Source organism: Arthrobacter alkaliphilus, from assembly GCF_021483235.1.
GTDB classification, from domain to species: domain Bacteria; phylum Actinomycetota; class Actinomycetes; order Actinomycetales; family Micrococcaceae; genus Arthrobacter; species Arthrobacter alkaliphilus.
On the sequence record NZ_JAKEEC010000003.1, the window covers coordinates 174,183 to 214,611 of the forward strand.

A 40,429-nucleotide genomic window follows, 5' to 3' on the forward strand; every position below is an offset into this window, starting at 1 on the left:
CCCACGGCCGGGTAGGCACGAGCAGTGAAGGGTTCATCCCCAGTGCGGAGGCCTCTGCTCCTTCAGCCAGGCATCATGGTCATACCCAGGCTCATCGCCCCAACGCCGTGGATCATCCTCGGAGGCTTTCTTCGGCAGAATGCCTTCTCCTCCCGGCTTCCGCTTCGGCGCGGGCTTCACTGTTGTTTTCCCTTGCTTGTCCGACTCCGCGTCATCGCCCACTGCGTCGGCACCCTTGTCCGTGGCGCCCTTGGATTGGGTGCCCTTGTTCTCCGCCATTGTGCTTCCTTAGGCGTTCGCCGGCCCCGGTCCGGCGCCTTCCACACCGCCAGGTGCGGCCGCGACGGGGTCCGTCTGAATATTCAGATCCAATTGTTCAACATCAACATCCAGGAATCCATCCTGGACGGAACCGTACGAGGGTGCCGCCGGCTTCTCCAGCCCCAGATAGGACCCGATGCGGTCGGCGCAGGACGAAGGATCCGTGAAGACCTCGATAGTCCACAAGGACATGTAACGCCAACCCAGGCGTTCCAGAAGCTGGGGCCTGAGCCTGCTGCGCTCCCTGACGCTCATGCGGCGGTACCGTTCCGTGCCATCGGATTCAATGGCCACGGGGGTGGGCATTTCGCTGTCATCCCGGCCGATCGTATGCACGGGGTCGGCTGCTACAGCCATGTCCAAGGCTCCGTCGTAGTGGTGCCACACCCGGGCTCCGCGGGCACGGAGCCGCTCGCCCAGATCCGCCACCAACGGATCCTCACCGAGTGCTTGCTCGCTGGCAGCAGCCCTGGTGGCGGGTGTCCCCAGATCCGAATTCCCGGACAGCTCACGGTCGAGGAGTTCATAGAACTCGACCGCGCCGTGAGCCAGCCTGTCAAGATCGAGGTCCTCCGGCCGGAAGCAGCTCAGTACGTGCAGCGATCTCCGGGAGCGGGTCATTGCCAAGGCGAACTTGTTTCGCCCGCCTTCGACGGAGAGTGGCCCGAAACTGTGCAGCGCCCGGCCATGGGGCGTGCGCCCAAAGCCCAGGGAGAAGATGATGTGGTCACGGACCAGTCCTTGTGCGCGCTCCAAATCCACCACCCGGAAGGATTCCGGACCGGCGTTGAAGAAGCCCGACAGAAGGGGGTAGTTGGGAAGCTGGAGCCGGATGGCTTCGCCGATCCTCGCGGCGTGGCGCAGGCTTGCTGTGACCACGGCAAGAGAGGTCCGTGGCCGAAGGCTGGCATGTTGGAACACCAGGTCGACCACGCGGTTGACTTCAGCCGCGACCGACTCAACACCTTCGTGGTCTGCACCGGGAAGGCCGGTACCGTCCGGGATGTATTCGACTACTACAGAGCGGTCCAGCCCCGTCACGGACTGTCCGTCCGGCAGCCGGCGCAGGCCGCCGTCGTAGTAGTTCTTGCTCAGCTGCAGCACCAGGTCTTCGTCAATCGCGCGGTACACCCAGTTCAACTGCCATGTCGGCAGGACCCGGCCCAGGGCGCTGAATGCACTCTCCACCGTTTCGTGGCTGGCAGCTCCGGCCAGCGGTGGCTCCACGGCCACGCTGAAGGTGCGGGCGTTGGCGATCTTCGCGTCGCCGAAGGCAACTACTTGCTGGGCCCGCGCGATGGCCGGAAGCACGGCCTGCAACGACGTGCTCTCGGCATCGAGAATCACCACCGCATCGAATTTCTGTTCTGCGGGCAGGAGGCTCGTCAGCAGGTACGGACTCATGGACCACACTGGAACCAAGCGGGAGACGAGGGTTGGCGCCTGCGCACTGAGCGCGGAGAGGGTAATGCGGCCATCCTTGATCAGGTTCCGCAGGAGCTCCGATTGGCGGGGGTGTTCAGCGAGTCCGGTCCGCCACATTTCGGCAAGCTTCCACCGCAGGCGCGCGGCTCCGCTGGCGATATGCGCTTGGTCGGCCAAACGGTACTCCGCTTCGAGCCGGCGAAGGGAATCGCCATCGGACATCGCAAGGTAGTCGTCACCGCTGATCATTGCTTCCAAGGCGGACTGCCACCAGGCAAGGTCCAGTTCCGCAGCAACGGATTCTGCCGGCACTTCGCGTTCAGCCAGGTCATCAAGAAGCTCGGCGAGTCCGTGCTCGCGCATGTCCTCAATGAGAAGCGTGCGCTCCGGAAGCGTTTCCAGGGTGCCGGTGTCGGCTACAAGGCGCTCAAGTCGTTCCACGAGATCTTCATAGCCAGTCTCGTGGAGGTCGCCGCCGGCGGCGGTGTGCTTGAGGCACTCGCCCAAACGGCGCAGATCCCGGTCCAGTTCGCGGTAGCTTGCGCCCAGCTCGGCAAGTCCGGAAGGAACTGCCGGATGGCGCTGGGTGGTCGCATACTGGGCCCACAGCGCCCGCTGTTCCTGGACGAGCGCCAAGGAGCTGTGCAGATCCGCGATGTGGACACCAGGGCGGACATATTCCTTTGCCACGCGGCGCAAGCGGGAGCGCTGCATCGACGGCATCTCCACTCCCCGCTCACGGCGCCACGCGGAGGTAGCGGTAGCCGAGATCAGGTCGTGGACCGGCCGGTCAAAGATATCCGGCGTGAACTTGTCCAGGCTCTCCCGGACCGCCATCAAGAGTTCGAGCTGCGCGCCCCATTCGGCAAAGTTCGTCCCCAGCCGGATTTCGGAGTGCTCGGCAACTTGGCTCATCCGTTCCCGCAACCGGGGAAGTTGTTCGGCGGCGTTGGTGGCCAGTTGCTGGGCTTCCTCGGTTTCCTTGCGCGTGACGAGCCGGGCCCCGTACCAGGGGCTCGACGTCGATTCGCGGCTGAAGCTGCCAAGCTCTGCCGCGCGGCGGAGTCTTTCAGCCAGCTCGGCCCGGTCTTTGATACTGTCCAGGACGCTGCGCTTCAAGCGCACTGTCGTGGCGGGGGCCGGGTGGATCGAGGTGAGCTCCGCGAGCGACTGCATGGCCTGATAGGGCGAGCATCCCCAGCGCTGGCGTACGTTGTGCAACGACGCGACGTGGTCCATGAGGGCGTGCCGATGTTCGGTCAGGGTCTTGTGGAGATTCGCGAGTTGCGGCTCCAACGACTTCTCATTGCGGATGATCGCGCTGACCAGCTGGCCCTTGAGCTGCTGCGGCGTGGCACCGTTGCCTGGCCTGAACAGCATCGATTCAAGCCCAAGGGCTTCGAAGTGCCCCGCCAAGCCGTTGAGGCTCGCCCGCCGGTCGCCCACCACAAGCACCGATTTCCCCTCGCTGACGAGGGCGCCGATCGCATTGATCGCGGTTTGGGTCTGGCCGCTGCCTGGTGGCGTGCTCACCACCAGGGAATCCCCTGCCCGGACAGCGTCCACGACATACTGCTGATCCGGGTCCGCATCCAGGAGCAGCGATTCTTCGCCCGGCTCGCGCTCGTCGAGGTTCGGGAACCGTCCGGACTTGATGGGTTCAGGCTCCACGTCGCCACCGGTGGCGGCTTCAACGAGGGAGGCGACCACTCGGCTGTTCTCGTTGATCCACGGGTCGTCCAGGTTCCCGGACAGATCGGCCAACGTCGTGACGAGGAGGTTGGGGGTTACTTCGGCGCCGTGGATCGGTTGTACCAGGGTGGCAAGACGATCCAGGACCGGCAACGGGTCAAGGCGCGCGGTGTTGTAGGCCATGCGGCTCACGGCGTTGACGTCAAAGACAATTCCATGGACGGTCTTCAGGTGCCGGACCAACGCGGGGTTGATGCTCGCTTGCTCGGTCAGTTGCAGCTCGTAGTCGTCTTCACCCGGCCGCGCGGTGAGCGAGATGGCGGCCAACATGACGGGGGCGGAGACTCGTTGGGGCTTACCTCCCACCGCCGACGTCCAGACGACCGTGCCGCAGGAGAGATAACCGGCGTCGATTCCCCGGTCGTTTCCGAGTTCGAAGATCTTTGAACGGAGGTTCCGGGCTGCACGTGCAGCAACAAGATACTGCTGGCGATCCCGGATCAAGGTGGAAAGCCGGGTCCGGCGTCCGGCGAGGAGCTGTGCCAGGCCTGAAGGGTGGCCGTTGCTAAGGTCGATCGACCCCTCCGGCGTCTTGACGAAGCGGAGCATGGTGTCCGCGCCGGTCACCGGCTTAAGCCCAGACAGCCATTTCCGAAGCTCCAAGGAGCTCTCTTCGTGGCTTTGACCTACTGACACCGCTGCCTTCTTTTCTGATATAGCTCGAGACGACTTGGACCAAATCGGCATACTTTCGAGGGTAGCGGGAATCCACCGGCACTCCGCACCGCAACACTGGTGGAAAGGCAAATTAGCCCTGATTTCAGGGAAAAACAAAGTGACCGGCCTCGGAACAGAGGCCGGTCACTTAGAACGCTATTCCCACTCGATGGTTCCCGGCGGCTTGCTGGTCACATCGAGTACCACCCGGTTGACGCCGTCAACCTCGTTGGTAATCCTGTTGGAGATCCTGGCGAGCAGGTCGTACGGCAGCCTTGACCAATCGGCTGTCATCGCGTCCTCGGAGGAAACCGGACGCAGCACGATCGGGTGTCCGTAAGTGCGGCCGTCGCCCTGCACGCCAACGCTGCGGACGTCCGCCAGCAGGACCACCGGCATTTGCCAGACATCATTGTCGAGTCCGGCTGCCGTGAGTTCAGCCCGCGCGATGGCGTCCGCCTTGCGCAGCAGGTCGAGCCGTTCCTTCGTCACTTCGCCGACGATGCGGATACCCAGGCCTGGCCCGGGGAACGGCTGGCGGCCGACGATTTCCTGCGGCAGGCCGAGTTGCGCGCCGACGGCGCGAACCTCGTCCTTGAAAAGCGCGCGGAGCGGTTCAACGAGTTCGAACTGCAGGTCCTCGGGCAGGCCTCCCACGTTGTGGTGGCTCTTGATGTTCGCCGCGCCCTCGCCGCCGCCGGATTCGACGACGTCCGGGTACAGGGTGCCTTGGACGAGGAATTTGATGCTCTCGCCTTCGGAAGCAGCCTGGGCGATGATGGCCCGCTCTGCTTCCTCGAACGCGCGGATGAATTCCCGGCCGATGATTTTCCGCTTGGTCTCCGGGTCGCTGACTCCGGCGAGGGCGTTCAGGAAGCGGTCTTGCTCGTTCGCGACGTAGAGGTTGACGCCGGTTGCCGCGACGAAGTCGCGCTCCACCTGCTCGGCCTCGCCTTCACGCAACAATCCGTGGTCCACGAAAACGCATGTCAGCTGGTCGCCCACGGCGCGCTGCACGAGGGCTGCCGCAACGGCTGAGTCAACGCCGCCGGAGAGGCCGCAGATGACCTTGGAATCACCGATCTGCCGGCGGATCCGGTCCACTTGCTCTTCGAGGATGCTGCCGGTGGTCCAGTTCGGCTCCAGGCCTGCTCCCTTGAACAGGAAGTTCTCCAGGATCTGCTGGCCGTGGACGGAGTGCTTTACTTCCGGGTGCCACTGCACGCCGTAGAGATGCTTTTCTTCGTTCGCGAAAGCAGCCACAGGGGCGCCCGCGGTGGTCGCCAGGACCTCGAAGCCTTCGGGAGCCTCGTGAACGGAGTCTCCGTGGCTCATCCACGTGTTCTGGGACCCGGGAACACCTGCGAGGATGGACCGCGCCTCGCCAACAGTGGTTGCCTCGGTGGCGCCGTACTCCCGCAGCCCGGTGCGCGCGACCTTGCCGCCGAGCGCGTTCGCCATGGCCTGGAAGCCGTAGCAGATACCGAAGACCGGGACCCCGGCCTCGAAAAGGTCCGCGCCAACCCTGGGGGCACCCTCGGCATAAACGCTTGAAGGTCCGCCGGAGAGGATGATGGCTGCCGGGTTCTTAGCCAGAAGCTGCTCGGTGGTGAAGGTGTGCGGAACAATCTCCGAGTACACATTCGCTTCACGGACGCGGCGGGCAATCAGCTGCGCGTACTGGGCACCGTAGTCAACAACCAGCACCGGCTTCTGCGAAGTCTGAGCTTCAGAACTGAAGGATGCGGTGGGAGTAGTCACCGTAACAGCCTACTTTGCCGGGCTGCCCCGGTGCACCTTGAAGCGGGCCATGAAGCCCGGAAATCAGCCTCGGAACGGTCCGACGTTAGCGATCTCACAGTGCGCGGGACCATACCCGTCAGTAGCGCTTGGACGCCTGCGGATTCGCGGCCAGTTCCATCTCCACCTCAGAGTGGAACTTCTTCTCCACAATGAAGGACATGAGGGGGACAACGCCGCCCAAGGCGAGCAGGATGAGTTTCGTGAAAGGCCAACGCATGAGCGACCACAGCCGGAAGTCCGAGATGAGGTACAGCACATACATCCAACCGTGGACAATCAGGACGCCTACGGAAACGTTGACCCCGCCCAAAACCGCCTTGGATTCAGCGTCGGCGAATCCGAAACCGAAGGGCTGGCCGGTGAGCGCATTGGTACCGCCGGCGAACAGATACACGCCGAACACATAGCGTGCCACGAGCTCGGCGCACAGCAGCAGCAGCATGGTGCCCGTGAGGTAAGCCATGACCTTGTAAAACTTGAGGGCCGAACGGATCTGCGCCGTCGTTCCGCCGAAGCGGCGCTTCTTGGCCTTGGCGGTCGCCGGCTTGGCGGCGGATCCGGACTGCTCGGGTTGGATGGCCGGTTTGGGGTCAATCATGGCTTTACCTGTTCTGGCTCAGTGGTTGTTGGTACATCGTCTGAGGGGGCGTCGTCGTCGGGCTCGTCGTCTTCGAGGCTGCGCCGGTAGTCATCGGCCACCATGCGCCACCAGATGTAGAGGGCGAATCCCGCGAAGACCACCCATTCCACGGAATAAAAGAGGTTGAGCCAGTTGATCTGCTGCATGGGAGGCTGGGCCGCTATGTTGAGGGGCTTGAGCTGGTCCGGACGCGCCACGGCCTTGCCTGCGGCCACTTCCGAGGTCGCGGCGACGAAGCCCGGATAGCTTGAGACTTCCCATGTGTTGATGAGTTCGGCGACCGACACCGCGGAGGCGCGTCCCGCTCCGGCGTCGACGTTTGGCACGGGCGCCTCGGACGGCAGGAGCCGTCCGGTCAGTTCAAGAGTGCCCGACGGCGGCGGGCCGGCTTGGGCGGGATCGGCAACCCAGCCGCGGGCAACAGGGATCCAGGTCTTCTGGGAAGCGCCGACGCCGTGCAGGGCGGGGGCGCCGTCGACGGCGAACGCGGTCACCACCCAGTACCCTTTTTGCCCGGCGAGAAGCCGGCCCTCCACAAGGACCTGCTTGGAGGCGTCGTAGGTGCCCTTCGCGGTGACCATTTGGTCCGAGACCGCGCCCGGGAAGAATGTCCCCGGCTGCAGGACCGCGGTGAGCGGCTTGACTTGCTCCACCGATGGGTCAACAGGGGTGTCGCTCTGCGTCGAACGCCCGAACTGCCACTGGCTGAGCAGCACGAACACCCCGGAGAGCAGGAGCGCGAAGACAAGTCCTGCGATCCAGCGGGGCTTCAGAGCGGTTTTTAACACCCTTTAACCGTACTTCGTCAAGCTGTAGAACAGCTAAACGAAGCTGCTGCCTCCGGCCTGACCAATCTTTAATGGTCGAAGAACACCAGGCTGGAGTTGATCAGTTCGGCGATGACTTCGGGATCGTGCGCGCGCCGGAGGGACTCCCTGAACGATTCCTTGGACAGCGAGCGGGCCAAGGTCGCGAGGACTTCCAAGTGGTCCGAGAAGGAACTGGCGGGCGTCGCGATGAGCAGGACCAGCGTGGCGGGTCCGTCACTGGCGCCGAAGTCCAACGAATGACCGTACTTCGTGACACCAACCGCGATGGAGACCCTGGAGACAAACTCGCTGCGGGCATGCGGAAGGCCGATGCCGCCCGGGAGCCCGGTAGCAAGCTGGTGTTCGCGTGAGTTGACGACTTCGAGGAAGCCCTCAAGGTCCGTGATGCGTCCGGCTGCGTACAGCCGTTCCGCGAGCTGGGCCGCGGCGTCTGTTTTGTCGACCGCTTCCATCTCCAGGATGACGGTCTCCGGCGTGGTTAGTTCGGCATCATACGGGTCCAGTGGTTCCGCCAAGTCGTCTTCCCTCCAGTGTGCCCAGCCGACCCAGGCCGCTCAGCGCAGGGGAACGATGTCATCGACGCCCATGCGCGCAGCATCGGCAGATTCATCGTCGGGCTGCTGTTGGCTGAGCCGCTCAGCTTCCACCCGGGCCAGGTAGTGCTTGATTTCGCTTTCCCGCTGCGCATCGCTCCAGCCAAGAATTTCTCCCATCAGCTTAGCGACAACCGGGACCGCGGAAACACCTCTGTCCCACGACTCGATCGAGATGCGGGTGCGCCGGGTCAGCACGTCATGGACGTGCCTGGCTCCCTCATGGGTGGCGGCATAGACCACCTCTGCCGCCAAATAGTCGTCCGCCCCGGGCAGCGGCTCCGCCATGGCGGGATTGTCCTTGATAATGGCGAGGACTTCGGTGGCCATGGAGCCGTAGCGGTTGAGCAGGTGTTCCACCCTGGCGACGTGGACCCCGGCTTCATCTGCGGTTCGCCCCCGCCTGTTCCACGCGGCTTTGAATCCTTCTGCTCCCAGGAGCGGGATGGTATCGGTGCAGCTCGCGGGCACGCGCTCGTCCATGGCCCGGGTGGCCTCGTCCACCGCGTCCTTCGCCATGACCCGGTATGTCGTGAACTTGCCGCCCGCAACCACCACCAGCCCTGGAACAGGGTGCGCCACCACGTGTTCGCGCGAAAGTTTGGCCGTGGAGTCGCTCTCCCCCGCCAGCAGCGGACGCAGTCCCGCGTATACGCCCTCGACGTCCTCGCGGGTCAGCGGCCGCTTCAGGACACGATTGACGTGTTCGAGAATATAGTCGATGTCCTTGCTGGACGCGGCCGGGTGCGCCTTATCAAGCTTCCAGTCGGTATCCGTTGTGCCGATGATCCAGTGCCGCCCCCAGGGGATGACGAACAACACGGATTTTTCGGTCCTGAGGATCAATCCCACGGTGGACTGGAAGCGGTCGCGCGGCACCACAAGGTGTATGCCTTTGGAAGCGCGGACCTTGAGCTGGCCCCGGTCCGTCACCATGGCCTGGGTCTCGTCCGTCCAGACTCCCGTGGCGTTGACCACTTGCTTGGCGCGGACTTCGATGATGCTGCCGTCTTCCTGGTTCTCCACCTTGGCGCCCACCACTCGTTCGCCCTCGCGGACGAAAGACACCACGCGCATCCTGTTCACGGCGTGGGCTCCATAGTGCGCCGCTGTGCGGACGACGTTGACTACCAGCCTGGCATCGTCCACCTGGGCATCGTAGTAGCGGATGGAGCCGACGAAGGCGTCGCTCTTGAGGCTCGGCGCAGCCCTCAGCGTTCCACGCCGGAAGAGATGTTTGTGCATGGGGACACCGCGGCTGTGGCCCGAGGTGATGCCGAGTGTGTCATAGAGGAAAATGCCGGCACCTACGTATGGCCGCTCCCAGAAACGCCGGGTCAGCGGATACAGGAACGGAACCGGACGGACGAGGTGTGGAGCGATTTGCTGGATCAGCAATCCGCGTTCCTGGAGTGCTTCCTGGACCAGTGCGAAGTCCAGCATTTCCAAGTAACGCAGGCCGCCGTGAATCAGCTTCGACGACCTTGAGGACGTGCCCGAGGCCCAGTCCCGGGCCTCGACAATGCCCACGGACAAGCCGCGGGTCACCGCGTCCAGCGCGGCACCGGCCCCCACAACGCCTCCCCCGACAATCAGGATGTCGAGTTCCTTGCCAGGCTCCGTAGTGCTTTTGAGGGCTTCGATGGATCTTTCCCGCGCCTCCGGGCTCAATGCACCGGTCGATGCACCAACCCTTTGCCAACCATCTGCAGCACTGCCCATTGGACGCCTCCCATCGCACAAAAGCCCGTAGTCCCCCACACTACTTCTTGTCCGCAGGCTTGGGCAGGGTTTTCGCGCGACTCCCGGGGCCACCCGGGCGGGAGTCTACTGGCCCGAGTACGGCGAGACGACGACGTCGACCCGCTGGAACTCCTTCAGGTCCGAATAGCCCGTGGTCGCCATGGAGCGGCGGAGCGCGCCGATCAGGTTTGATGTTCCGTTGGTGTGGTGGCCAGGCCCGAAGAGTACTTCTTCGAGGGGACCGACGGTACCCACGTTGACCCTGTCACCGCGCGGCAGTTCCAAGTGGTGGGCTTCCTGGCCCCAGTGCCAGCCCTTGCCCGGGGCTTCTTCGGCGCGGGCCAAGGCGCTGCCGAGCATAACAGCGTCGGCGCCCATGGCGATGGCTTTGACGATGTCACCCGACGTACCCATGCCGCCGTCGGCGATGACGTGCACGTAGCGACCACCGGATTCGTCCATGTAGTCGCGGCGGGCGGCGGCGACGTCGGAAATCGATGAAGCCATGGGCGAGTGGATGCCAAGGGCACGCCGCGTGGTAGTGGTTGCGCCGCCGCCGAAGCCGACCAGGACACCGGCTGCTCCGGTGCGCATGAGGTGCAAGGCCGGGGTGTAGCCAGCGGCCCCGCCGACGATCACAGGGACGTCGAGCTCATAGATGAACTGCTTGAGGTTCAGCGGCTCGTGGTTCTTGGAAACGTGTTCGGCCGAGACCGTCGTGCCCCGGATGACAAAAATGTCGACGCCGGCAGCCACCACTGTCTTGTAATGTTCCTGGGTGCGCTGCGGCGTAAGCGAGCCGGCGACAGTCACGCCCGACGAGCGGATTTCCGCGAGCCTGCTGGTGATCAGCTCAGGCTGGATCGGAGCTTGGTAGAGCTCCTGCATGCGCCGTGTGACGGTCGGGCTGGCTGTCTCATCCGCAAGGGCGGAGATCTCGTCCAGCACGGACTGGGGATCCTCGTAACGCGTCCACAAGCCCTCGAGGTCCAAGACGCCCAGGCCGCCCAACCGGCCAAGGGCGATAGCCGTTTCAGGCGACATCGCGGAGTCCATGGGCGCGCCGATCACCGGCATCTCGAACTTGTAGGCATCGATCTGCCACGAGACGGAAACGTCCTTGGGGTCGCGTGTCCGGCGGTTGGGGACGATCGCGATGTCATCCAGGGAGTAGGCACGACGCCCACGCTTGCCACGGCCAATCTCAATCTCGTAAGTCACTGCTCTAGGTTATCCCAGTGCGGCGCGATGTTCCGGCAGGGTGACCCACAGCATGACCGCTAGCTAGGCCCGGACAACAAGCGAGCCCGCCGCCTCCGGATTGGAGGCGGCGGGCTCGATTCGAACTGCTTGGACCAGGAATGACGCCTAGCGGGAACCGTAGTTTGGTGCCTCGACGGTCATCTGAATGTCGTGCGGGTGGGACTCCTTGAGTCCGGCCGCGGTGATGCGCACAAACTTGCCGCGCACCTTGAGTTCGCCGATGGTCGGAGCTCCCGTGTAGAACATGGTCTGCCGCAGGCCGCCGACCAGCTGGTATGCCACCGAGGCGAGCGGGCCGCGATAGGCGACGCGGCCTTCGATGCCTTCCGGGATGAGCTTGTCATCACCGGAAACGTCCGCCTGGAAATAGCGGTCCTTCGAGTAGGACGTGTTCTTGCCGCGGGACTGCATGGCACCCAGGGAACCCATACCGCGGTAGCTCTTGAACTGCTTGCCGTTGACGAAGATCAGTTCACCCGGCGACTCGTCACAGCCGGCCAGCAATGAGCCGAGCATGACGGTGTCTGCACCGGCCACGAGGGCCTTGCCGATATCGCCCGAGTACTGCAGGCCGCCGTCGGCGATCAGCGGAACACCGGCGGGGATGGCAGCCTTCGAGGACTCGTAGATGGCTGTGATCTGGGGGACGCCAACACCTGCAACAACCCGGGTGGTGCAAATGGAGCCCGGGCCTACGCCCACCTTGATTCCGTCAGCACCGGCGTCGATCAGTGCCTGGGCGCCTTCACGGGTGGCGGCCTGGCCACCGATGATGTCAACGTGCGCCGCCACCGGGTCCGACTTCAGGCGCGCAATCATGTCCAGGACGCCCTGCGAGTGGCCGTTTGCGGTGTCCACGAAAAGCGCGTCCACTCCGGCGTCGATCAAGGCCATGGCGCGTTCCCAGCCATCGCCGAAGAAGCCGATGGCTGCGCCGACGCGGAGGCGGCCTTCCTCGTCCTTCGTCGCGAGCGGGTACTGCTCTGCCTTGGTGAAGTCCTTGGTGGTGATGAGGCCTTTAAGGCGACCCTGCTCGTCAACGAGGGGCAGCTTCTCGATCTTGTTGGTGGCCAGTTTGTGCGAAGCTTCTTCCCGGCTGATCCCGACGTGGCCCGTAATGAGCGGCATCTTGGTCATGACGTCGCTGACAAGCCGCAGCGGGAAGTCGGACTCGGGCACGAAGCGCGTGTCGCGGTTGGTGACAATACCCAGCAGGCGGCCATCCGAGTCGATCACGGGCAGGCCGGAAACCCGGTAACGGGAACACAGTTCGTCCAGTTCCTGAAGGGTGGCTTCCGGGTGGATGGTCAGGGGGTTGGTGATCATCCCGGACTCGGAGCGCTTGACCCGGTCGACGTGGTCCGCCTGGTCTTCGATGGACAGGTTGCGGTGGATCACGCCAAGGCCGCCCTGGCGGGCCATGGCAATGGCCATCCGGGACTCGGTGACAGTGTCCATGGCGGCCGATAGCAGCGGCGTCTGGACCGAAATCCGCTTGGAGATCCGGGACGAGGTGTCAGCTTCGGACGGGATGACGTTGGTGTGGCCCGGCAGCAGCAGGACGTCGTCGTAGGTCAGGCCAACAAAGCCAAAGGGATCGTGTTCGGGCTGGGTCATGAGTGCGCCTCTTACCTTGGTTCTTGGGGGTTGCTCTGGTAGGGGTTGCAGCTGATGACCAGCCCGTCATTACGGGACTGGCCTGTGCAGAAAGGTTCTGAATAAATAGTAGAACCTTGCCGCCGATCGCCATATTCCGCGGGGGCTATGTGAGCAACGGCACCCGGCATCCGCCGTCGGGCAGCAGAGCCGGCCAACTAGCCTCGGGCGGCTAGCTCCACCCGGTCGCGGCCATGAATGCCTTCTCAAAGTATGGGGTGAGGGTCTTCATGTAGGTGGCGGTCACGTGGTTGTCGTCTTTGTAGACAATCACGTTGCCGATCACGGCCGGACAATTCGTATCGGGGCAAAAGTACTTCGAAAGGTCAAGGAATTTCGTGTTGGGCAAGTCCGCTTCAACCGCTGCCGTCGGGGAGTCTTCTGAATAGATGCCGGCGCGTTGGGAGCCACAGGACACATACGCGCCGGGGTTCTTCTCCAGGCAGGCCGGAACCGGCTGCGTTGCCCGTGGTGTGTCCCGGAAGGCCACCACTTGGATTCCGGCGTCGTTGAGGGTCTTGACTTCCGTGACCCAGGAGGGATCCAGCCGCTCCGGGATGTTGCTCTGGGCGTTGGTGCGCGTGCTGGTTGTCACCACAACATCCGGCTTCATCTTCAGGACCTCTGCCAGCGTGGCCTTATTGAAGTCAACGCACGCCTGCGTAATGTCTGCCGCCGTGTCCTCGCCCAGCGGGCAATATCCCTTAGTGATCGACGTGAGGCTCCAATTGTTCTTTGCCGCCATCGTCAGCAGCGGGGTGTTCAGCACGTGGGCGTGGGAACTGCCTATGACCACCACGGACTTCGTCCCGTTCTTGATCCCGTTGGTGCACCGGTTGACGAAGTCCTGCGGGTCCTTCGTCCCCGTACAAGCGGACGGGAAAACCGGCCAGTCTCCATCGATGGCGGTCATGCTGGGAACCAAGGGCACCCCGGGATCGGGAGTGTATACAAAGTCTCCGCCCACGGCCGCGGCCCCGGGGTTGCGGGCATCCATATTTGCCACCAGGACACGGTTTGTGTGATCAATCTGCAGCGGCCAAGCCGCCAACGGCAGAATAGCCGCGGTCCCGATCGCAATCAGCGAAATCGCGCTTCTGCGCCGGTTCGCCTCGGGCCACTTCCACTCCCGCAGCGGCTTCTCGACGAATCTGGTGGTCAGGACAGCCAGGAGTAAAGCGCCAACAATGATCACTGTGCCGGACAACCAGCCGGCGTGGGTCTTGCCTGACCAAGCCAAATAGATGACCAACATGGGCCAGTGCCAAAGGTAGAGCGCGTAGGAATTGTTGCCCAACCGGACCAGCGGCTTGGAACTGAGGAACCGGTCGACGCCGAACCGGCTTTCCGTCTGCCCGGCCACGAGGAGGCAAGCCGCCGCCAAGGTGGGCCACAATGCCGCCCATCCGGGAAACATCCCTTCGACATCGAGAATGAAGCCGCAGCTGAGCATCGCCACGATGCCGATCCATCCGAGCACGATCCGGGCAGGCCTTGCGATGTTCAGGATGGGCAGGAACAGGGCAAGCAGGGTTCCGAGGGCAAACTCCCATAGCCGGGCTCCTGTCGAGAAGTACGCCGCGGATTGGTCCGTGGCGGTGTCGACAACCGAATACACCAGGGATACAACGAAGACCAGGCCGAAGATGTAGCGGAGGAGGGGAACGTAGGCGAGCCGGTAGCGCCTTGCCAGCCAGCCCGCGCCCACCAAAATGATCGGCCAAAGAATGAAGACCTGCCCTTGGATGGACAGCGACCAGAAATGCTGCAGCGGGCTGGCCAGGCTGTGGTCCGCGGCGTAGTAGTTGACTGCCTGCGACTGCAGCAGGAAGTTCTCGACGTAGAAAAGGGAAGCCCAGCCCTGCTTGATGGTGTCGACCCAGCGGGTGGCCGGCATGAAGAGATAGGTGGCAAGCAGCGTTCCAACGATCACCGTCACCGCCGCGGGCAAGAGCCTCCTGAACTGGCGAAGATAGCGCTTGAGCAGTCCCGTCCGCCGCCCGTCGGCATACCGCCGTGTGAACTGCGCCGTCATAAGGAATGCGGAGATCAGGAGGAAGACATCTACCCCGCCGGAGACCCGGCCGAACCAGATGTGGTAGGTGACAACCATGAGTACGGCAACGGATCGGAGCCCTTGGATCTCAGGACGGAACGTCGATTTGGGTGCCGGCTTCTGCTTCTCGCCGATAGTTCGCCGAAGCGCAATCGGGCGCGTGGTTGTCAAGGTCTTGCCTCCAGGGTGCTACTCAAACCGACTACGCTACTGAGTCGAAATGTTCATCGTCAATTGAGACCGCGTTCAACCGACTTCCTCTGATCCATTAGGACACACGGCGCTGGGAGCTTCCCGAACCTTGTCTGGGTCAATCCTCTACGCCGTCATCTGAGCAACGCGGGGTCACTTACGGCCCATCCGGCAGCACCCAATGGGCCGTAAGTGACCCCGCGTTGCCTTAAAAAGGAGGCCCGGCCCCCCGAAGGGGACCGGGCCTCCTGCCTACGACTACCGGAATTAGTGGCTGTGGCCTGCGTGCTCGTCTTCCTCGGCCGGCTTCTCGACAACCAGGGTCTCAGTGGTGAGAACCAGGGCTGCGATGGATGCGGCGTTCTGGAGCGCTGAGCGGGTGACCTTGACGGGGTCGATCACGCCTGCGGCGATCAGGTCCTCGTAAACGCCGGTTTTCGCATTGAAGCCGTGGTTGTCTTCCTGCTCGGCAACCTTGGCGACCACGACGTAACCGTCGAAGCCGGCATTCTGGGCGATCCAGCGAAGGGGCTGGGTCAGGGCGCGGCGGACGATACCGACCGCAGCGGCCGCGTCGCCTTCGAGTGCCTTGACGGCGGAGTCCTCGTCCAGGGCCTTGAGGGCGTGGATGAGGGCGGACCCGCCGCCGGAGACGATGCCTTCTTCAAGGGCGGCACGCGTGGAGGACACGGCGTCCTCGATGCGGTGCTTCTTTTCCTTGAGCTCGACCTCGGTGGCTGCGCCAACCTTGATGACACCGATGCCGCCGGCCAGCTTCGCAAGCCTTTCCTGGAGCTTTTCGCGGTCCCAGTCGGAGTCGGTGCGGGTCAGCTCTGCGCGGATCTGGGCGACGCGTGCCGCGACGTCCTCAGGGGTGCCGGCGCCGTCAACGATGGTGGTGTTGTCCTTGGTGACGGTGATGCGGCGGGCGCTGCCGAGGACCTCGAGGCCGACCTGGTCCAGGGTCAGGCCGAGCTCCGGAGAGACAACCTGGGCGCCGGTGAGGGTGGCAATGTCCTGCAGCATGGCCTTGCGGCGGTCGCCGAAGCCCGGAGCCTTGACGGCAACGACGTTCAGGGTGCCGCGGATACGGTTCACGATCAGCGTGGACAGTGCCTCGCCATCGATGTCCTCAGCGATGATGAAGAGCGGCTTGGCAGCCTGCAGGGCCTTCTCGAGGAGCGGCAGGAATTCCTGCAGCGAGGAGATCTTGCCCTGGTTGATCAGGATGAGCGCGTCTTCCAGGACAGCTTCCTGGCGTTCCGCGTCAGTGACGAAGTACGGGGAAAGGTAGCCCTTGTCGAACTGCATTCCCTCGGTGAGGACCAGTTCGGTCTGGGTGGTGGAGGACTCTTCGATGGTGATGACGCCATCCTTGCCGACCTTGTCGAAGGCCTCGGCAAGGAGCTCGCCAACCTCTTCGTTCTGGGCCGAGATCGCGGCAACGCTGGCAACCTGGGTGCCTTCTACCTCGCGCGCGGTCTCCAGGAGGCGGGCAGCCACAGCCTGGACTGAAACCTCGATGCCGCGCTTGATTTGGCCAGGGGCGGCTCCGGCTGCAACGTTCCGCAGGCCTTCCTTGACGAGGGCCTGCGCCAGCACGGTGGCCGTGGTGGTTCCGTCGCCTGCGACGTCATTGGTCTTGGTGGCGACTTCCTTGGCCAGCTGCGCACCAAGGTTCTCATACGGGTCGTCGAGTTCGACTTCGCGGGCGATCGTCACGCCGTCGTTGGTGATGGTGGGAGCTCCCCACTTCTTGTCCAGAACGACGTTGCGGCCGCGCGGGCCAAGGGTGACCTTGACCGTGTTGGCGAGCTTGTCAATGCCTTCTTCGAGCGAGCGACGGGCAGCGTCGTTAAACGCAAGCTGCTTTGCCATGGTTGTGTCCTTTCAAGACGGAAAACCCGCACCGCCGATCCGGCCGGAAGAAGTCCGACCCGATCTGCGATGCGGGGTCCAGGGAATTACTTAACGACGATCGCCAGAACGTCGCGGGCGGACAGAACGAGGTATTCGCTACCGCCGGTCTTGACTTCAGTTCCGCCGTACTTGGAGTAGATGACGACGTCGCCAACAGTTACGTCGACGGGGACGCGGTTGCCGTTGTCATCGAAGCGGCCGGGGCCAACTGCGACAACTTCGCCTTCCTGCGGCTTTTCCTGTGCAGTGTCCGGGATGACCAGGCCGGAAGCCGTGGTCTGCTCGGCTTCGAGCGGGCGGACAACGATGCGATCCTCGAGAGGCTTAATGGAGACCGACACTCGGATCTCTCCTTTACGTGAGGTAGTACATGGACTATCAAACCAGGGGTGCCGTGGCGGTCCTACCGTCGTCGCGGTGCCGGTAAGTGCCTAGCGGCATGATTAGCACCCGCCTAGGGAGAGTGCTAATCAAGACTCTATGTAAGCATTAGCACTCGGTCAAGGCGAGTGCCAGAATTCGGTCACGGGCGAACACCCGAAAGGGCTTCAGCCCGAGCAGCTCATTGCCCGGCGAGGTCGTCGAAGTCAACGTCCTCGCCGTCGTCGTACCCTTTCTCCGCCGCGGTTCCGCGGTTCAGGTAGAGCACTACCCCGCTGGCGAGCGCGACGACGCCGAACACCACGAGACCGACGATCGCTCCGATGCGGGCACCCGTGTAGGTGTCGCGGATGTCCCGGGCCTCGTCCGTAGCGTCCTGGACGCTCTTTCCCGTCATCGAGTACGTGGCCGCGTTGAAGGAGTCCAGGAAGAAAATAATGATCAACAGCGCGATGCAGACAACGGCAACCAGGGAGCCCACGATGAGCGCGGGCCGGGCATATTTGGAGAGATTTCCGGCGAAGGGACCGTTATCAGGAGCAGAGGGAGAACCATTGGCGTCGTCAGGCTGGCGTACTGGGTTGTCTTCCATGGCATCAACCCTATCCGCCCGGGCGGCCCGGTTCCCCCTCCGCCCTGAATGACGGGCGAGCACTAGGCTTGTTCCCATGGCTGACACACCCCAGGAACAGATTGCTCCCTTGCTCACAACGGAGGGCTGGGAACTGCTGGCATCCTTGGGTCCGTATCGCGATGGCGAAGCGTTCGCCCTCAATGAGCGGCTACGCAAGGACGGCCACTCCCCCGAACTCGTGGCGGCCGTTCTCACCCAGTCCCGGCTCCGCACGCGTGCGGAGGCCAAATTCGGCGAATTCGCCCGGCAAATGCTCTTCACCCAGGCCGGCCTGGAACAAGCAACCCGGCTCAATGTCGCAGCCAGGCACGCAGAGCGATTCGCGAAGGCCGGCGTTCGCCACGTAGCAGACCTCGGCTGCGGGCTCGGAGCCGACTCCATGGCCATCGCCTCGATGGACATCGGGGTCACCGCCGTGGAACTGGATGAGACCACCGCAGCGTGCGCCACCATCAACCTCATACCTTTCCCGCACGCATCCGTGGTGCACTCCGACGCCATGTCCGTGCCCCTCGACGGGGTCGACGGCGTGTGGCTCGATCCGGCGCGCCGCACGACGTCGTCGTCGGGAACCAAACGGATCTGGGACCCGGAGGCTTTCTCGCCGCCGTTGTCCTTCGTCGAATCATTGGCCGCTACCGGCAAGTCCGTTGGCGTCAAGATGGGCCCGGGGATTCCTCACGCATCGGTTCCCGCCGGCTGCGAAGCGCAGTGGGTTTCCGTGGGAGGGGACGTGACGGAAGTGACGCTGTGGTTCAACGGCGTCGCCCGTCCCGGCGTCCGGCGCGCGGCCCTCGTGCTCGGGCCGCAGGGCGCGGCCGAGATCACCAGCGGGGAAGATTTCGACGGCGGACCGGTACCCGAGGTCGGGCCCGTGGAGGGATACCTGTACGAACCCGACGGCGCGGTGATCCGAGCGGGCCTGGTGGCAGACGTGGCACTCGGGCTGGGGGGCCACTTGGTGGATCAACACATCGCCTATATCTGCGCTCCGGAACTGGTGGATACGCCGTTCGCCCGTGCCTACAAGGTGCTGGAAGTCATGCCGCTGAACGTCAAGGCCCTCAAAGCCTGGGTGAAGGCCAACGGGATCGGCGTCCTGGACATCAAGAAGCGCGGCACCTCCGTTACCCCCGAGGAGCTCCGGAAGCAATTGCTGCCAGCGGGAAAGGGCTCCGCAAAAGGCCGCGGGGACAAAACGGCCACCCTGGTCCTCACAAGGATCGGCGAGGAAAAGGTGGCCGTTGTGGTGGAGCCGGTGGCCGCTGCGTGAGCCGGCCTCCGGGCTGAACTACCTTATTGGGCGCGCGTGAACTCCTCGGCCGCGGCCACTTGCTCCGGGGTAGGCGTGATGCCCGTGTAGAGAATGAACTGTTCCAGCGCCTGGATGGTGGCTACCTCGGCGCCGCTGATCACGGTCTTTCCTGCCGCGCGGCCGGCCTTGATGAGCGGAGTCTCCGCAGGCAAAGCGACAACGTCGAACACGACGGTCGCGGCCGCCACCGCCGCTTCGGGGAAGGACAGTGAGCCGGAGTCGGGTCCGCCGGCCATGCCGATCGGCGTGACGTTGACCAGCACGTCGGCGGTGGACTCCCCCAGGTCGGACTGCCAGCCGAAGCCGTAGAGGCCCGCCAGGGTTTGCCCCTGTTGTTCGTTCCGGGCAACTACGGTGACACGGGTGAATCCGGCGTCGCGGAGGGCTGCCGCGGTGGCCTTCGCCATGCCGCCGGAACCGCGGAGCAGAACCGACGAGGCCGGGTCGATCGTGTTGCGCTCAATCAGCTGGGCGATAGCCGTGTAGTCGGTGTTGTAGGCCGTCAGTACGCCGTCGTCGTTCACGATCGTGTTGACCGAGTCGATTGCGGCCGCCGAAGCGTCCATCCGGTCGACGAGGGCGATGACGTCTTCCTTGTACGGCATCGAGACGGCGCAGCCGCGGATGCCCAGGCCGCGCACGCCGGCGATCGCGTTCTGGAGGTCGGTGGGAGCAAAGGCCTTGTAGATCCAGTTCAGGCCGAGCGCCTCGTAGAGGAAGTTGTGGAAGCGCGTTCCGTTGTTGCTGGGCCGGGCGGAGAGTGAAATACAGAGCGTCATGTCTTTATTGAGGATCGGCATAACGGGGCTTCCTTCGTGTAGCGGGTTCTCCGCCCAGCCTAGACGGGAAGCTAGCCTTGGCGCGCCTTGAAGCGCGGGTTCAGCTTATTGATAACAAAGGTGCGGCCGCGCCGGCGGACCACTTGCGCGCCGGGGATCTTCTTCAGTGCGCGCAACGAATTTCTGACTTTCATGGGTTTCTCCTTCTCGGGTTGTGATGGTTTTTATTGCCTAGAGAGTTGATTCGAGTTCAAAAGGGTCTTCGAGTCCCGCGAAGCCGAGCCTCATCTCTGCTTCGCTCAGCGCGCACCCGTCCAGGAGTGCCCGGATTTCTGCGGCGTCTACGTCATCGCCCCGCCCGGTCATGGCCAGCACGGTGCCCCGGTCGCCGAAACGGGGATGCCAGTCGAGGACGGCGTCGACGTCGTGGAGTCCGTTTCCGAGGTTCGGACCGTGGCTGCTGGAGACCGGGCCGTTTGCCGCGTCCGCCAGCCACTCGCCCGTACTCTCGAGCCAGACGCGCGGCCCGATTCCCTGCACGGCGATCCGGACTTTGGCAGCCGAGGCAAGCCACAAGCGGCCCCGCATCCAGTGGCATCCCTCGGCCAACTTGGGTAAAGCCTCCTGGAATCGGCCGGGATGAAGGGGCCGCTCCACTTTGTGGAGCACGGTCCGGAAACTCCCGGACCCTTCCTCGAGCGGCACCCGCACTGAACCGGGACGAACCCTGGCGCGCGCCTCCACGCCGTCGTAGCAGCCGGGGAGGAAGTCGTCGTCGGCCGCCGAAATGGCGGCGTGCGGCGCAAGCTGCCCGAGCAGTTCCACCCCTTTGGCCCAGGCCTCGCTTGTGTCCGGACGCGAACCCGCCAGTTCTGCGCCCAGGCCGGCGTGCACCATGACGGTATCCGCGTGGCCCAGCTCCCCGATCAGGAATTCTCCGCTGGTTCGCTCGTCCTCGGGCATGGAAGTGAAGCCGGATTCATACAGTGTGTGCTTGTCCCAGATGTGGTCTTCCAGTCCGGAAGGATCTATCGCCAGCACGGCGTTGTCGATGACGGCGGGCCGTTCCAGGCCGCGCTTGAGTTCCATGACGGCCATATCCACGGCTACACCGGGCGGAAGGCCCAGCACGATGTGGTCATGGCCTGAGGATGCAAGGCGTTCCGCGGTCGGGACAACATCGAGCCGGACCGTGCAGCTGAGGCACCCGTGCTCCAAAGTGGCTTGGGCCTGCTCCACCAGCTGCCCGTCGCGGAAGATCCTTCGCAGGACGATGGATCCGTCCAAAAGGTCGTGCAGTACCACGACGGAATCACGATGGGTCCGCCCAAGCCTGATTGTGGCTGCTTCGCGGCATTGGCTGTCCAGTGAGCTGACAACAGAAAGATGCATGCCGATCATCATAAATGAAAACCGTTCTCATTAGCAACTCGGCAGGGGCCTCCTCATGCGATGCCGTACCGCCCCTGCATTAGACTTGATCCAACCGCCGAGCGGCCCCACGGCGGGCATTGTTCAGGGCGCTTTTGTAAATACCGAGGGGACCCACGTGCAGATTGATTTCGCTCCATCCAGGCAGTCGACCCTGGGGGTGGAATGGGAGCTGGCGCTCGTCAACGCACGTACCGGCGAATTGGTCTCGGTGGCGAATGAGGTCCTGCGCGGCGTTGCCGCGGCCCATCCTGACCTGAACGAAGACGACGAGCATCCGCATATCAAGCGGGAATTGCTCCTGAATACCGTGGAACTCGTCACTGGCGTGTGCAACACCGTCAAGGAAGCCAAGGAGGACCTGGCGCGCTCGCTGCAGGCCGTCAGGGAAGTCACGGACCCTATGGGCGTGGAGCTTTTCTGCGCTGGAAGCCATCCGTTCAGCCCGCCGCAGCTCCAGCCGGTCTCCGACAAAGAACGCTACGCCAAGCTGATCGACCGCACCCAGTGGTGGGGGCGGCAGATGGTCATCTACGGGGTCCACGTGCACGTCGGCCTGGACCGCAGGGACAAGGTGCTCCCCATCCTTGATGGCCTGGTCAACTACTTCCCCCATTTCCAGGCGTTGTCCGCGTCGAGCCCGTTCTGGGGCGGCGAAGACACCGGCTATGCGTCACAGCGCGCCCTCATGTTCCAACAGCTTCCCACTGCCGGATTGCCTTTCCAGTTCCCCGGCTGGGCCGAGTATGAGTCCTATGTCCAGGACATGTTCACCACAGGGGTGATCGACACCCTGTCTGAAATTCGCTGGGACGTCCGGCCGGTGCCGAACTTGGGAACCATCGAGATGCGCATTTGCGACGGCCTGGCAACCCTCGAAGAAGTCGGCGCGGTTGCGGCACTGACTCAATGCCTGGTGGACGAGTTCTCCACGATCCTCGACAACGGCGGCAGCATTCCCACCATGCCGCCGTGGCATATCCAGGAAAACAAATGGCGCGCCGCCCGCTATGGCATGGAAGCGATCATCATCCTCGACGCCGAAGGCAACGAACAGCTGGTCACCGAGCACTTGAAGGAAACGCTGCTGCGCCTGGCGCCGGTGGCTGAAAAGCTGGGTTGCGCGGCGGAACTGGCCGACGTCGAAAAAATCATCGCCCGCGGAGCCGGCTACCAGCGCCAGCGCCGCGTCGCCGCCCAGCACGACGGCGACCTTCGCGCGGTCGTCCAGGATCTGGTCGAGCAAATGCGGTCCGTCCCGACCGCCTAGCTGGACCCCCGGGGAACTGCGCCCGGCCGGGTTCCGGTCCTTAGACCGAAACCGTAGTCACCGGGAGGGAGGAATCCGGCGCGAACGCGACGCCGCTGGGGGCGATTCCCGCCATGATGAGCTGCGAGCCCAGCGCAGCAACCATGGCGCCATTGTCGGTGCACAGCGACAGCGGCGGCACATGCAAGGTGATCCCGGCGGAGCTGCAGCGTTGTCCCGTCAGCTCACGAAGCCGGGAGTTCGCTGCCACGCCGCCGCCGAGCAGGAGATCCGTGATGCCGTTCTCCTTGCAGGCCAGCACGGCCTTGGACGTGATGACGTCCACTACGGCTTCCTGGAATGCGGCGGCGATGTCGGCCACGGGAACCTCTTCGCCGCGTGCTTCGAACTGTTCAACACAGCGCGCGACGGCGGTCTTGAGCCCGCTGAAGGACCAATCGTAGCGATGGGGCCCCGGCTCCTCCGCGGTACCCATGTACTTTGGTTGCGTCAGGCCGCGCGGGAAGCGGATGGCCTTGGCGTTGCCTTGCTTGGCGAGTTTGTCGATGGCCGGCCCGCCCGGGTAGCCAAGGCCCAGGAGCCTCGCCACTTTGTCGTAAGCCTCGCCCGCGGCGTCGTCGATTGTGGAACCGAGCATTTCGACGTCGTCGGTGATGCTGCGGATGCGCAGGATTTCCGTGTGACCGCCGGACACCAGCAACGCTCCGAGGTTTTCCGGCAGCTGGCCGCCCCGGAGTCCGCCGCGGCCGCCGGTGCCGCCGTCGGCGTCTTTAAGGAGCCCGACGCCGACATGCGCCACCAGGTGGTTGATCGCGTAAAGCGGCTTGCCCGTGGCAATAGAGAGCGCCTTTGCCGCGCAGACACCCACCATGAGCGCCCCCGCCAGCCCAGGTCCGGAGGTGACTGCGATGGCATCGATATCGTCAAGGGTCACCCCTGCCTCGTGCAAAGCCTCCTGCAGGGTGGGCACAAAGGCATCGAGGTGCGCACGCGATGCGATCTCCGGAATGACACCGCCGAAGCGGACATGCTCATCCATCGAAGAGGACACCGTGTTGGTCAGCAAAGTAGTGCCCCGGACAATCCCGACGCCGGTTTCGTCGCAGGAGGACTCGATCCCCAGCACGAGCGGTTGAAGTGTGTTGGGCTGGTTCATGCCGGGGTTCCTTCAGTCAATGTCAGCCTCATGATGAGGGCGTCAGCGCCGTCCCGGTAGTAGCGACGACGGACGTGGATCTGCTCGAAGCCGAACCGTGTGTACAAAGCCTGCGCCCGTGGGTTGTCGGCACGGACCTCCAGGAGCACTTCCCAAGCGCCGCGCCGCCGGGCCTCCTCGATCAGTTCCGTGAGGATGGCCGAGCCGATTCCCTTGCCTTCGAACTCGGGAACGACGGCGATCGTCTGGACGTCCGCGATCGGCTCGATGCACATGAGCCCGGCGTAGGCCACAATCTGCCCACCGGCTTCGGCCACTACGTAGCGGCGGGTATCAACCTGGGCGAGTTCATCGAAGAACATCTGCATCGGCCATGCGTCCACGGGGAAGAGCCGGCGTTCCAAGAGTTCGACGGCGGTGACGTCGTCGGCGGTCATGTCGCGCAAGGTCACGCCGCCGGGCGTGAACTGGTGCGACGGGTTCACAGTGTTCACAGGGCACGCTTCCTGGGACCGGGCACTTGCGCATCGGATTCCCGCAAATAGAGCGGGGTGGAATCCGGCAGTTCCACCCCTGCTGCAAGGAGGGCCAAGGCGAACTGGCCCAGCGAGGCGGCGTCAGGCTGGGTGGTGCTGAATTCTCCGTTTGCGTTCACGACGTCCGCGTAGATGCCGCCACCGGCACCGAAGACCGGGAGATCGGGCAACTCAGAGGCGAAACCGACGTGCGGACCGTCCACGAGTTGCGGGAGCTGGCCGTCCTTGAGCGTGTAGCGCGCCCAGTAAACCTCCTTGCGGCGCGCATCCGTGGCCACGAGGAACTCGGGCTTCGCTTCCGTTGACTCGGCCACTTCCAAAGCAATGGCATCCAAGCTCATGAGGCCGAAGAGCGGCTTGTTCCAGGCGAATGCCAAGGTGCGGGCCGTCGCAATCCCTGAACGCAGGCCCGTGAACGGCCCAGGTCCGACTCCAGTGACAATGAGGTCGATGTCGGCCGCGCTCACACCGGCGTCGCAGAGGAGTTTATCAATGCCGGGGGCCAGGACCTCGGCGTGGCTGCGGGTATCCTCCGTGGCGAAGGACTCCACCACGCCTTCCATGGCATCGTCAGAGATAAGTGCCGCACTTGCCACGGCCGAAGTATCTATGGCCAAGATCAGCATCAGGCGTTCTCCTCCAGTATTTCGGGGATGGCGTTCCAACGCGGGCCAAAGCCGCGGAAAACGATGGTGCGCGGTTCGTCGTCGTCCTCCGGATCGAAATCCAGAACGGCGTCCTGGGCGGTGGTAGCACTGGCGACGGACCCATCCGCGCCGCCCACCGTCCGGTGCATCTCGATGTCCAGGCGGCTATCCGAAAGGTGTTCCACGCGCTCGCGCCCCCACTCCACCACCGTCACGGAGTTGTCCATGGTGTTTTCGAGGTCGATGTCGTCGATCTCCGCGGCGGACGCCAGCCGGTAGGCATCAACGTGGACCAGATCGGGACCGCCCGGCCGCGGACCGTCCGGCAGGTTTGGGTGGATGCGTACCAGGACAAACGTGGGTGAGATGACGCCGGCACGGACGCCCAGTCCTTCGCCGAGCCCCTGCGTGAAGGTGGTCTTGCCGGCACCGAGTTCGCCTGTCAGGACCAGCAGGTCGCCCGGCTCAAGAACCCCGGCGAGCGCCGAGCCCAAAGCGTGTGTCTGCTCCGCCGTCGCGACCTTGACGGTGCGTTCCCACAAGGCTTCGCTCACCGGGCATCCGCCCCAGGGGTCTCGTTGACGTAGATGCGGGGCACGCGGGGGCTGATGCGGCTGACAATCTCGTAGTTGTTGGTTCCGGCAGCGGCGGCCCAGTCGTCCGCCGTCGGGCCGCCGTCGGCGCCGTCACCGAACATGACGGCTTCGGCGCCCAGCCAGCCGGACGCGTCCGTCACCGAGTTCCCAAGGTCGATGACCATCTGATCCATCGCGATCCTGCCTACCACGGGGTAGTTGAGTCCGTTGACCCGCACCGGTCCGCCCGTGGCGACGCGCGGCACACCGTCGGCGTAACCGAGCGGGATCAGGCCCAAGGCACTCTCGCTGGGAGTGCGGTAGGTGAGTCCGTAGGACACCCCTTGGCCTTCGGGGACGCGCTTGCAGTTGGAAACGAGGGTGCGGACCGTCATGGCGGGGCGGAGTCCAAGTTCCGCGGAGGGCTGGCCTTCGAAAGGAGACAGACCGTAAAGACCGAGTCCCACGCGGACGAGGTCAAAATGGGCATCCGGGCGCGAGAGCGTCGCGGGAGTGTTTGCCAGGTGCCGGACCTCGGTGTCTACTCCGGCATCCTCGGCCACGGCGATCGCTTCCCTGAAGGCTGCCAACTGCTCATCGGTCTCCGGCCGGTGGGGTTCATCCGCGACCGCGAGGTGCGAGAAGATGCCCACCACGCGCAGGAGCCCCTGGTCCTGGTACTCCATGGCCTGGCCCACCACGCTGTCCCATTGGGCCATGGTGGAGCCGTTGCGGCCCAGGCCGGTATCGACCTTGAGGTGGATGCGGGCCGGCCGCTCCTGTTCGCGTGCCGCCGCGACCACGGCGTCCAGCTCCCAGCCCGAAATCCCGACGTCGACGCCGGCGGCAACGGCCGCCTGGAAGTTGCTTTGGGTGGTGTGCAACCAAGCGAGCATGGGGGCGTCAATCCCGGCGGCCCGTAGCACCAAGGCCTCCGAAATATGGGCAACGCCAAGCCATCGGGCGCCGGCTTCCAGGGCCGCCCGCGCTACCTGCACCGCGCCGTGCCCGTAGGCGTCGGCCTTGACCACGGCCATGACGTTTGCGGGCGACGCGATGGCCACGAATCGGCGTACGTTGTGCCGGATGGCATCCAGGTCAATGATGGCTGATCGTTCGAGGACCGTTGCCGAACCCGCTCTCGTGGAGGGCTCGAACCTGGCAGCTGCTTCGTAAGTCACCCTCACGATTCTAGTGCCGCGACGGCCTGCGGGTTGTCCGGCCGGATGAGCCCCCCCGCTCAGGCGTCGGAGTTGTGGGCGATCGTGGCAGCTGCCCGACGTTGGGCTCCAGGCGGAACATCCGCCACAATGTCCTCGAGGAAAGCGAACCGCCTGAGCCACTGGCTGGATTGCCGCTCCCTCCGGGCGTTGGCCCGGTGCCACCAATCGGCGATGTCACCCCATCCAGGCGCAGCCAACGAGCCACCGACTTCCTGCACCGCGAGCGCGGCACAGAGATTGGCAAAACGGAGCCGGTCCCCCAAAGGCCACCCGGCCAGGCTGCCCATCACAAAGGCCGCACCGAAGCAGTCACCCGCTCCCGTGGGGTCGTACGCCGTTACCGGAAGGGAAGGTACCCATTCCTCCTCCCCGGTTTCGGAATCCACGGCCATGGCTCCCTGGGATCCCAGCGTCACCACAGCCACCGGAACGCGGTCGGCAAGGGTGTAGAGCGCAGACCAGGGGTTGTCCTTCCCGGTGAAGGCCATTGCTTCGCGTTGGTTCGGCATGAAGGCGTGGAAGTTGCTGAGCTGGTCGAGCCGCTTGGACGACCACTCTCCCGTTGGATCCCATCCGGCGTCGCCGAAGAGTTTGATTCCGGCCTTCCTCGCTGCAAGCATCCAAGGCTCCGGCTCCTCACCCAGGTCCGCGATGGCGGCGAGCGCCTTGGGCGGATCACCAATCAGCTCGGAGGCGCTCACGGGCGACGGGTGTCCGTGGGTGACCAGGGAACGGTCCTGGTCCACGCACAAGGAGACAGTGACCGGAGAGTGCCAGCCTTCGAACCGCCTGGACAGGGAAAGGTCAACATGCTCCTGGCTTTCCAGGATCCGCCAGTTGAAGTCCCCGTATCCGTCATCCCCGAAGGCCGCGGCGAGGCTGGTCCGCAGGCCAAGCCGGGCAGCCGCGATGGCTTGGTTGGCCACGCCGCCGGGGCAGCTTCCCATCCCTTGGCTCCAAACTTCGGTCCCGGGTTCCGGGCTGCGGTCCAGTCCGGTGAAGATGATGTCCTGGAATACGGTCCCTGTCAGCAGGAGATCGCAGTCGGAACCGTCCCCTGCTCCCGGACTTCGCACCGCGGCGAGGGGATCGAATCCAATCCTGGGGATTGCGTCCATGCACGGCAGACTACGCTGTGGCCTAGTGTGTGCAAAGGCCTTTCCTGCCGAGCCCCCCTGGCGCGGAAAGCAAGGCCCGCGGCCGAGCCGGGTGCGGCCGGCTACAGTTCCCGGTACATGACATGCAGTCCCACGTAGCCGAAGTTCGGATGCCGGAAGGCTTCGGGAATTGTCGCCAGGATGCGGAAGCCCATCGACTGCCAAAGGCCTGCCGCGCGGACGTTGCTTTCGACGACGGCGTTGAATTGCATGGCCCTGAAGCCGGCGTCCCGGGCGGCTCCCAGCGAATAAGCGCACAGCGCCCTCGCGATCCCCTGCCCGCCGTGGTCGGCGTGGACCATGTATCCCGCATTGGCAACATGGCTTCCGCCGCCACCCTGGTTGGCGTGCAGTTCACCGGTACCCAGCACCTCGCCGTCGCGCACTGCCACAAAAGTCTGGCCGGGCGCATCCTTGAACCATTTACTCCGTGCCGCCTCTTCGGACGTGTCCCGGTCCCACGTGAAAGTCTCCCCCGCCCGGATCACGGGCTCCAAGACGACCCAAATCCCCGGCCAGTCGCCTGCCCGGGCGGGTCGGATCTCGTAATCTGCGGCCGTGTCGATGTTTGAATCACTCACGCTCGCTACGGTAGCAGCCGTTCGTGCGCCGGCAGCCGGGCTGCACCGCTACCGCTGGCAGGAGTAGTGTTTTCGCTGAGACGCAGAGGAAGTTGCGCCCCGCGCGGCTTTGAATCGGTTGTTGAATTGCGTTGGATACAGGAGGTAGGCGTGTCGTTGATCCGTCGCGTGGCCTTCCTGTCCCTCCATACCTCGCCCATGGAGCAACCCGGCTCGGGCGATGCCGGCGGCATGAATGTCTACGTCAGGGCCCTTGCCATGGCGCTTGCCGATCTCGGCGTGGAAGTGGAAATCTTCACACGCGCGACGTCGGCCAGCCAGCCCGCCGTCGAACATCCCGGTCCCGGCGTCTGTGTCCACAATGTCCTGGCCGGGCCCCCACGGAAGCTGCCCAAAGAGGAACTTCCCGAGCTCCTCCACGCCATGGTTGCCGAAATCGAGAAGATCCGGCAGCGCCAGCCTCATGGCCGGTACGACGCCATCCATTCGCACTACTGGGTGTCCGGCGTGGCCGGGCTGGAACTCGCCGAGCTGTGGAATGTTCCGCTGATCCACACGATGCACACCATGGCCAAGGTCAAGAACCTGGTGCTCGAATCAGGTGAGCGCCCCGAACCGCGGCGTCGGGAGGAAGGCGAACAGCGGATTGTGGATGGGGCCACGCGCCTCGTGGCCAACACTCCGGCCGAAGCCCAGGAACTCGTTTCGCACTACGACGCCGACTTCGACCACATCGACGTCGCTCCCCCGGGCGTTGACTTGACCGTGTTCACTCCGGCGTTCCGGGCCAGGTCACGAGCCGAGCATGGCGTGCGGCCCGGGAGTTTCCACTTGCTGTTCGCCGGACGCATCCAGCGGCTCAAAGGCCCGCAAATATTCGTCGAAGCCGCAGGCATCCTCCGCAAGAGGCGCCCGGACATCGACCTCCAACTGACGATTCTGGGGGCCTTGAGCGGAGCCAAGGACTTCAATCTGCAGTCCTTCATCACGGGGGCGGGCCTGGACGACGTCGTAACGCACCGTGCGCCGGTCAAGGCGCCGAAGCTGGCCAGCTGGTTCCGATCCGCCGACGTCGTCCTGATGCCCTCCTTCAGCGAATCGTTCGGGCTGGTTGCCCTCGAGGCACAGGCCTGCGGCACTCCGGTGGTTGCCACCAACGTGGGTGGGTTGTCCCGCGCTGTTGCCAACGGACGGACGGGCATTTTGGTTGACGGCCACGACCCCGCCCGCTGGGCGGACGCCATCGAAGCCCTGCACGACGATCCACACACCCGCGAAGACATGGGCCGTGCCGCGGCCGTGCACGCGGAAGCCTTCGGCTGGCACAGGACAGCGGCCATCGCGCTCGAGAGCTACCGCGAAGCCGTCAGCGCGGTCTTGGTCCGCCCAAGCTAAACCCCGGTCACCTCTGGGCCCCTCCCCGACGACGCCCGGTCACCTCTGGTCCCCCTCCCGACGACCCCCGGTCACCTATAGGCCCCCTCCCGCCAACGCCCGGTCACCTATGACGGCCAGCCCCCAAACCCCCGGTCACCTCTCGGCCCCCTCCCGGCGACCCCCGGTCACCTATAACGGCAAACCCCCAAACCCTCGGTCACCTACGGGGACACGACTGATAGATTGTCGCGAACAGTGTTCCGCACGGAGTTGAGGACGAGGATGTCTGAAAACAAGACCTTGAGCGACCTTGATATTGCCCAGAAGGCAGCGATGCGTCCCATCGAAGAGATCGCGGAGCGTGCCGGGATCAACATCGATGTGTTGGAGCTGTATGGCCGGTTCAAAGCCAAAATTGATCCGGCCAAGATCCGTCTCCCGGCTGGCAAGAGCCCGGGCAAGATAGTCCTCGTCTCGGCTATGTCCCCGACGCCGGCGGGTGAGGGGAAATCGACAACCACGGTGGGCCTCGCCGATTCCCTGGCGCGGGCCGGGCACCGCGTGATGATCGCGCTGCGCGAGCCCTCCCTTGGACCGATCCTGGGGATGAAGGGAGGAGCGACCGGCGGCGGCTACTCGCAAGTTCTCCCCATGGACCAGATCAATCTTCACTTCACAGGCGATTTCCACGCGATCACCTCGGCCAACAACGCACTCATGGCCCTCGTGGACAACCACATCTTCCAAGGCAACGAACTAAATATTGATCCACGCCGCATGACCTTCAAACGGGTCCTCGACATGAATGACCGCTCGCTGCGCGAGATCATCATCGGCTTGGGTGGGCCTGCACAAGGAGTACCGCGACAGGACGGATTCGACATCACCGTCGCCTCCGAAATCATGGCCGTCTTCTGCCTCGCAACGGACTTGGACGACCTCCGCGAACGCCTCGGCCGGATCACGTTCGGATACACCTATGACCGTCGCCCGGTGACCGTGGCCGATCTCGGCGTCCAAGGCGCGCTGACGATGCTGTTGAAGGACGCCATCAAACCCAATCTCGTGCAGACCATCGCAGGCACGCCGGCACTGGTGCACGGCGGCCCGTTCGCCAACATCGCACACGGCTGCAACTCGCTCATTGCCACACGTACCGCCCAACAGCTTGCCGACATTGTGGTCACGGAAGCGGGATTCGGCGCCGACCTTGGGGCCGAAAAGTACATGGACATCAAGTCGCGCATCGCGGACGTCGCGCCATCCGCCGTCGTCGTGGTCGCAACTATCCGGGCTCTGAAGATGCAGGGCGGCGTCCCGAAGGATCTGCTCAAGGAGCCGAATCTCGAGGCACTCGCTGCCGGCGTCGAGAATCTGAAGCGCCACGTGCACAGTGTCGAGAAGTTTGGCGTCACGCCGGTTGTCGCAATCAACAAATTCGCGACCGACACAATCGAGGAGCTTGATTGGTTGCTGGCTTGGTGCGCACAGGAAGGAGTCCAGGCGGCGGTGGCCGACGTCTGGGGCCGCGGCGGAGGGGGCGACGGCGGCGACGAGCTCGCGGCGAAGGTCGCCGCGGCGGTGGCGGCAGCAACGGCGTCGGACTTCCGGCATTTGTATCCGCTGAACCTGCCTGTGGAGGACAAGATCCGCACGATCGTGCAGGAAATCTATGGCGCCGACGGCGTGGACTTTTCCGTCCCCGCGCTCAGGCGCCTCGCGGACATCCGACGCAACGGCTGGAGCGAAATGCCCGTTTGCATGGCAAAGACGCAGTACTCATTCACCGACGACGCGGCGCAGTTGGGCGCCCCGAAGGGTTTCACGATTCACGTGCGCGAGCTGATCCCGAAGACGGGCGCGGGCTTCATTGTCGCGTTGACGGGCGCTGTCATGACCATGCCCGGGCTGCCCAAGGAACCGGCCGCGAACCGCATGGACGTCGATGGGCACGGCAACCCGATCGGCCTCTTCTAACGCCCGGTCACATATAGGGCACCTTCCCCGAACGCTCGGTCACATATAGTGCTCAGGGCGGAACGCTCGGTCACATATGAGGCCCCAGGCCGGAACGCCCAATCACATGTTTCTCACCTTACGCGCTGTCCACCGACAGGAATACCGGGCCCGTGGATAACTTCTGCACGCACCCGTCGGTTTGCGCAACAATGCGTTATGCGAAACCACATTGACCTTCCAACTGAACTGCTTTCAGGTCCGTTCACGCTCACCGAGGCAAAAGCCCAGGGCGTCCACCCCGGCGACCTCCGGCGCGCCGACGTCGAAGGCGTGAGCCGTGGTCTCTATCGTCCGGCCGGCTGGGACTTCGAACTCGAGTCGGCTGCGCGGGCATTGTCTGCCGCGACACCGGGAGCCTGGATTTCCCACGTGACAGCCGCGCGACTCCGATGTTCCTGCCTTCCACCGTGGCTTTCGGAATCAACAGAATTGCATCTCAGCAAGCCCCGATCATTGCCGGCGGTGCGCCGCAAAGGCATCATCGGACACAAGGTGATCGTGGCCGAGGATGAAGTCGAATCCGTTGATGGAATTCGTATCAGCACCCGATCCCGCACTTGGCTCGACATGGCGAAGCTGCTTCCCCTGAATGACCTCGTCTGCATGGGCGACGAGCTTATTCGTGTGCCCCGGATGGCGCTGGAAGGTCGGGATGCCCCGTTCGCAACCCTTTCAGGGCTACGCGCGATGGTGGAACGGCATCCAAATTTGCAAGGCATAGTGCGTGCCCGCGAGGCGCTCGAGCTGATGCGCGTTGGCTCGGATTCCGCGCCTGAATCACTGCTTCGTTTGGCCATGCTGGACGCGGGAATTCCCGAACCCGAACTGCAAGTGACGTTGCGGCGCGACGATCCGTTCTCGCCGTCGGCGGACCTGGGCTTCCGCCAAAGGCGGATTGCCATACAGTACGACGGCGACCATCACCTCGCCGACGCCCAGTCCCTCAGCGACCGGCGGCGGAATAAGGCCTTCGAAGCGGCAGGTTGGACCGTGCTTGTATTCCGCAAGGAGGACTTGGCCGACGGCTTCGATGTGGCGACAAAGAAGATCAAAAAGGCGCTGCGATCAGCGTGGGTCGATCCCGCCGTCGCGTCCGGCTTCGCGGCCGCTGTCTAGTGACCGGGCGTCCAGTCTGAACGCACCAAAGGTGACCGGGCGTCGGCGCTCACCCGCACTCCGCCGCCAGTGCCCTTAAACGACGGACGCCCGCTCACCTGAAGTGAGCGGGCGTCCGTCAAAAACCCGTCATAGGTGACCGGGCGTCCGTCAAAAACCCGTCATAGGTGACCGGGCGTCCGTCAAAAACCCGCCAAAGGTGACCGGGCGTCCGGGGGGGGCTTAGCGCTCCACGTCGCCGCGGATGAAAGCTTCGACCTTCTCGCGGGCGATGTCGTCGTTGAACTGCTCAGGCGGGGACTTCATGAAGTAGCTGGAAGCGGAGAGCAGCGGCCCGCCGATGCCGCGGTCCAGGCCGATCTTGGCGGCGCGGATGGCGTCGATGATGACGCCGGCGGAGTTCGGGGAGTCCCAAACCTCGAGCTTGTATTCGAGGGACACCGGGGCGTCGCCGAAGTTGCGGCCTTCGAGGCGGACGAACGCCCACTTGCGGTCATCGAGCCAGGCAACATAGTCGGACGGGCCTATGTGGACGTCGTCGGCGTGCAGCTCGGCTTCGACGTTGGAAGTCACGGCCTGAGTCTTGGAGATCTTCTTGGATTCCAAGCGGTCGCGCTCCAGCATGTTCTTGAAGTCCATGTTGCCGCCGACGTTCAGCTGGTACGTGCGGTCCAGGGTGACACCGCGGTCTTCGAAGAGCTTGGCCATGACACGGTGCGTGATGGTGGCGCCGATCTGGCTCTTGATGTCATCACCGACGATCGGCACACCCGCGGCGGTGAACTTGTCAGCCCACTCCTTGGTGCCTGCGATGAAGACCGGCAGGGCGTTAACGAACGCAACGCCCGCGTCGATGGCGCACTGCGCGTAGAAGTGTGCTGCTTCTTCGGAACCAACGGGCAGGTAGCAGACCAGCACATCGGCCTTGGCTTCCTTCAGCGCGGCAACGACGTCGACGGCCCCTTCCGGTGCCTCGACGATGGTCTCGCGGTAATACTTGCCCAGGCCGTCCAGGGTGTGGCCGCGCTGCACGATCACCCCGGTGGACGGAACGTCCGCGATCTTGATGGTGTTGTTCTCGCTCGCACCGATCGCGTCCGCGAGGTCCAGGCCGACCTTCTTGCTGTCGACGTCGAAAGCAGCAACGAACTGGACGTCGCCCACGTGGTACTTGCCGAACTCGACATGCATCAGACCCGGAATCGTGGCCTGGGGGTCGGCATCGCGGTAGTAGTGGACACCTTGGACCAGCGAAGCGGCGCAGTTACCTACGCCGACAATGGCGACACGAATCGGATGTGAAGACACGGAACTCCTTTGAGCACTAACCTCAGGTGCCTGGCGCGTCCGTACCGGTGTGTACGACGGCGTCTTAAAGGCACAGCGCCGTTCGGCGCTCTTTGCATTGTAGCCAACCAGCGCGGGGCCGGCTTTGTTCCCAGCCGGCCCCGCACGAGTATTAAGTTTCGACCCTACTTCTGCGCCCACAGGTTGATGTCGGACTCGACGGCGAACTCGTCAATCGCTGTCAGTTCCTCTGGCGTGAAGTCGAGGTTGTTGATCGCGGAAACGGTGTCCTCCAGCTGCGCGACACTTGACGCGCCCACGAGGGCCGAGGTCACCGGCGAACCCTTGGGCTGATCGCGCAGGATCCACGCGACAGCCATTTGGGCGAGCGTCTGGCCGCGGCCTTCGGCAATGGCGTTCAAACCACGCACCCTGTCCAGTTTTTCCTCGGTCAGCGCGGATCCGGACAAGAACCGTTCCTTGGCGGCACGCGAATCCGCGGGGATTCCGTCCAGGTACCGGTCGGTGAGCATCCCCTGAGCGAGCGGAGAGAAGGCGATGGATCCTGCGCCGACCTGGTCAAGCGTTTCGTACAGGTTGGGCGAACCGTTCTCTGTCCAGCGGTTGAGCATGGAATAGCTGGGCTGGTGAATGAGCAGGGGCGTGCCCATTTCCTTGAGAATCCGGGCCGCCTCGAGGGTCTGTTCCGGGGTGTAGGACGAGATTCCGGCGTAGAGCGCCTTGCCGGAACGGACTGCGTGGTCCAGGGCGCCCATGGTTTCTTCCAGCGGGGTTTCGGGATCGGGACGGTGGCTGTAGAAAATATCCACGTAGTCCAGGCCCATGCGCTGAAGCGACTGGTCGAGGCTGGAGAGCAGGTACTTGCGGGAGCCCCACTCTCCGTAGGGGCCCGGCCACATGTAGTAACCGGCCTTGGTGGAAATGACGAGTTCGTCACGGTAGGGCTTGAAGTCGTCCCTGAGGTGGCGGCCGAAGTTCGTTTCGGCCGATCCGTCCGGCGGACCGTAGTTGTTGGCGAGGTCGAAGTGGTTGACACCCAGATCGAAGGCCCGGCGCAGGATGGCGCGCTGCTCTTCGAAACGCTTGTCGTCGCCGAAGTTGTGCCACAGTCCCAGGGAGATCGCGGGAAGTTTGAGGCCACTGCGTCCGACGCGGCGGTAGGGCATGGTTTCATAGCGGTTTTCCGCGGCCGAATAAGTCATACCTACCATCCTGCCACTGCCACTGAACCCCGAAGTGTGATGTCCGTCATGTGGGCACGCTCACTTTGGCTACAGTCACGCGAGGCGCACGACGGCGGCGCTTTCCGCCGGGAGGGTCAGCTGACCGTTCCCGACGGCGGCCGCTGAGTCCGTGGCGAGCAAGACTTCGCCGCGCATCGCCTTCGTCAGTGCCCGGTCCCCGAAGTTGTAGGCGACCCTCACGTCGCCCCTGTTGAGGACAAGCCATTTGTCCGCTTCGCTGAAATCGACATGGGTGTCGGTGAATCCGCCTCCGGCAAGCTCCGGCGTCGAGCGCCTGAGCTGCGCCAGCGCCCGGTAAAGTTCGAGCAACCGGGCGTGATCGCCGTCGTGCGCTTCTTCCCACTTGAGCTTGGAACGTTCGAACGTCTCCGGGTCTTGCGGGTTGGGCACCAATGCAGGGTCCCAGCCCATCCGTTCGAATTCCTTGAGCCTGCCTTCCGCCGTGGCCTTCGCGAGCCATTCCTCGGGATGCGAGGTGAAAAACTGCCAAGGAGTGGATGCGCCGAATTCTTCGCCCATGAAGAGCATTGGGGTGAACGGCGAGGTCATGGTCAGCACGGCGGCCAACGCGAGCCTGCGGTAGGACAGGCTCGCGCTCAGGCGGTCGCCCGCGGCGCGGTTGCCGATTTGGTCGTGGTTTTGGTTGCAGACCACCAGCGCGGCAGGATGGGCGAACCCCGAGCGGATAGGGCGGCCATGGTGCCTGCCGCGAAAGCTTGAGTAACTCCCGTCGTGGAAGAAGCCGTGTTCAAGCACCTTGGCCAGCGCGCCCAAGGAGTCGAAATCCGCATAGTAGCCGGCAGTTTCGCCAGTGAGGTTCACGTGCACGGCGTGGTGGAAGTCGTCGCTCCACTGCCCTTCCAAGCCGTAGCCGTTAGTGTCCCGGCGATAGATGAGGCGCGGGTTGTTCAGGTCCGATTCCGCGATCAAGGTCCTGGGGACGCCTGTCTCGGCTTCGATCCCGTCGGCGAGGCTGGCGAGGTCCTCGAGGATATGGACGGCCCGCTCATCGCGGAGGGCGTGTACGGCGTCAAGGCGCAACCCGTCCACGTGGAACTCGCTCAGCCACATGGCGGCGTTGTCCAGGATGTATTGACGGACTTCGTCGGAATCCGGGCCGTCCAGGTTCACGGAGTCGCCCCAGGTGTTGCCTTCGCCTGACTTCAGGTAGGGGCCGAACTTCGGAAGGTAGTTCCCGCTGGGGCCCAGGTGGTTGTAGACCACGTCCTGGATCACGCCGAGTCCGGCAGCGTGTGCGGCATCCACGAACCGCTGATAGGCCTCCGGTCCCCCGTAGGCTTCGTGGACGGCGAACCACAGCACGCCGTCGTAGCCCCAGTTGTGGGTGCCGTTGAAAGCGTTGACCGGCAACAGCTCCACGAAATCGACACCGAGTTCAACGAGGTAGTCGAGTTTTTCCGCGGCCGCGTCCAGGGTGCCCTCCGGGGTGAAGGTCCCGAGGTGGAGCTCATAGATGACCGAGCCGCCGAGCCCGCGCCCGGCCCACTCCGAGTCGTTCCAGGCAAAGGCCGAGGCGTCGAAAGTGCGCGAAAGAGCGTGGACCCCGGCAGGCTGGCGTTGCGATCTCGGATCCGGGAAGGGCCCTTCGCCGTTCACGAGGTAGCCGTAATCGGTCCCGGCCTCCCGGGGTACATCCGCCGTCCACCACCCGGCGGCGCGGTCTTCGTGCGGGCGCATCTCGTGGTGCTGGCCTGCTGCGAGCAGAGTGACAGACTCTGCAAGCGGTGCCCACACGTCGAATCGTTTCCCCGCATTGGTCTTCTCAGCCATTGCTCCCCCTCAATTTTCTCGTCCGGGCTTCGTTCGCCCGCCGTCGTCGGTGCTCTGGCCAGTCGGTGCTTTAGCTAAGGTGCTTTAGCTAGCTAATGGGTACGAGCAAGGCCACGGGGTATCTTTGCAGGATCCTTCCGACCTGAATCTCGCCCTGAGGGTAGCTGGTGCCTGTCAGTTCATCCCGGAACGCGCTCCGAAGACGGATGACGGTGTCCTGCCACCCCCCATTCCGCTCAAGCTTCCGCGGGAGCCTCGTGGCCAAGGTAATGGCGCCGCGCCCGGCGGCAAGGGCGCCACGGTCGAAGGCGATCAGGTGTTCGGCCGCGGGACCCTCGGCATCGACAGGACTGTATCCGCCAAAAAGCTCCGGCCGGTCCCGGCGCAAGCGCAAGGCACGGGAAGTCACCAGCAGCTTGGCCAACTCGTCGCCTGCTTCAGCCTGGACACCAGCGTCGAGGTCGGCGAGGGCCGCCTTCCGCCGTTCGAAGTCGACGGCGCGCCGGTTGTCCGGGTCCGTCAGCGAACGGTCCCAGAACTCCGTCCCCTGGTAGACGTCCGGTACACCCGGCATGGTCAGCTGGACCATCTTTGCCGACAGTGAGTTGGACGTCCCGTACGGGTCCAGGAGGGCAACGAACTCGTCGAGCGCCGCCGTCACCTCGGGCACGTCGAACACGGCGTCGACGGCGGAGGCGAGCTCCGCTTCGAACGCTTCGTTCGGTTCGGTCCAGCTGGTGGAGTTTCCCGCTTCGCGTGCCGCCTTGAGGACATAGCCCTGGAGCCGTTCGCGGCTGGCCGGCCAGGCACCGGCGATCGCTTGCCATACGAGCACGGCGAGCGGACCGTCCGGAATCGGCGCCAGTTCCTGCATGCGATCGACGAATGCTTCCCATTCGGGTACTGCCTCGGAGATCGCAGAGATCTTGGCACGGGTGTCTTCGCTGCGCTTGGTGTCGTGGGTGGTCAGGGTAGTCATGGAGAGCGGCAGCAGCTCCTGCCGCCGCGCCATGCGCTCGTGGAATCCGGCCGTGGCCAAGGCGAATTCCGAAGGATCCGCGCCCACCTCGGTCAGCGTGCCGAGGCGTGTGTAGCGGAAAAACGCGGTGTCTTCCACGCCTTTGGCCATGACCATGCCGGAAGTCTGCTGGAAACGGCGGCCCAGTTCACTGCCGGCGTCGAGCAGCAGTGGAAGCAGCGCCCCGAGGACCTGTTCCAAGTCCGGCCTGGCCCGGGCAGCCCGCTCAACGGACTCCACCAAGTGGTCTTTGCCGTACGGGAGGTAGCTCCGATAGACATGGAACGAGGCGATGGTTTCGGCCAGGGCGTCGGCCACCTGGGCACGGGGCAGTTCAGGAGAGTCCGGAACGAGCCTAGCCAGCCGCAGGATTTCCGAGTGCAGGATCCCGTCCGTGATCCGCCGCTTGGTTTCATGGATCATGGCTTGGTAATCCGCCGGCGAGCCGGTGCCCCGGTACCGGGCGTCCAGCGCGTTGAGCTGCCCCTCGGCGTCGGGATCCACGAAAAGGCGGTCGACGTCGGCAAGCGCGTCGTAGCCCGTGGTCCCCTCGCAGTCGAAATTCTCCGGAAGCTCCTCCCCCGGCTCCAGGATCTTCTCGACGAGCAGATAGGAGCCACCTGTGGTTTCCTTCAGCCGCTCCAAGTACCCGGCAGGGTCCGCGAGCCCGTCCGGGTGATCTATCCTCAGCCCGTCGACAAGCCCGTCACGGAACCATCGCGCGATCTCCGCGTGGGCTTCCTCGAAGACCCAGGGGATTTCGACGCGGATCCCGGCCAGGGTGTTTACCGCGAAGAAGCGGCGGTAGTTCAGCTCGTCGTCGGCCCGGCGCCAGCCCACCAGCTCGTAGTGCTGGCGTGCGTGGACGTCCCTGGGGTTGTCACCCGCGGCGAAGGTGCCTTCGGCCAGCGGGAAGCGGTGGTCGAAGTAGCGCAACTCGCCGTCGACCACTTCCAGCTTGTCGATGTCGGAGTCGCTGCCGAGGACCGGGAGCCGCAGCTTGCCGCCGCCGAAGGCCCAGTCGACGTCGAACGCGTCCGCGTAGCGGGAGGCCCGGCCTTCTTTGAGGAGGGACCACCACCATGCATTTTGCGGCGGCGACGCGACTCCCATGTGATTGGGAACAATGTCTACCAAAACCCCTAGCCCGGCTTCCCGGGCCGCCTTTGACAGCATGGCGAGTCCTTCGGGGCCGCCGCGCGACGCATCAACGGTGGAGGGGTCGGTGACGTCGTAGCCGTGGTCCGAACCCTCCTCAGCCGTCAGGATGGGCGACAGGTAAACCCAATCCACCCCGAGCTCGCGGAGATAGCCCGTGAGGGCAGCGGCGTCCTGCAATGTAAACGACCGCCTGATCTGCAGCCTGTAGGTGGAAACTGGTGTCCTCATGATCCCCCGTTTTTGTTGGAGCGTGGCTTTCTGGGCTTCTTCGGCGCAGCCGCCGGCTTGGTTCCGGATTCAGCTTTCGATTCCCGGGAATGATGCTTTTTCGGTTCGGGGGCCGCTTCCGGCACAGCCTCGGGTTCCGAGGTGGACGGTGCCGGTGTAGCGGGCACCGTCAAGGAAGCCGTTTCGGCGGTGGCTGTCTGCGTCAGCGCGGCGAGGGACGCGGCCACCGAGTGGTCGGGCTCATCCTGCGGGGCGCTGTGCGCACGCAGCACTACGAGTGACTTGGCCCCGACGCCCAGGACGGCCTCTGCCTGCACGGGTTCCGTGTCGGCAGAGCCGCCGGCGGTGTCGATGATGATGTCCCACGCGGGTGCGTATTCGTCCGAGGGCACCTTGAACTTGACCTCGTCGTCGTGGGCGTTGAAGTAGAGCAGGAAGTTGACGTCCGTGATGCGCCGGCCTTGGTTGTCCCGGCCGCGGATGCCGTCACCGTTCATGAACACGCCGACCGAGCGGCCGAAAGCGCTGTCCCAGTCCGACGGCGTCATGGTGGTTCCGTCGACGTCAAGCCAGACGATGTCCGGAAGCCTTTCGCCTTCGCCTCGAAGGACCGGGCGGCCGTCGAAGAAGC

33 protein-coding genes and 1 pseudogene (1 of these 34 running past the window's edge) are annotated in these 40,429 nt (G+C 64.3%); 6 read left to right on the forward strand and 28 right to left on the reverse strand.

Annotation, left to right across the window (positions count from 1 at the left end; translation table 11 throughout):
* On the forward strand, window positions 1–15 hold the end of the coding sequence (cpaB, locus tag L0B83_RS04290; RefSeq protein WP_234757175.1) for a Flp pilus assembly protein CpaB. It extends 729 nt beyond the left edge of the window; the window shows 15 of its 744 coding nt (coding positions 730–744); its start codon lies off the left edge, out of view; it ends in the stop codon at window positions 13–15.
* 18 nt (window positions 16–33) lie between these two features.
* On the opposite strand, the gene L0B83_RS19980 is transcribed toward cpaB, so the two are convergent.
* The 13 genes from L0B83_RS19980 to L0B83_RS04350 all read right to left on the reverse strand — a co-directional run bounded on the left by L0B83_RS19980 (window position 34) and on the right by L0B83_RS04350 (window position 17,824).
* A complete protein-coding gene (locus L0B83_RS19980; RefSeq protein ID WP_372461142.1) occupies window positions 34–279 on the reverse strand; it encodes a hypothetical protein in 246 nt (81 codons plus the stop codon).
* Between the two features lie 9 nt (window positions 280–288).
* Window positions 289–4,185: an AAA family ATPase gene (locus tag L0B83_RS04295; RefSeq protein WP_372461139.1), complete on the reverse strand. Its 3,897-nt coding sequence runs from the start codon at window positions 4,183–4,185 to the stop codon at window positions 289–291.
* A gap of 126 nt (window positions 4,186–4,311) precedes the next feature.
* Window positions 4,312–5,916 carry a glutamine-hydrolyzing GMP synthase gene (guaA, locus tag L0B83_RS04300; protein WP_234757176.1) on the reverse strand — a complete coding sequence of 535 codons (1,605 nt, stop codon included), beginning with the start codon at window positions 5,914–5,916 and terminating at the stop codon, window positions 4,312–4,314.
* 118 nt (window positions 5,917–6,034) lie between these two features.
* Entirely contained in the window at window positions 6,035–6,556 is a 522-nt protein-coding gene (locus L0B83_RS04305; RefSeq protein ID WP_234757177.1) for a DUF3817 domain-containing protein, read from the reverse strand.
* Complete coding sequence (locus L0B83_RS04310) at window positions 6,553–7,386, reverse strand: SURF1 family protein (RefSeq protein ID WP_234757178.1); 834 nt, start codon at window positions 7,384–7,386, stop codon at window positions 6,553–6,555. The genes L0B83_RS04305 and L0B83_RS04310 overlap by 4 nt, the downstream gene beginning before the upstream one ends.
* 68 nt (window positions 7,387–7,454) lie before the next feature.
* Window positions 7,455–7,943: a PTS sugar transporter subunit IIA gene (locus tag L0B83_RS04315; protein ID WP_234757179.1), complete on the reverse strand. Its 489-nt coding sequence runs from the start codon at window positions 7,941–7,943 to the stop codon at window positions 7,455–7,457.
* 39 nt (window positions 7,944–7,982) lie between these two features.
* Window positions 7,983–9,743 (reverse strand): glycerol-3-phosphate dehydrogenase/oxidase, encoded by a 1,761-nt coding sequence (locus L0B83_RS04320; RefSeq protein WP_234757180.1) that lies wholly within the window; start codon window positions 9,741–9,743, stop codon window positions 7,983–7,985.
* A gap of 105 nt (window positions 9,744–9,848) precedes the next feature.
* Window positions 9,849–10,985 (reverse strand): GuaB3 family IMP dehydrogenase-related protein, encoded by a 1,137-nt coding sequence (locus L0B83_RS04325; RefSeq protein ID WP_234757181.1) that lies wholly within the window; start codon window positions 10,983–10,985, stop codon window positions 9,849–9,851.
* Between the two features lie 147 nt (window positions 10,986–11,132).
* Window positions 11,133–12,644 (reverse strand): IMP dehydrogenase, encoded by a 1,512-nt coding sequence (gene guaB, locus L0B83_RS04330; RefSeq protein WP_234757182.1) that lies wholly within the window; start codon window positions 12,642–12,644, stop codon window positions 11,133–11,135.
* Window positions 12,645–12,855: 211 nt separating this feature from the next.
* Window positions 12,856–14,910, reverse strand: a complete 2,055-nt coding sequence (locus tag L0B83_RS04335; protein ID WP_234757183.1) for an acyltransferase family protein — start codon at window positions 14,908–14,910, stop codon at window positions 12,856–12,858.
* A 288-nt stretch (window positions 14,911–15,198) separates the two neighbouring features.
* Window positions 15,199–16,809, reverse strand: a complete 1,611-nt coding sequence (gene groL / locus L0B83_RS04340) for a chaperonin GroEL (protein WP_234757184.1) — start codon at window positions 16,807–16,809, stop codon at window positions 15,199–15,201.
* 86 nt (window positions 16,810–16,895) lie between these two features.
* The gene (gene groES, locus L0B83_RS04345) at window positions 16,896–17,192 is read right to left on the reverse strand and encodes a co-chaperone GroES (protein WP_133202308.1); all 297 of its coding nucleotides are present in this window, start codon (window positions 17,190–17,192) and stop codon (window positions 16,896–16,898) included.
* A gap of 221 nt (window positions 17,193–17,413) precedes the next feature.
* On the reverse strand, window positions 17,414–17,824 hold the full coding sequence (locus tag L0B83_RS04350) for a hypothetical protein (RefSeq protein ID WP_234757185.1): 411 nt from the start codon (window positions 17,822–17,824) through the stop codon (window positions 17,414–17,416).
* Window positions 17,825–17,900: 76 nt separating this feature from the next.
* Here L0B83_RS04350 and L0B83_RS04355 point away from each other — a divergent pair, with 76 nt between their 5' ends.
* On the forward strand, window positions 17,901–19,139 hold the full coding sequence (locus L0B83_RS04355) for a THUMP-like domain-containing protein (protein WP_234757186.1): 1,239 nt from the start codon (window positions 17,901–17,903) through the stop codon (window positions 19,137–19,139).
* Between the two features lie 23 nt (window positions 19,140–19,162).
* On the opposite strand, the gene L0B83_RS04360 is transcribed toward L0B83_RS04355, so the two are convergent.
* Genes L0B83_RS04360 through L0B83_RS04370 form a run of 3 tightly spaced genes read right to left on the reverse strand, consistent with a single transcriptional unit; the run spans window position 19,163 to window position 21,352 of the window.
* Window positions 19,163–19,981 (reverse strand): shikimate 5-dehydrogenase, encoded by an 819-nt coding sequence (locus L0B83_RS04360; protein ID WP_234757187.1) that lies wholly within the window; start codon window positions 19,979–19,981, stop codon window positions 19,163–19,165.
* Between the two features lie 50 nt (window positions 19,982–20,031).
* On the reverse strand, window positions 20,032–20,154 hold the full coding sequence (gene ykgO / locus L0B83_RS04365) for a type B 50S ribosomal protein L36 (protein WP_184740519.1): 123 nt from the start codon (window positions 20,152–20,154) through the stop codon (window positions 20,032–20,034).
* Window positions 20,155–20,191: 37 nt separating this feature from the next.
* Window positions 20,192–21,352, reverse strand: coding sequence for a GTP-binding protein (locus tag L0B83_RS04370; protein ID WP_234757188.1), 1,161 nt, complete (start codon window positions 21,350–21,352; stop codon window positions 20,192–20,194).
* Window positions 21,353–21,509: 157 nt separating this feature from the next.
* Here L0B83_RS04370 and L0B83_RS04375 point away from each other — a divergent pair, with 157 nt between their 5' ends.
* Window positions 21,510–22,661 (forward strand): glutamate--cysteine ligase, encoded by a 1,152-nt coding sequence (locus L0B83_RS04375; RefSeq protein WP_234757189.1) that lies wholly within the window; start codon window positions 21,510–21,512, stop codon window positions 22,659–22,661.
* Window positions 22,662–22,701: 40 nt separating this feature from the next.
* On the opposite strand, the gene tsaD is transcribed toward L0B83_RS04375, so the two are convergent.
* The 7 genes from tsaD to L0B83_RS04410 form a co-directional block, all read right to left on the reverse strand.
* Complete coding sequence (tsaD, locus tag L0B83_RS04380; RefSeq protein ID WP_234757190.1) at window positions 22,702–23,817, reverse strand: tRNA (adenosine(37)-N6)-threonylcarbamoyltransferase complex transferase subunit TsaD; 1,116 nt, start codon at window positions 23,815–23,817, stop codon at window positions 22,702–22,704.
* Window positions 23,814–24,254, reverse strand: coding sequence for a ribosomal protein S18-alanine N-acetyltransferase (gene rimI, locus L0B83_RS04385; RefSeq protein ID WP_234757217.1), 441 nt, complete (start codon window positions 24,252–24,254; stop codon window positions 23,814–23,816). Before rimI ends, tsaD begins: the two co-directional genes overlap by 4 nt.
* A gap of 53 nt (window positions 24,255–24,307) precedes the next feature.
* Window positions 24,308–24,979 carry a tRNA (adenosine(37)-N6)-threonylcarbamoyltransferase complex dimerization subunit type 1 TsaB gene (tsaB, locus tag L0B83_RS04390; RefSeq protein WP_234757191.1) on the reverse strand — a complete coding sequence of 224 codons (672 nt, stop codon included), beginning with the start codon at window positions 24,977–24,979 and terminating at the stop codon, window positions 24,308–24,310.
* Entirely contained in the window at window positions 24,979–25,554 is a 576-nt protein-coding gene (gene tsaE / locus L0B83_RS04395; protein ID WP_234757192.1) for a tRNA (adenosine(37)-N6)-threonylcarbamoyltransferase complex ATPase subunit type 1 TsaE, read from the reverse strand. Before tsaE ends, tsaB begins: the two co-directional genes overlap by 1 nt.
* A complete protein-coding gene (alr, locus tag L0B83_RS04400) occupies window positions 25,551–26,756 on the reverse strand; it encodes an alanine racemase (RefSeq protein WP_234757193.1) in 1,206 nt (401 codons plus the stop codon). Before alr ends, tsaE begins: the two co-directional genes overlap by 4 nt.
* A 59-nt stretch (window positions 26,757–26,815) precedes the next feature.
* Window positions 26,816–27,916 (reverse strand): carbohydrate kinase family protein, encoded by a 1,101-nt coding sequence (locus L0B83_RS04405; RefSeq protein WP_234757194.1) that lies wholly within the window; start codon window positions 27,914–27,916, stop codon window positions 26,816–26,818.
* Window positions 27,917–28,017: 101 nt separating this feature from the next.
* Complete coding sequence (locus L0B83_RS04410) at window positions 28,018–28,536, reverse strand: GNAT family N-acetyltransferase (RefSeq protein WP_234757195.1); 519 nt, start codon at window positions 28,534–28,536, stop codon at window positions 28,018–28,020.
* A gap of 150 nt (window positions 28,537–28,686) precedes the next feature.
* On the opposite strand from L0B83_RS04410, the gene mshA reads away from it, so the two are divergent.
* From mshA to L0B83_RS04425, 3 genes are all read left to right on the forward strand, one after another.
* On the forward strand, window positions 28,687–29,931 hold the full coding sequence (mshA, locus tag L0B83_RS04415; protein WP_234757196.1) for a D-inositol-3-phosphate glycosyltransferase: 1,245 nt from the start codon (window positions 28,687–28,689) through the stop codon (window positions 29,929–29,931).
* A 264-nt stretch (window positions 29,932–30,195) separates the two neighbouring features.
* Entirely contained in the window at window positions 30,196–31,890 is a 1,695-nt protein-coding gene (locus L0B83_RS04420) for a formate--tetrahydrofolate ligase (RefSeq protein WP_234757197.1), read from the forward strand.
* Between the two features lie 198 nt (window positions 31,891–32,088).
* Window positions 32,089–33,048, forward strand: coding sequence for a DUF559 domain-containing protein (locus L0B83_RS04425; RefSeq protein ID WP_234757198.1), 960 nt, complete (start codon window positions 32,089–32,091; stop codon window positions 33,046–33,048).
* 222 nt (window positions 33,049–33,270) lie between these two features.
* Here the strand turns inward: L0B83_RS04425 and L0B83_RS04430 are convergent, their stop codons facing one another.
* From L0B83_RS04430 to L0B83_RS04450, 5 genes and pseudogenes are all read right to left on the reverse strand, one after another.
* A complete protein-coding gene (locus L0B83_RS04430; RefSeq protein ID WP_234757199.1) occupies window positions 33,271–34,356 on the reverse strand; it encodes an inositol-3-phosphate synthase in 1,086 nt (361 codons plus the stop codon).
* A 164-nt stretch (window positions 34,357–34,520) separates the two neighbouring features.
* The gene (gene mgrA, locus L0B83_RS04435) at window positions 34,521–35,558 is read right to left on the reverse strand and encodes an L-glyceraldehyde 3-phosphate reductase (RefSeq protein WP_234757200.1); all 1,038 of its coding nucleotides are present in this window, start codon (window positions 35,556–35,558) and stop codon (window positions 34,521–34,523) included.
* 75 nt (window positions 35,559–35,633) lie between these two features.
* Window positions 35,634–37,391 (reverse strand): malto-oligosyltrehalose trehalohydrolase, encoded by a 1,758-nt coding sequence (treZ, locus tag L0B83_RS04440; protein WP_234757201.1) that lies wholly within the window; start codon window positions 37,389–37,391, stop codon window positions 35,634–35,636.
* Between the two features lie 88 nt (window positions 37,392–37,479).
* Window positions 37,480–39,798 (reverse strand): malto-oligosyltrehalose synthase, encoded by a 2,319-nt coding sequence (treY, locus tag L0B83_RS04445; RefSeq protein WP_234757202.1) that lies wholly within the window; start codon window positions 39,796–39,798, stop codon window positions 37,480–37,482.
* Window positions 39,795–40,429 (reverse strand): annotated as a pseudogene (locus L0B83_RS04450) (glycogen debranching enzyme); the annotation flags it as partial. The pseudogene L0B83_RS04450 and the gene treY, both read right to left, overlap by 4 nt.

Coding starts and splice junctions, on each gene's coding strand:
- L0B83_RS19980 (WP_372461142.1), bottom strand. CDS start 279: ATGGCGGAGAACAAGGGCACCCAATCCAAGGGCGCCACGGACAAGGGT.
- L0B83_RS04295 (WP_372461139.1), bottom strand. CDS start 4,185: ATGCCGATTTGGTCCAAGTCGTCTCGAGCTATATCAGAAAAGAAGGCA.
- L0B83_RS04305 (WP_234757177.1), bottom strand. CDS start 6,556: ATGATTGACCCCAAACCGGCCATCCAACCCGAGCAGTCCGGATCCGCC.
- L0B83_RS04320 (WP_234757180.1), bottom strand. CDS start 9,743: ATGGGCAGTGCTGCAGATGGTTGGCAAAGGGTTGGTGCATCGACCGGT.
- guaB (WP_234757182.1), bottom strand. CDS start 12,644: ATGACCCAGCCCGAACACGATCCCTTTGGCTTTGTTGGCCTGACCTAC.
- groL (WP_234757184.1), bottom strand. CDS start 16,809: ATGGCAAAGCAGCTTGCGTTTAACGACGCTGCCCGTCGCTCGCTCGAA.
- L0B83_RS04350 (WP_234757185.1), bottom strand. CDS start 17,824: ATGGAAGACAACCCAGTACGCCAGCCTGACGACGCCAATGGTTCTCCC.
- L0B83_RS04355 (WP_234757186.1), top strand. CDS start 17,901: ATGGCTGACACACCCCAGGAACAGATTGCTCCCTTGCTCACAACGGAG.
- L0B83_RS04360 (WP_234757187.1), bottom strand. CDS start 19,981: ATGCCGATCCTCAATAAAGACATGACGCTCTGTATTTCACTCTCCGCC.
- ykgO (WP_184740519.1), bottom strand. CDS start 20,154: ATGAAAGTCAGAAATTCGTTGCGCGCACTGAAGAAGATCCCCGGCGCG.
- L0B83_RS04370 (WP_234757188.1), bottom strand. CDS start 21,352: ATGCATCTTTCTGTTGTCAGCTCACTGGACAGCCAATGCCGCGAAGCA.
- tsaD (WP_234757190.1), bottom strand. CDS start 23,817: ATGAACCAGCCCAACACACTTCAACCGCTCGTGCTGGGGATCGAGTCC.
- rimI (WP_234757217.1), bottom strand. CDS start 24,254: ATGACCGCCGACGACGTCACCGCCGTCGAACTCTTGGAACGCCGGCTC.
- tsaB (WP_234757191.1), bottom strand. CDS start 24,979: ATGCTGATCTTGGCCATAGATACTTCGGCCGTGGCAAGTGCGGCACTT.
- L0B83_RS04405 (WP_234757194.1), bottom strand. CDS start 27,916: ATGGACGCAATCCCCAGGATTGGATTCGATCCCCTCGCCGCGGTGCGA.
- L0B83_RS04420 (WP_234757197.1), top strand. CDS start 30,196: ATGTCTGAAAACAAGACCTTGAGCGACCTTGATATTGCCCAGAAGGCA.
- L0B83_RS04425 (WP_234757198.1), top strand. CDS start 32,089: ATGCGAAACCACATTGACCTTCCAACTGAACTGCTTTCAGGTCCGTTC.
- mgrA (WP_234757200.1), bottom strand. CDS start 35,558: ATGACTTATTCGGCCGCGGAAAACCGCTATGAAACCATGCCCTACCGC.
- treZ (WP_234757201.1), bottom strand. CDS start 37,391: ATGGCTGAGAAGACCAATGCGGGGAAACGATTCGACGTGTGGGCACCG.
- treY (WP_234757202.1), bottom strand. CDS start 39,798: ATGAGGACACCAGTTTCCACCTACAGGCTGCAGATCAGGCGGTCGTTT.